Here is a 44103-nt window from a genome sequence, read left to right on the forward strand (position 1 = left end):
CCTTGCCGTAGTCCGGCTTGTCGGTGCCCTGCATGATGCCCGGCTTCTCGCGGAACTGCCGGCGCACCTCCTCGACGATGGCGCTCGCCGCGCGGCCCACAGCCGTCATGCCCATCGCGCCGAACAGATACGGCAACAGACCGCCGAACAGCAGGCCCACCACCACGTAGGGGTTGTTGAGCGAGAAGTCCGGATTGACGCCGGCGAAGTAGGGATGGTGCGCGGAGTCTGCAACGAAGAACTTGAGGTCCTGGTTGTAGGCCGCGAACAGCACCAACGCACCGAGACCGGCGGAGCCGATCGCGTAGCCCTTGGTCACCGCCTTGGTGGTGTTGCCGACCGCGTCGAGCGCGTCGGTCGACTTGCGCACCTCCTTCGGCAGGCCCGCCATCTCGGCAATGCCGCCGGCGTTGTCGGTCACCGGACCGAACGCGTCGAGCGCAACGACCATGCCGGCCAGCGCCAGCATGGTGGCAGTCGCGATCGCGATGCCGAACAGGCCGGCGAGGCTGTGGGTGACAAGGATGCCGGCGATGATGACGATCGCGGGCAGCGCGGTCGACTCCATCGAGATGGCAAGGCCCTGGATCACGTTGGTGCCGTGGCCGGTCACCGAGGCCTGGGCGATCGACTTCACCGGACGATAGTCGGTGCCGGTGTAGTATTCGGTGATCCAGATGATCAGCGCGGTGACGATGAGGCCGACCACGCCGCACTCGAACAGCGCCATGCCGGTGTAGTCGACGCCGTCGAGCTTGCCGAATCCGATCAGGTAATGGATCACGCCGGCGATGCCGACCAGCGACAGGATGCCGGTTGCGATCAGGCCCTTGTAGAGCGCGCCCATGATCGACTGGCTCGGCCCGAGCTTCACGAAGAAGGTGCCGATGATCGAGGTGATGATGCAGATGCCGCCGATGGCGAGCGGCAGCGTCATCATATCCATCAGGATCGGCGTCTTGGCGAAGAAGATCGCCGCCAGCACCATGGTGGCGACCGCGGTCACCGCATAGGTCTCGAACAGGTCGGCAGCCATGCCGGCGCAGTCGCCGACATTGTCGCCGACGTTGTCGGCGATGGTCGCCGGGTTGCGCGGATCGTCCTCGGGGATACCGGCCTCGACCTTGCCGACGAGATCGCCGCCGACGTCCGCCCCCTTGGTGAAGATGCCGCCGCCGAGACGGGCGAAGATCGAGATCAGCGAGGCGCCGAAGCCGAGCGCCACCAGCGCGTCAACCACGGTCCGGCTATCGGGCGCGAGCTTCAGCGAATGGACCAGGAAGCCGAAATAGAGGGTCACGCCGAGCAGCGCGAGACCCGCCACCAGCATGCCGGTGATCGCACCCGCCTTGAAGGCGAGTTCGAGGCCGCCGGCAAGCGATGTCGTCGCCGCCTGCGCGGTGCGCACATTGGCGCGGACCGAGACGTTCATGCCGATGAAGCCGGCACCTCCCGACAGGATGGCGCCGATCAAAAAGCCGACCGCGACATAGAGACCGAGCAGATAGGCAAGCAACACGAAGATGACGATGCCGACGATACCGATCGTGGTGTACTGACGCCGCAGGTAGGCCTGTGCGCCTTCGCGTACTGCCTCCGCGATCTCCTGCATGCGCGGCGACCCCGCATCCGCACTCAAAACCGAAGATGTCGCCCAGATCGCGTAGACGACGGAAAGCACTCCGCAGAGCACAATCAACCATAATGCTGTCATGTGATTTTTTGCCTCAGATCCTTGATGAACGTACCCCCGGCGCCTTTTATTTTCCGTCGTGCGGTGCGGCGCCTTGATGTTGAACAAGGCCGCCCTTGCCCGAAGGCGCGGCCCTAGTCGGTCACAAGCTTGCCAAAATCAAATTGAGGGTGCAACGCCGGATAAGGCCGAAAAAGCCGATCTCGGCAGGTATTTAGGCTCAGTCGGAGAGACTGGACGCCGGTTTGGGGCAATTCCTAGAAGTGGCTGTAGGACAGCCGCTTCAAGGCCAGTTCCTGGCCCTGCCCGTCCAGGAAGCGCGCCGGCTCGTGGCCAGCCATGATCGTGCCGATGGCCGTGACGGTAAGGCCTGCCGCCCGTCCCAAGGCAATCAGCGCGTCGCTTTGCGCCGGCGGCACCGTGCACAGCACCTCGTAATCGTCACCCCCGGCCAGCAGCGTCTCAACGCAAACGACGTTGGCCGCGATCAGGCCGGCCGCAGCAGCCGAGAGCGGCACGCTCGCCACGTCGATCGTGGCCGAGACGCCTGATGCCGCACAGAGCTTTGTCAGATCTCCGGCAAGGCCGTCGGAGACATCCATCGCAGCCGTCGCATGCTCACGCACCGCCTGCGCGAGAGCATTGCGCGGCTGCGGCACGCGATAGCGCGAGATCAGCACCTCGCGCGCGTGCGGATCGGAGGCCAGCGCACCCGCTACCGCGCCGCCCTTGAGAACATCAAGGCCGAGCGCGGCGTCCCCAATTGTCCCCGTCACCAGGATGCGGTCACCCGGCCTTGCACCGGTGCGGCCGACCATCTGCCCCCGCGGCACGCGGCCGAAGGCGGTGATCGAGATCATCTGCGGCCCCGGCGTCGACACCGTGTCGCCGCCGAGCAGCGGGCAGGCAAAGGTTTTCGCGTCCTCGCCCAGCGCATCCGCGAACGGCCTGAGCCAGGCGTCCTCCTTGCTGCGCAGCGCCAGCGTCAGCACGAAGCCGGCAGGGGTCGCGCCCTTGGCCGCGAGATCGGACAGATTCACCCGCAGCGCCTTGCGCGCGATGGTGTCGGGCTGATCGGTGGCAAGATAATGCACGCCCTCCACCACCGCATCGGTGGTGACGACGATATCCTCGCCTTGGGATTTCAGGATGGCGGCATCGTCCACCAGCCCTAGCGCGCCGGGATCGGTCGCCAGCGGCTTGAAATAGCGCGCGATGAGAGAGTCTTCGGCGGATACCGGTTCTTTGTCCTGCGTCACGGTACTAGACCCGTCATCCTGAGGTGCGAGCCCTTGCGAGCCTCGAAGGATGCGCGGCCGAGATGCACCCTCAGTGGCACGCCGCCGTCCTTCGAGGCCTCCGCTTCGCTCCGGCACCTCAGGATGACGGCTACGGCGGAGGTCGTCTCAATCTACCCTCTCCCGAACTCGTCACCGCGAAACTGGCGGCCGATCTGGTCGAGCACCGCGTTGACCATGCCGGTCTCCTCGCGATCGACGAAGGCGTTGGCGACATCGACATATTCGGAGACCACGACGCGGCCCGGAACGTCCTTGCGGTGCTCCAATTCGTAGGCCCCGGCCCGCAGCACCGCGCGCAGGATCGCTTCGATGCGCTTCAACGGCCAGCCCTTCGACAGCGCCTCGTCAATCAGGGGATCGAGCTTCTTCTGGTCGCGTACGACGCCGGAGACGACGTCGCGGAAGAACGCCGCTTCCGCCGGGAGATATGTATCGCCCTCGACCTCATTGCCGAGCCAGTGGCTCTCGAACTCCGCAAAAATGTCGTTGATGCCGGCGCCGGCAATGTCCATCTGGTAGAGCGCCTGCACGGCGGCGAGCCGCGCCGCACCGCGTCGGTTCGCCTTCTTCTCCGCGCCAGCCGGCGGCCTTTTGTTGTTATCGGCCATGATCAAGCCCGTGCCAGCCGGCGTTTTATCCGCAGCATCGCAATCGCGGCGCGCGCGGCATCGCCGCCCTTGTTGAGCTCGCTGGCGCGCGCCCGCGCCCAGGCCTGCGCCTCGGTGTTGACTGTGAGGATGCCGTTGCCGAGCGGCAGCTTGCGCGCCACCGCGAGGTCCATCAGCGCGCGCGAGGATTCCTGCGAGACGATCTCGAAATGAATGGTGTCGCCACGGATCACGCAGCCGAGCGCGATCACGGCGTCATAGGGCTTGCCATTGGCAGCCGCGGCATCGATGGCAATCGCCACCGCCGCCGCGATCTCCAGCGCGCCGGGAACCGTGATGACATCATGGGTCAGGCCCGCCGCCTTCAACTCGGCCACTGCGCCGTCCAGAAGCGCGTCCTGGAGATCGTCATAGAACCGCGCCTCGACAATCAGCGCGCGCGCGCCGGAAATGTCGGTCTGGTCCTTCAGGGGTGCACGCCGTGCGTCAGCCATAATCGATCCGTTTCACAGGGGTTGGCGCTATGTAGTCGCCGCCAGCGGGTAAGCCAAGTTCAAAGACGCCGTCACTTCATTTCCGTCAGCCGCGCCGCGTAGCGGGCCATCAAATCGACCTCAATATTGACCTCGGTGCTTGCCTTCCAGGTACCGATCGTCGTGACCGTCAGGGTGTGCGGGATGATCAGCACCGAAAAGATCACGTCCTTCACCGTATTAACCGTCAGCGACACGCCGTCGAGCGTGATCGAGCCCTTGGTCGCGATGAACCGCGCCAGCTCCCGCGTCGTGGAGAGCTCGAACCGAGCCATGTCGGGCAGGTCCTCGCGGCTGACGAGGGTCGCGATGCCATCGGCGTGGCCGGCGACGATATGCCCGCCAAGCTCGTCGCCGATTTTGAGCGCACGCTCGAGGTTGAGCCTCGTGCCGACCCTCCAGTGCTTTGCGGTCGTCAGCGCCAGCGTCTCGGCCGCAGCATCGACGTCGAACCAGGTGGAGCCACTTTCGACACCCGAGGCGACGACGGTCAGGCAGACGCCGTTGCAGGCGATCGAGGCGCCATCGGCAATGGTGGTCTGATCGTAGCGGCAGGTGATGCGCAGCCGGTGCAACTGGCCCTGCGCCGTCGGCGCGAAGCCGACGATCTCGCCGATATCGGTGACAATGCCGGTGAACATGTTATGCGCGCTCGTAGACGGTGAGAGTATCGTGCTCGAATGTCTCGCTAGCATGAACCTTGTAGGCCTGCGACTGCGTGATTTTCGACAGGGGCAATGCATCGAGCGCATCCACCCCGTCGGCGCCCACCGCTTCCGCGCCGTGGAACAGCCAGATCTCGTCGGCGAGGCCGGCCGTGACGAAGGACGCCGAAACACGGCTGCCGCCCTCGACCATCAACCGCGTGATGCCCTTGTCGGCCAGCGCCTGCAGCACGGCCGCAAGATCGAGCCCGGATGCGTTGCCCGGCGATATGCGGATCACCTGCGCACCGGCGGCGCCAAGCCGCGTGGCGGCCGCAGCTTCCGCGAGCTCAGAACCCACCACCCACAGCGGTGTCTCGCGCGCAGAGCCGACGAGCTTGCTCGCGCCGGAAATGCGCAGGCTCCGATCGAGCACCACGCGCACCGGCGAGCGCGCCGCCATGCCCGGCAGGCGGCAGTTGAGCTCCGGATCGTCCGCCAGCACCGTGCCGATGCCGATGAGGATGGCGTCGCTCTGCGCGCGCAAGAGATGCACGCGATTGCGCGCCGCCTCGCCGGTGATCGCAACCGGCTTGCCCCCGGCCGCGCCGATCTTGCCGTCGGGCGAGACCGCGAGCTTCAGGATCACATGTGGGCGGCGATCCCGGATACGGCGAAAATGCCCGGCGTGGTCGAAGGCGGCCTCCGCCGCACAAGGACCCACATCCACCGTGATGCCGGCAGCACGCAGGCGGGCGTGGCCTTGGCCGGCGACTTCCGGATTGGGATCCTCGATCGCGGACACCACCCGCTTAATGCCGGCGGCGATCACCGCGTCAGCGCAGGGCGGCGACTTGCCGAAATGCGAGCACGGCTCCAGCGTGACGTAGAGCGTGGCGCCGCGCGCGGCCTTGCCTGCACGCCGCAGCGCTTCAGGCTCGCCATGCGGCCGTCCGCCAGGCTGGGTCCAGCCGCGGCCGACGATGACACCGTCCTTGACAATGACGGCGCCGACGGCCGGATTGGGCCAGGTGCGCCCCTGCCCGCGCCGGCCGAGCGCCAGCGCCAGCGCCATGAAGCGCCGATCGGTATCCCTGGACTCGCGGGCCTTCTGCGCAAATTGATCCTCCAGGATGCGGAAGATCATTTGCGGATCGCGGCGAGCCGCGCTTGCTCCTCACCGGAGAGCTCGCCGAGCACGTCGGCGAAATCCTTGGCCTCGCGGAAATTGCGGTAGACCGAGGCGAAGCGCACATAGGCGACGTCGTCGAGCGTGCGCAGATGCTCCATCACGGTCTCGCCGATTACCTCGGAGGAGATTTCGGCCTCGCCCCCGGTCTCGAGCTCGCGCACGATGGTGGAGACCATCTTCTCGACCCGCTCCGGCTCGACCTGTCGCTTGCGCAAGGAGATCGACACCGATCGCATCAGCTTGTCGCGGTCGAACGGCACGCGGCGGCCGTTGCGCTTGATCACCGTGAGCTCGCGCAGCTGCACGCGCTCGAAAGTGGTGAAGCGGAAATTGCAGGCGACGCAAACGCGCCGCCTGCGGATCACGGAAGAGTCCTCGGTCGGACGCGAGTCCTTTACCTGCGTATCGAGACTGTTGCAGTTCGGGCAGCGCATCCGTTTAACCCAACCTTACTGGTAGATCGGAAACCGGTCGGTGAGCGCCTTGACCCGTTCCTTGATCGCGGCTTCCACCAGCGGCGCCTTGCCGTCGTCGGACTGCGCGATCGCGTTCAGGACTTCGACGATCATGCTGCCGACCTGCTGGAATTCAGCGACGCCGAAGCCGCGCGTGGTTGCCGCCGGCGTGCCCAGCCGAATACCGGAGGTGACAAACGGCGAGGCGGGGTCGAAGGGAATGCCGTTCTTGTTGCAAGTGATGGCGGCGCGGACCAGCGCCTTCTCCGAGACGTTGCCCTTCAGGCCCTTCGGCCGGAGGTCAACGAGCATCAGATGGTTATCGGTGCCGCCGGAGACAATGTCGAACCCGTGGCCCTTGAGGGTTTCGGCCAGCGCCTTGGCGTTCTCGACGACGTTCTTCGCATAGACCTTGAAGTCCGGACGCAGCGCCTCGCCAAAGGCCACCGCTTTCGCCGCGATCACGTGCATCAGCGGTCCGCCCTGAAGACCCGGGAAGATCGCCGAATTGAGCTTCTTGGTCAGCGCCTCGTCATTCCACAGCATCAGCCCGCCGCGCGGACCGCGCAGCGACTTGTGCGTCGTGGTGGTGGTGATGTGGGCATGCGGCACGGGTGAGGCATGCACGCCGCCGGCCACGAGGCCCGCGAAGTGCGCCATGTCGACCAACAGGTACGCGCCGACGCTGTCCGCGATCTCGCGGAAACGCTTGAAGTCCCAGGCGCGCGAATAGGCCGAGCCGCCGGCGACGATCAGCTTCGGCTTGACCTCTTCGGCCTGCTTGGCGACCGCGTCCATGTCGATGATCTGGTCCTCACGGCGCACGGTGTAGTGCGCCGCCTTGAACCACTTGCCGCTCATGTTGACGGGCGAGCCGTGGGTGAGATGGCCACCGGCCGCAAGATCGAGGCCCATGAAGGTGTCGCCGGGCTGGAGCAGCGCCAAAAACACCGCCTGGTTCATCTGGCTGCCGGAATTGGGTTGCACGTTGGCAAAGCCGGCGCCGAACAGCTTCTTGGCGCGATCGATCGCGAGATTCTCGGCGACGTCGACCCACTCACAACCGCCGTAATAGCGCGCGCCGGGATAACCTTCCGCGTATTTGTTGGTCATCACCGAACCCTGCGCTTCCAGCACGGCACGGCTGACGATGTTCTCGGAGGCGATCAGCTCGACCTCATGACGCTGCCGGCCGAGCTCGCCCTTGATGGCGGCTGCGATTTCCGGGTCGGCCTGGTCGAGCGAGGCGGTGAAAAACGAATCGGGGGCGGAGGCGGTTTTGGCGAAGGTCATCTTGCGAATATCTCCACCGCCGCAGCCTTTTGGCGGGCTACGGGCGGGTCTGGTGTGGCGATCGGAAGCGGCGAGCGCGATCTACCACATCGCCCGCCCCCGGCCAAGGGTTTGCGGGTCGGGCGTGATATTTGTGCAAGATATGGTGGGAGTGAAGGTTTTCGGCGCTGGGGCGGTTCTATGGAATCACCCGTCTGCGACCCTCCGAAATGGGGCCGCTTTGAGCCTCAAACGTCGCGCCGGACCCGCCAGGCGAGGTCAGCGTCCCGTCACAGCCCGGTATATCCCGCCTTCACCGGGTCCACGCTGCCGTCGAGCTGGCGCAGATAGGTCAGGCCGCAGACCGTCAACCTGTGGGTGTCCTTCTCGCCGGCTTCCATCAACGTATTGAGATAGTTCGTGACCTTGGCCCTCGCCTCCGCGCTCGCCGCAGAGCTGCGGTTGGCGAGCAGGTCATAGGTCTGCATGATGCGGTCGATGGCAGCTTCCATGGCATCCTCTGGTTCTTCGACATGTTGGGAGTTGTGATCAGGCAACCGCTTTGGCCTCGGACTGCGCTTCGAACCTGGCGATGGCCTTGTTGGCCAGCCTGATCTTGTTGAATTCGCCGTGCTGGAGCAGTTTGATGACGATCTCGAGCAGGCGTTCGTCGGTGACGAGGGTGTCGCGGATCGCGCCGGAGCGGCGAAGATAGTTCGCGGCGATGGCATATGCCTCGCTCACGAGTTCCACGTTCCCCCCCACGCCACGCTCGACCAGCATCGTCAGCCTCCGATCCGAAGAGGATAAGCGCGGAACCGGGAACTCGTTCCCGCCGGTTGGCGATTTTTTTCGCAACCGCGAAATGACAAAACGCACCGGTCCGGGCAGAGAGCCGGGCCGATGCGCTTGGGGAAGTTCAGGCACGTTCGGGAGGCTTGCCGGTCTTGTTGTGGGGCCGGCTTGGCCAAGTCTCGTCGAACGAACTCAGAGACGATACAGGATCTGGTCGGTCCAGAACCGCTCGAGGCGGTGCAGCGACTTGTTGAGGGTCGAGAACTCCTCACCGGAGATGCCACCGACCTGCTCCACCGTCTTGACGTGCTTCTGGTAGAGAGAGTCGACGATGCGGCGAACTTCCTGGCCCTGCGGCGTCAGGCGGATGCGCACCGAGCGGCGATCGACGCGCGAGCGCTGGTGATCGAGGAAGCCGAGCTCGACGAGCTTCTTCAGATTGTAGGAGACGTTGGAGCCGAGGTAATAACCGCGCGTGCGCAGTTCACCCGCGGTCAGCTCCTTGTCGCCGATGTTGTAGAGCAGGAGCGCCTGCACCGAATTGATGTCCGCACGGCCGCGGCGATCGAACTCGTCCTTGATGACGTCGAGCAGCCGGCGATGCAGCCGCTCCACCAGAGTCAAAGCTTCCAGATAGAGCGTCTGCACCGAACCCTGCTGGCCGGAGACGCGCTCTGCGGTATCTGCCGCAGTTGCGACGGCTTTCATCATGACACTTCCCCTGTTGTCGTTTTTATCGACACTCATTCGACGAAACTTGTGCTCCGTCTGATAGGTGCAACTTAAGGGGCTCGTTTGAAGATCGGCTTAAATAAGAGAATAAAGAGATCATGAATTTAAGACAGTGAATTGCGGATTAAGCCTGTGCCACAAGCACTTTCCGCAACCGTCTGTTGACTCTCGCAAGGCCCTGTTCACCCTCCGTCCGCCCCGATTGTCGCATTCCAGAACAGCCTCGCCCCGTTTCGAAACGTGCGCGTAAGAGCTGTGGCGAAATGCACGGAGTCAACGAAAAGTTACCTCGAATTTTAGGCAACCAACGGTCAACCAAGCGCGACACTCTCGTGTCCCGGACAAGCGAAGCGCAGATCCGGGACCCAGATAGCCAAGGCATGGATCGTGGAGAGATGGGCCCCGGCTCAGCAGCGCCCCACGCCGCAAGTGCGGCGCGCTGCGCTGCGTCCGGGGCACGAGAACATTGGTGTGTCGAAAGCTTCGCCTATGGCGGCCGTTCGCGTGCGGCCATCCAGGCGAGCGCGAGATAGGCGGCCAGCATGAAGGCTTCGACCCCGACCACGACCAGGCTGCCGCCGTAGATGCCGGGGAACATCAGCTCGATCACGGCCATCGACACCACGGTCGTCAGCCACACCACCGCGCCCCAGGGTGTGGCGAGCCAGAGGCCAACCGCGGCAACGAGCTCGATCACGGCGAAATAAACGGTGGCGGCCTGCCAGGCCATCGACTGGTTCTCGAACGCCTCGTCCTCGCCGCCGACGAAGCCGGTGACCTGGGCCCAGTGATAGAGACCTTTCAGGATCGAGAGCAGCGCCATCACCCGCAGGAACAGCACGAGCCGGCGCGTCCAGACATTGTCGTCGGACTCGGCACGCTCCGACGAGATCGCCGCCACCGACATTGCGTTGTCTCTGGCGTTGTCTCGGAGGGCGTCCCTGGCGCTGTCGCGGGCCGCATCGCGGGTGGAGATCTCGGACATGGCCCCTTCTGGCTGCTTTGCCCCGCAAAATCAATCGGCTGCCCAAGTCTTCAATTCTGCCTTGCGGCAGGTCAAGCCGCGGTGACGGGAACCATGCGAACTGGTATAAGAATAATTCCAGCCGGAGGAAGAATGATGGCGATCAAATACGGACGTCCGATCGAATTGCGCGAGGTTTCGCGCCGGGATGGCGCTGGCGCCTCCCCTGCCCTCGATCTGACCGTCCGGCCGCGCCGCAACCGCAAGGCCGAATGGGCCCGGCGCATGGTGCGCGAGAACGTCCTCACCACCGACGATTTGATCTGGCCGCTGTTTTTGATCGACGGCAACAACAAGCGCGAGCAGATCGCCTCGATGCCGGGCGTCGAGCGTCTTAGCGTCGATCAGGCCGTGCGCGAGGCCGAGCGCGCGATGAAGCTCACCATCCCTTGCCTCGCGCTGTTTCCCTACACCGACCCTTCCTTGCGCGACGAGGAAGGCTCGGAGGCCACCAACCCGAACAATCTGGTCTGCCAGGCGGTGCGCGCGATCAAGAAGGAGTTTCCGGAGGTCGGCATTCTCTGCGACGTTGCGCTCGATCCCTTCACCAGCCACGGCCATGACGGCCTGATCTCCGACGGCAAGATTTTGAACGACGAGACGGTCGCCGTGCTGGTGCGTCAGGCCCTGGTGCAGGCCGAAGCCGGCTGCGACATCATCGCGCCCTCCGACATGATGGACGGCCGCGTCGCCGCGATCCGCGAGGGCCTGGATCGCACCGGCCTGCTCGACGTGCAGATCATGGCCTATGCCGCAAAATACGCCTCCGCCTTCTACGGCCCGTTCCGCGACGCCATCGGTTCGGCCAAGACGCTCACCGGCGACAAGCGCACCTATCAGATGGACAGCGCCAACACGGATGAAGCGCTACGCGAGGTCGAGCTCGACATCGCCGAGGGCGCCGACATGGTGATGGTGAAGCCCGGCATGCCCTATCTCGACGTGGTCCGCCGCGTAAAGGACACCTTCGCAATGCCGACCTTCGCCTACCAGGTCTCCGGCGAATACGCGATGATCGCGGCCGCCGCGAACAACGGCTGGCTCGACGGCGACCGCGCCATGATGGAGAGCTTGTTGGCGTTCAAGCGCGCCGGCGCCGATGGCGTGCTGAGCTACTTTGCACCGAAGGTGGCGGAGAAGCTGCGCGCGCAGGGGTAAGGCACGCCGGTCCCGGGTTTGTAGCGGTCGCAACTCGCCCCACCGCCCCCGAATCGCCGGAATATTTCGGCTTGTTAACGCCAGCGCGCCCTTGGCACACGGACGGCCTGTTCCCATCTCCTGCCACGGGAGTTTTCCCTTGGGAGGACGGACATGTCTTATTCGGATTCGGGCAACGCCTGGCGCAATGACGGCGGAGCGCAGCCGCACGCCTACGATCCCTATCTGCACCCGGAACTGTTCCGCGGCGTTGCGACGCGGCGGGTGTTCGCCTTCCTGATCGACATGGTCGTGATCTCGGTGCCGGTGATCCTCGGCTACCTCTTCATCGCGGTATTCGGCGTGGTCACGCTCGGCATCGGCTGGGCGCTGTTCTGGCTGGCCTGGCCGGCTTCCGTGATCTGGGCCATCGTCTATTACGGCGCCTGTATCGGCGGTCCGTCGTCCGCGACGATCGGCATGCGCCTGATGGATCTGGAGCTGCGCACCTGGTACGGCGCGCCGGGCTATTTCGTGCTCGGCGCCACCCACGCCGTGCTGTTCTGGGTGACGGTCTCGTTCCTGTCGCCCTTCGTGGTGCTGGTTGGGCTGTTCAACGGCCGCAGGCGCTTGCTGCAGGATTTCGTGCTGGGAACGGTCGTGATCAACAATTCCGTTCGCGCGCCGGTGCCGCAGGGCGCGCGGACCTACTGAACAACGACCTTTTGATCAAGGACCTACTGATCAAGAACCTATCAACCTGGACCCGCTATGCTGCCCCATCTGACCTGCCGAGTTGACCGATTGACCGGGGGCTTTGGTAGCGCGATGCTGATACGTATTTTGGAGGCCCACGACGTCCCTTGACCCAGCACTCGCGCGACACCCCCCAATTTTACCTCACGGCGCCCTCCCCCTGCCCCTATCTGCCGGGCCGGCACGAGCGCAAGGTGTTTACGCACCTCGTGGGTGAGCGCGCCGGCGACCTCAACGACCTCCTGACCCATGGCGGTTTCCGTCGCAGCCAGTCGATCGCCTACCGGCCGGCCTGCGACCAGTGCCGCGCCTGCGTCTCGGTCCGAGTGATCGCCAACGAGTTCCGCCCCTCCCGCAATTTCCGCAAGGTGATCGCGCGTAACGCCGACATCATCGGCGAGCAGCGCAGCGCGGTGCCGACCTCCGAGCAATATTCGGTGTTCCGCGCCTATCTCGATTCCCGTCACCGCCATGGCGGCATGGCCGACATGACCGTGCTCGACTACGCCATGATGGTCGAGGACAGCCACGTCGAAACCCGCATCATCGAGTACCGCAGGCGCGGTCCCGACAGCGGCATCACCGGCCGCGGCGAGGAGCTGATCGCGGTCGCGCTGACCGACGTGCTCAGCGACGGCCTGTCGATGGTTTATTCGTTCTTCGAGCCCGGCGAAGTCAGCCGCTCGATGGGCACATTCATGATCCTCGACCACATCGCCCGTGCCCGACGTCAGGGCCTTCCTTACGTCTATCTCGGCTACTGGATCGAAGGCTCGAAGAAGATGGACTACAAGGCCCGCTTCCTGCCGCAGCAGCGCCTCGCGCCGTCAGGCTGGCTGCGCATCGACGCGCAGGGCGATGCGGCGTCCGAGCCGCAGGATTGATCGGCGCGCCGATCTCATAAGCCGGGCAGCTTGTAACCTGCGAGAATGGGACCAGCTCCGGAGGTTTCCTTGTCGAGCACCTATGATCTGATCGCGCGGGGCATGGTCGAGCGCCAACAGGTGCTCTGTTTCTATCAAGGCCACCCGCGCGCAATTTGCCCCGCAATATTGGGCCATACCGATGGCCAGGAACGCACGCTCGCCTTTCAGTTTGCCGGCAGTTCCAGCAAAGGCTTGCCGCCCGGAGGGGAATGGAAGTGCTTTAGGCTGGTGGAGATGACGAGGGTCGAGCTTCAAAGCGGGGAATGGCACGCGGGCTCAAGCCATCGCGAGCGCCAACAATGTGTGAAGGTTGTAGATCTCGACGTAAATCCCCTCAGTCCTTATCAGCCGCGACGCCGGGTCTAGTCTGCGCACGGTCGGTTTGCCGAAAGACAAATGCGTGATTGCAGCTTCGGCATTTGATGCGCAGTGGCGCGCAACAGTCACGATCCGAACAGCGAATCCACGAGCAGCTTCAAGTTCAAAACCACGATGATGCCCGCGACGATCCACGCGATCGCCGCCACCCACACCGGTATGGCGAACTTGCCCATCTTGCGGCGGTCGGAGACGAAGCGGACCAGCGGGATGACGGCGAAGGGCAATTGCATCGACAGCACGACCTGGCTGAAGACCAGCAGATCAGCCGTGCCGCGCTCGCCATAGATCGCGGTGACCACGATCACCGGAATGATGGCGATGCCGCGCGTCAGCAGGCGCCGCGCCCAGCTTGGCAGGCGCAAATCGAGAAAGCCTTCCATCACGATCTGGCCGGCGAGCGTCGCTGTGACCGTTGAATTCAGGCCCGAGGCGAGCAGCGCCACCGCGAACAGCGTCGAGGCGATGCCGAGACCGAGCAGCGGCGACAGCAGCTCGAAGGCCTGGCCGATCTCGGCGACGTCAGAGTGGCCGCTCTTGTGGAAGGTTGCGGCAGCCACGACGAGGATCGCAGCATTGATGAACAGCGCCAGCATCAGGGCGATGGTCGAATCTGTCGTCGCCCATTTGATCGCCTCGCGCCGGCCCGTGTCGTTGCGCTCATAGGCGCGCGTCTGCACGATCGACGAGTGCAGATAGAGATTATGCGGCATCACCGTCGCGCCGATGATGCCGATCGCGATGTAGAGCATTTCAGGGTTGGTGAAGATCTCGGTCTTCGGCACAAATCCCCTCAGCATCTCGGCAACCGGCGGTGCTGCCGCGGCAAGCTGGACCGTGAAGCAGACTGCGATCACAACAAGCATTGCGATGACGAAGGCCTCCAGGAAGCGGAAGCCGCGATTCATCAAGACCAGAAGCAGGAAGGCATCCAGCGCGGCAATCAGCGCGCCGCCGATCAGGGGAATGCCGAACAGGAGTTTGAGGGCGATCGCCGTGCCGATGACCTCGGCGAGATCGCAGGCAATGATCGCCGCCTCGCAGGCGAGCCACAGCATGAAATTCACCGCCGGCGAATAGGTCGCGCGGCAGGCCTGCGCGAGGTCGCGGTCGGTGACGATGCCGAGCCGTGCCGCCAGCGCCTGGAGCAGGATCGCCATCAAATTCGAGAGCAGGATGACGGAGAGCAGCGTGTAGCCGAACTTGGACCCGCCGGCGAGGTCGGTCGCCCAATTGCCGGGGTCCATGTAGCCCACCGAGACCAGATAGCCTGGGCCGACGAAGGCGAGCAGGCGCCGCCACCACGCACCCGCGATGGGGATTGCGACCGTGGCATTCACCTCGGCCAGGCTCTTGGTAACAGGCGCGTCGGAGCGCCAGCCGGCGGCGTCTCGGGTCAGATCGGGAGAGCGAGCATCCATGGGTAGAGAATACCGAAGCCGAGCCTTATTGCAACTAATTTGCAACTGCATCTAGCCGCATGGGTTCCCCGCGGCAGCCGCTCCTTGGCGCCCATGTCGGGAAGCGGGTGGGTTTGGCCGTCCTCGGACGCCAATACTGGCGCCAACTCGACTTTGCAGGAAATGAGCCATGTCAAATCCCCCGCGCCTCCCCGAGACATTCAACCGCCTCGCCTGGTCCAACCTGGCGGCACAGTCGGCCGAACAGATCGCGCTGGCCGCGGCTCCTATCGTCGCGGTGCTGACGCTCGGCGTGGCCGAGGGCCAGACCGGCCTGTTGCAGACCGCACTGACCCTGCCTTTCGTCCTCTTCGCCATTCCAGCCGGCCTGCTCGCTGACCGCATCTCCCGCCGTTCGCTGATGGCTGGGGCCGAGGCGCTGCGGGCTGCTGCCCTTGCGACGATCGTGCTCCTGCTCGCGCTCGGCGCCCTCAATCTGTCGCTGCTGGCGCTGCTCGGCTTTGCCGCCGTGTGCGGCACCGTCGTTTACAGCGTCGCCGCGCCGGCATTGGTCCCCTCGCTGGTGAATTCTGACCTCTTGCCGGCCGCCAATGCCCGCATCGAGCTCGCACGCACCATCGCCTTCGCCTGCGGCCCCGCGCTCGGTGGCGTACTGGTGGGATGGTGGGGCGCTAGTCCGGCCTTCGGCTTCGCCGCGGCTCTCTCGGTCATCGCCGTCGTGCTGCTCTCCGGCATCTACGAGCCCGCACGAACGCCGGCTCCACGGCGGCATCCGCTCCAGGACATCCGCGAAGGCGCGGCCTTCGTGTTTCACCATCCGCTGCTGCGGCCGGTCTTCATCACCCAGTTCATCTTCAACACCGGATGGTTCCTGCAGATCGCGGTGTTCGTGCCCTACGCCGTGCGCCACCTCGGCCTGACGGCGGCCGGGGTCGGCGCCGTGCTGACGATGTACGGTGTCGGCATGGTGATCGGCGCGCTGTTCGCCACGCGTGTGATGAAGCGCATCGCGTTCGGCACGGTCGTCGGCCTCGGCCCCGTTACCGGCTTCGTCGCCGCGGTGGTGATGGCGCTGACGGTGCTGGTCCCCTCGCCCTGGCTCGCGGGTTTGAGCTTCTTCCTGCTCGGCGTCGGGCCGATCCTGTGGGTGATCTCGACCACGACGCTGCGGCAGTCGGTGACCCCACCACGCCTCTTGGGCCGCGTCTCCGCCATCAACATCATGGGCTACGGCGCCCGCCCGGTCGGCTCGGCGCTGGGTGCGATCGTCGGCGGCCTCTGGAGCGCGGAAGCGTGCCTCTATCTCGCGGCGGCGGTGTTCGGCGTGCAGGCGCTGGTCATTTGGCTCTCGCCCGCGGTGACGCTGGATCGGCAGCCGGAAATGGTGGGCGATGAGGCGGCGGCGCGGTGTTAGCGTCGCCGCGTGTGATGGAGCAATCGGCCTAATTCGCCAGATACCGCTCGTAGCTCCCCGTCACCGGCTCGCTCGCGTCCACCTCCGGATCGAGCGTGTAGAGATCCTGCGCGCGGCCGATGCCACGTAGCGCGTAGCGGCCGGTGGAGACGAGGTAGCGGCGGCCGGCGGCGTCGAGGCCCTTGTAGAATTCCGCCGACGCCAGCAGCTCGCGATCGACCGAACGGCTCATCGAGGCGATGCGACTGACCTCGTTGACGGTCGGACCGACCACGGTGAAATCAAGCCGGTCCTCGCTGCCGATATTGCCGTAAAAGACCTCGCCGACATGCAGGCCGATATAGGCCGACGTGGTCGGACGGCCATCGGCCTCCCGCCGCACGTTCAACGCGGCGACGTTCTTGCGGAACAAATGCTCGGCGCGTAGCGCGGCGCGGCGGGCATCCGCCATGTCCTCGCCGGTGAACATCGCGAGCACGCCATCACCGATCAGCTTCAAGACGTCGCCGCCGGCGTCGTGGATCGCGTCGATCACGGCCTGCGCATAGTCGTTGAGGAACGGGATGATCTCGTCGGGGCCGATGCTCTCGCTGATCCCGGTCGAGCCGCGCAAATCCGAATACCAGAGCACGGCGTTGATGCGCTCGGTGACGCCGCGCGAGATCCGCCCACGGAGCACCTGCTCGGAGGCATCGCGGCCGAGATAGACGCGGCCGAGCGTGCGCGCGATGTCGACCTGCTGCGCCGACTTGATCGCCAGCCCCAGCACCGGCACGAGATCGCGCAGCGCCTCGAGCTCGCCTTCGACGAAGCCGCTGTCGCGGCGCGTCGTCCAGCAGGAATAGAGGCAGTCCATCAAGCCAAGCGCGCCGTTCTCGCCAAAGCGATGCACGAAAGCGAGGTAGTGCCGGTGGCCGTCCTCGGCGAGCTCGCCGATCTGCGAGAAATCCATCGACGGCGCGTCCGCGAGGTCGATCACCATCTCGTCGTCGCCGTGCTCGAGCATGTGGAAGAACACCGAGCGGCGCCAGCTCTTGGCCGCGTCGCCTTCGGCGGTCGATCCGTATTCGAACGCATCGCTCTCGTTGCTCGGACGGTCGCTCCAGCGGAAGCCGCGCCCCTCGTAGATCGGATGCAGCGTGTCGATCACGACGAGCCCGCGCGAAAGTTCCAGCCCTTCGGCGCGGCAGCGCTCGCAGAATCCGCGGAGCAGTTCGTTTTCAGGCAGGCCCGTGAGCCCCTGGCCGGTCAGCCAGTTCATCAGCGCGAGGCGGGGGGTCAATTGCATGCTCCATTATGCCGTGCATTCGTGACGGGCGAAAGGCCGCGCGCGAACGCGTGCGATTAAGGCTCCCGTCCGCAGCAGATCGAATATGTCACGGACGCTGTTGACGCGCTCTCGTCGCCGGCTGCAAATGGAACCGATGACACCGCTGACGAGACATCCAGAGACATGAGCCAGCGCCAGCTTCCGATCATCCTGGCGCTCGGCACCACGCAGACCCTGGCCTGGGCTTCGAGCTACTATCTGCCGGCGCTGCTCGCCGATCCCATGGCGCGCGACCTCGGCGTCTCCTCCAACTGGATCTTTGGCGCGTTCTCGGCCTCGCTGGTGATCTCGGCGATGCTCGGCCCGCGCATCGGGCGACAGATCGATCTCGTCGGCGGCCGGCAAGTGCTCTCGGTTTCGAACCTGACGATTGCCGCCGGCCTCGCCCTGCTGGGCCTCTCGCAATCGGTGGCGGTGATGGCGATTGCCTGGCTCGTGCTCGGCATCGGCATGGCGACGGGGCTCTATGACGCCGCCTTCGCCGCGCTCGGCCGCATCTACGGCACCGAGGCGCGCAGGCCCATCACCGGCATTACGCTGATGGCGGGCTTTGCATCGACCGTCGGCTGGCCGCTCACCGCCTGGGGGCTGTCGCATTTCGGCTGGCGCGAGACCTGCTTTGCCTGGGCGGCCGCCAATATCCTGATCGGATTGCCGCTCAACTTCTTCATGCTGCCGGCGATCAAGGGCGCTAGGCAGGCCGCGGCGACGGCCGAGAAGCCGCATCTGCCGCTCAACCGCACCATGGTGCTGCTCGCCTTCGTGTTCGCGGCGGTCTGGACCGTCACCGGCGCGATGGCCGTCCATTTCCCGCGCCTGCTAGAGGCAACGGGCGCGACGCATGTCGAGGCGATTGCGGCCGGCGCGCTGATCGGCCCCGCACAGGTGGCCGCGCGCATTCTCGAAGCGGGTTTTCTCAGTCGCTTCCATCCGCTGTGGTCGACCCGGCTCGCCTGCCTCACCCATCCGCTCGGCGCGGCCGTTCTCGCCATCTTCGGCGCTCCCGCAGCGAGCGCGTTTGCACTGCTCCACGGCTCGGGCAACGGCATTTTGACGATCGCGCGCGGCACGCTGCCGCTGTCGATCTTCGGCCCGAAGGATTTTGGCTATCGCCTCGGCATCATCGGCGCGCCGGCACGGATGGCGCAGGCCGTGGCGCCGCTGGCTTTCGGCCTGCTCATCGACGTCATGGGCACCAAGGTGCTGATCGTCTCCTCCGCGCTCAGCCTCTCGGCGCTGGCCGCGCTGTTCATGATCCGCGCGCAACCGCGGCCGGATTGACCGGGCCGGAGCTTTCGCGCACAAGCGAAGCATGACCGAAGACACAAGCCCGCCCCGCACATTCAAAGGCCTCTTGCGCTGGGCGACCACGCCGCCGCAGGCTTGGGGCGTCTATCTCCTCGCCATCATTCTTGTGTGGCTGATCTCGTTCTATGCCGGCTCGCTGAAGCCGAAGAAGGCGCCCGAAGCAAGTCCGCCCGCCGTGACCGCACCGCGGAGCTAAGCCGCCTTGGCATCGCTGGTCGCGATCCAGATGCCGGCGAACACCGCAATCAGCCCGATCAGTAGATTGGGTGTGATCGGCTCGCCGATCAGCAGCGCGGCAAGCAGGGTGGCGGCGATCGGATTGACCGTCATCGTATTGGCGACGCGGGTCGGCGTCGCGCGCGCCAGCGCCATGACCCAGAGGATGAAGGCGAGCGCGCCGCCGCCGATGCCGAGATAGATGCCGGCGATCCACTGCCCCATCGTGAAGTGATCAAGCGCGGCAAAGCTGCCCTTCACGAAGCCCGCCAGCACCAGCACGGCGGCGCCCGCGCCCATGCCGACGGTGAGAAAGCCGAGTGGGCTCGAGCGCTGCATCAGCGGACGCGACAGCACGTTGTAGAACGCCATGCAGAACACGGCACCGCTCATGATCAGCTCGCCACGCCACGCGCCGGGCGGGCTCTGCGCCAGACCCGCGGCCAGCGCCGCCGCCACACCGAGCACGGCGATGCCGACGCCCGTGATCTTGCGCGCCGTCAGCCGCTCGACGCCGAGGATCGCGCCGACCACCATGGTGTGGAGCGGCAGCGTCGCGAGAGCGAGGCTGGCCCGCGCCGCGGTCGTGTAGGACACCGCGATGTTGTAGAGGATGAAGAACAGCCCGAAGAAGCAGATGCCGAGCAGCGTCACGGCCGGCCAGTCGGACCGCTGCGGCCAGCGCACGCCGAGCATCAGCGCACATGGAAGAAGGCAAAGAAAGCCGGTCCCCCAGCGCAGGATTGCGAGCAAGATCGGATCGGCGCCACCAACGAGATAGCGGGTGATCGCCGCGGCCGTGCCGCCGAGACTGCTCGATACCAGCGCGATCGCGACCCCGGCCCATTCTCCCACAAACGTCTCCCGTTGCGGAGCTTGTTGAGGGCGCTAGCACGTCCCTGCTGCCACCGTAGTGGCAACAAGGCATTGCGGGAAGCTAGTCGTAAAACTCCGGCGCCATCTTCTGGCTGTCGCGCTGAGCCTTGTCGTGGTTGATCCAGAGCTGCGCCTTCTCCTTGCCGAGCGTGTCGGCGATCTTCTGCATCGAGGCAGCGCTCTGGTCCTTGTTGGCGTTCATGCTGGGCACGCGGCGGTTGTCCCAATTATCCCTGAAGTGCACCGCATCGCCGGACAGCACCACCGCGCCGGTCTTCGGCAACTTCACCAGCAGCGACTGGTGTCCCGGCGTATGGCCGGGCGTCGACAGGATGGTCACGCTGCCGTCGCCGAATACGTCCTTGTCGCCCGCAAGCAGCTCGACCGGATGCGACGGCTTGAAGCGCGGCTCGTTGTTGGCGCCGGGCCAATCATATTCGGCCTTCTGCACGTAGAGCGTCGCCTGCGGAAACAGCTCGACATTGCCTGTGTGGTCGGGATGGGTGTGCGAGACGGCCATCACCTTGACGTCACCGGGCTTGACGCCGAGCTGTTCGAGCTGGGCGGCAAGCGTCTTCGGCCGCCGCCAGGTCACGGCCTTGGGATCGGCGGGCGGCAAGCCATTTGGCATCGCAGCGACTGCGTCGGCGATGCCGGTGTCCCACAGGAACCAGCCCTTGGTGTGCTTGATGAGATAGCAGCTATCGACGAAATCCATCGTCTTGCCCTCGTTCAGGCCGGGCGTCCAGCGCGAGATGTCGCCGGCGGTGCCTTCCCCGCAATTGAGGACGTAGAGCTTTTCGACACCGGTCTTTTCCGACTGCGCCAGCGCCGCATGACCGGACAGAGCCAGTGCGGCGATGGCGAGAGCGAGCTTGATCCTTGGCATCATTCGTTCCTCCCTGGCAGCCATGTCGGCTGTGACCGAGGATCAACCCCGGCCCGTACGCAGAATTCCCGCCAAGCCATCGTCAATGCGAGCAGGTCTCAACCTCGATCGTGACGTGGCTCAGACCCTTCAAACCGGCGAGCCGGCGCTTGTAGGCGGCCGGCTGCTTCGGCTGGTCCGACACCACCGAGAGCAGCACCGCGCAATGGCCGGGCCCAACCTGCCACAGATGCAGATCGGTGACGCGGTCGTCGCCGACTTCCATTCGCGCGCGGATGGTGCGCTCGAGCTTCTCGTCGGCGCGCACGTCGAGCAGCACCGCGCCCGATGTCTTGATCAGGCCGAACGCCCAGCTTGCGATCACGGCACTGCCGATCAGGCCGACTGCCGGATCGGCCCAGACCCATCCCGAATACATGGCGACCACGAGCGCGGCGATCGCCAGCACCGAGGTCGCCGCATCCGCCATGACGTGGACGTAGGCGGCGCGGAGATTGTTGTCGTGGTGGTGGTGGCGGTCATGATGATCATGATCGTGGCCGTGATCATGATGCTCATGGTCATCATGCGCATGGCCGTGATGGTGGTGATCGTGGCTGTCGCGCAAGAGCCACGCACTGGCGAGGTTGACGCAAAGGCCGAGCGCGGCGACCGCAATCGCCTCGCCATAGACGATCGGCACCGGCGTGAACAGTCGCAGCACGCTCTCGTACGCGATCTCGACCGCGATCAAACCCAAAATGATCGCGCTGGCGAAGGCGGCGAGATCGCCGAACTTGCCGGTACCGAAGGTGAAATGCGAATTCCCGAGGTGCCGTCGCGCGAAGCGATACGCGAACGCGGCAATCCCCAGTGCCGCCGCGTGCGTCCCCATGTGCCAACCGTCGGCGAGCAGCGCCATCGAGCCGAACAGCGAGCCGGCGACGATCTCGCCGACCATCATGACCAGCGTCAGGACGACAACCAGCCAGGTGCGCCGCTCATTCTCGTCGTGCTTGTCGCCCAGAAAGGCGTGGTCATGGGTCCATTGTTCGATGGAATGGGAATGCATCGAGAATTCTCCGATAAGGTCCGGTCCGTTGACCCGCAATATAGACCCGCGGGTCTTCCCGGCAAAATTGGCGAAAACGGGCCGATTGACAGGTCGGCGCGGTTTCGGTGTAATGAAGTCCATGGGGATTTGAGCGATCTCCCCACGAGGCGACATGCCCAAGTATCGCGTCCCGTTGTTTTTTACGAGGGCGCATCATGTCTTCCTACACGACGATATCATCTGAAAAACTGGCACGGCTGATCGGCACGGCAAATGCCCCGGTCCTGATCGACGTGCGCACCGACGAGGATTTTGCCGCCGACCGGCGGCTGATCCCGGGTTCGATCAAGCTCAGCCACGACAATGTTGCGGAATGGGGCGGCGAATTCGCTGGCCGCACCGCGATCGTCTCCTGCCTGCGCGGCGGAAAGCTCGCGCAGGGCACGGCGGCCTGGCTCAGGCAGCTTGGGGTCCAGGCCGAGACGCTGGAAGGCGGCTTCGAGGGCTGGAAGGAGGCAAAGCTGCCGCTGCTCGACACAAGCAAGCTGCCGCCGCGCGACGCCAAGGGACGCACCGTCTGGGTGACTCGTGCGCGGCCCAAGGTCGACCGCATCGCCTGCCCTTGGCTGATCCGCCGCTTCGTCGATCCCAACGCGGTATTCTTGTTCGTGGCCCCCCCCGAAGTGGTCGCCGTCGGCGAGCGATTCAAGGCAGCCCCCTTCGACATCGAGAACGTGTTCTGGAGCCACCGCGGCGAGCTCTGCACCTTCGACGTGATGATCGAGGAATTCGGGATCGCGGCACCGGCTCTGCTTCGCCTGGCAACGCTGGTGCGCGGCGCCGACACGGCGCGGCCCGACCTCGCACCGGAGGCCCCCGGCCTGCTCGCGGCATCGCTCGGGCTGTCGCGGATGTACGACGACGATCTCGAACAGCTCGAGGCCGGCATGCTGCTCTACGACGCGTTCTACCGCTGGTGCCGCGATGCCACGGCTGAGACCCACAACTGGCCGACCAACAAGGTGAAGGCGTAATGGATAGCCGTACTATCGAAACAGGAGCTGATGCCGGTCACGGCATCAGCTTCGGTGAAGCCTTTCGCGTCTGGCTCCGCGTCGCCTGCCTGAGCTTTGGCGGGCCCGCGGGCCAGATCGCGGTGATGCACCGCATCCTGGTCGAGGAAAAGAACTGGATCTCCGAAGGCCGCTTCCTGCACGCGCTGAACTACTGCATGCTGCTGCCGGGCCCCGAAGCGCAGCAGCTCGCAACCTATATCGGCTGGCTGATGCATCGCACCGCGGGCGGGCTGATGGCGGGCGGGCTGTTCATACTGCCCGGCATCATCGCCATCATGGGCCTGAGCTACGTCTACGCCGCCTATGGCAATGTCAGCTTCGTCGAGGCGCTGTTCTTCGGGCTGAAAGCCGCCGTGCTCGCCATCGTCGTCGAGGCGGTGGTGCGCGTCGGCAAGCGCGCGCTGAAGAACCGCATCATGATCGCGCTCGCCGCGGTTGCCTTCATCGCGATCTTCTTCTTTGCCGTCCCCTTCCCCATCATCATCATCGCCGCAGGCATCATCGGCTATGCCGGCGCGAGAAGCGGCCGTCCTGAGTTCGCGCCGGCCGGTCATGGTCACGGCGGCAGCAGCGCCTTGGTCGACAGTATGCTCGGCGGAGCCGTGCCCGATCACGTCCGACCCGACACCGCCCGCACGATTCGCGTGGGTGCGCTGTGGCTGGCGCTCTGGCTGGTGCCGGTAATCGCGCTGCTGCTCGCTGTTGGACAAGACAACGTCTTCAGTCACATCGCGCTGTTCTTCTCAAAAATGGCGCTGGTCACCTTCGGCGGCGCGTATGCGGTGCTGGCTTATGTCGCCCAGCAGGCGGTCGAGCACTATCACTGGCTCAAGCCGCACGAGATGCTGGACGGCCTCGGCATGGCCGAGACCACGCCGGGCCCGCTGATCATGGTGCTCCAGTTCGTGGGCTTCATGGCGGCCTACCGCGATCCGAGCGGCCTGTCGCCGATGCTCGCGGCTACGTTGGGCGGATTGCTCGCGACCTGGGTCACCTTCACGCCCTGCTTCCTCTGGATCTTCGTCGGCGCCCCCTACATCGAGCGGCTGCGCGGCAACACCGGCCTTGCCGGCGCGCTCAGCGCGATCACGGCCGCCGTCGTCGGCGTGATCCTCAACCTCTCGATCTGGTTCGCGCTGCACACACTGTTCCGCGAGACCGTGCCGGTGCACGCCTTCCCGTTTGCCTTCGACATGCCGGTGCTGACGAGCGTCGACATCCCCGCGCTCGTGCTGTCGATCGCGGCCGCGACCGCGCTCTTCCGGTTCAAGCTCGGCATGCTCACGGCGCTCGCCGGCAGCTGCGCCGCGGGCGTGGCGCTGCGGCTGGCGGGGGTGATCTAGGGAGCGGGCTCATAGGTTCGTCGCATCCGGTTTGCCATTGAAAGGCGTCGTTAAGCCGTCAGGGTTGCATGGCGGCCTTGGGCCATTCACGTCGCTCAATCCCTGCCTTCGAGACGTCCGGTCTAGCCCCTGACTCCGGACCTGTCGCTGCACTGCGCCAACCGACGCGATGGGCCAATAGGCGACATTTCCGAAAACAAGAGGCGGCCAACTTCGCTGACGGCCATTGGCAGACGAACGACGAAGCGGTTGCAGTGCTCCGAAGAGCTGGTAGAGCCGCTTCATGCCATTCCGCTATTCGTGATAGGTTACTCTCAGCCGTAAACGTTTTCAGCCGTGTTGGACAACAACGGAGGCTTTGCCAATGAAATCCAATTTTTACTCACGGCCGGTAGATGAGTTCGCCACAAGTAAAGCCGATGCACTGATCTTGGTCGGTCGCATCCTGTTTGCGTGGGTATTCGTCGGAAGCGCCTACGGAGCAATATTCAACTTCAGCGGCTCCGTCGGCTACTCCAGGTCGCTGAACCTTCCAGCACCCGAGCTGTTCACGGCGACGAACATCGCACTGGAAATATTGATATCCGTCAGTTTGGTATTGGGCATCGGTACGCGCTTCTGCGCAGTGCTGACATTTATGTTCGTACTGGTGGCAACTGCTATTGCACACCGCTACTGGGAGTATCCATCCGGTGCGCAGCAGATTGGTCAATACAATCATTTTCTGAAGAACATCTCGATCATGGGAGGCGCGATGTTGATCTTCGTCACTGGGGCGGGCCGCTTCAGTTTCGACCGAAAAATGTAGCCCGATCACTTCACCTTGACCTTGAAAGCCTCCTCGATCAGTCGGCGGATGCTCTTTGATAGCGGCTTGAGTGCCTCGCTCACGATCGCGAAGAGAAGCATCAGCCACGTCGCAAGCGCGGCACACCACAGCAATAGTTCAAATGTCTCCGGCATGATGACCTCATCAAAAATATCTGTTCTGAATCGCCAAATGCTACTTCAAATGCTACTTAACGGGACCGAGGCAATCGGCGCGCTCCTGCGGCGGCGTGTATCTCCCTCAACTGCCAGGCTGGGAGTACTTGCCCCGAAGCTGGCTTACAGTTTGGCGGACCTTGGCAATTTCGTCCTGCGTCCAAAGCCTGACGAGGTTTACATTGTGGATGGCGCCGGATGCCACCACGGTACCGGAAATGGCCGGTGCCGCACTGGGATCGGGCACATCAAAAATCACTAGGACGCCCGGACCTTCAGAAGCGGTGCTATCCATTGAGATCAGTTTCCCGCCGGCGGCTTCGATGAGGTTGTTGGCCGCTTCCACGCGATTGGTCCCAGGCTTGTCCATAATGCTGTTGAGGGATTTTGGTGTGTATTGCCCCGTCATACAAAATGCATGGTGACTTCCTCCTGTCGGGGGATGTTCAGGTCACTAAAGCGCAAGATTTATTTCGGGCTCAACAAAATAGGCGGTCATAACCGCGTTGAGCGAAAGACCATATACCCCGCCGTGGGCAACATGCCGCTGAGAATAAACGGGCCTTCGGCACTGCCCGCTCGCGGCTGAATAAACAACCTACATCAAAGATCTGTCGCGCGCCAAAAGAATCTGATTCGCTAGCCCTACCGCCAAGTGTCAGCGGGATTTACCTGCATCAGCCATCCCTCGAGCCAAACTATTGTCGGATCTGGGTCAAAGGTGGCGGTCGGACCCGAATGGGACGACTTCCGCTGTACCTCTCGCTCCGGACATGTCGCTGCGCTGTGCCAGCCAACGTGATGGGCCAGAAGCGGTCGACGCAGCCTGGCGCGAAGTTCGCCAGCTTCCGCCCTCAATAGCCGACATGAGTGGTTGTTACGTTCTTCTGCTTAGGCCGCAGCGGAAGTGGCTCGCCTATCCGCCAAACTTTTCTGCCCGCACGCACATCATTGTGGGCCGGGGAACTGTTACTGCCGCATTGGTTTCACCGAACGGCCACGAGAGAATCCAACGCTAACCAAAGTTCGTGGATAGTGCGTTTGGTTCCCAAACTGAGGAAAGGAATAACCATGCGCATCATTACTGCATCCGTCATTATTGCAGCACTCTCGCTTGGGATGACCGCTTTCGTGCAGGCTCAAGGAGCGTCCCCGCAACTCAGAGCGCAGGAACCGCCTGCTCAGTCCGACACGGTCATTCGAAGCATACAGGTAGTCGACATCAAGCAATTGCAACCTGCGGTTCGCTCAAAGGTCGATGAAATCGTCGCGCAGACAAGCGAAGAAGATTTGCAATCACTTCGGAAGTCCATTGACGCGGCACCGGCGGCAGTATCTGCGCTTAAAGCGAAGGGCTTGAGCTCGTCGCAGGTTGTTGCCATCAACATCGCCGACGGTGTGCTCACGATGTTCGCCAAGACGGCCTAAAGCGGGAAGTTCTAGTGAAAGCTCCACCATGGACTGTCACCACTCCAAGCTTAACGGTACCGTGTTCGGCATACATGATTGGCTTATCTATCTACGGGATCAAGCGGTCACGTGTCTGAAACTTGTTGAGCAGGCCGACGATCGTCTCGTTAAAACCGAACTGCTTGCGTTGGCGTCGGTCTGCGAGGAGATCGCCGATAACATCGAAGATCATTTGGCAGGCGGGGAAGGCCGCGCGCCGCGTGGGGCAAGGCTGTCATGAAAGAGGCCGCCAACTGCGGCGGCCTCAAATGTCCGCAAGGGGTCAAAATCCGAAATACTCAACCTGCGCTAATCTAGTCCGTCATGCCTCGATTAGCGGACTTTAATGAAGCGGGTCGCCACTTCGCCGATGGGCCAGGACCACACCTGATCGTCTGCAATCAGCTAGCTCCGAATCGAACGGCTTGGATCAGCCAAATCACTGCCGCGAGGTTCAGTAGAGCAGTGCCTGCAGGACCATAGGTTTTCATCGGATCTTTGATCGTCCCGCCTATGGCGGCATCACCGGCCTGAACGATGATCATGCTCCATGCGACGGCTTGGAGCCATCCAGTTGACCCCGTAATAAATGGGACCGCGCTCGCGATCACTAAAGCCGTGCTTCTCGCACAGGCATAAAGTGCCATGGTGCGGGCAGTGTTGCTCGCACCTAATGCCGCCGCCATGGAAAATCCAAGACTGATGATTGCGCTGATTGCGGTGATGGATGCGCAAGCGATGAAGGGGAGAGTCATTCAACATCCTGGTGCAGTCGTGGTTCGAAAAATCCAGTTATATACTGCTCCCGTCAGACAAACTATCGTGAGCGCAAAGACGATCGAGATCAATGCGAGCCTGGCTCGACTGCAGTGACTCGACGCGGCTGGTTTGCAAGATCAGTCCTTCAATGTCTGCTTCGGGTCACAAGCGGTCGATGATGACCGCGCCGAACGACTTCCGCTCTGCCCTCGGAAGCTGCCGTCTCTCAGCACGCGCCCTTTGGGCGAAAGCCGTCACCCTCGCCTCCCCGTCCCGTCGGGCAAAACAGCCGCGACCACTTCCGCCACACCGCCTGTCAAGCCCATCTCGCAAAATATTCCACTTTACCGAATTTCTGATTTATCGTACACAAACACCCTGGCCCGAGACAAGGGGCGGATCGCGATCGTCACGAACCGCGGGCTGGGCAGCGATGGACGCGACGGCGTCGGGCGTAAACAGGCATTGCAGGGCGGCTTCGGCTGTGAGCAATCGCTTCGCGCCGACGACACGACGCCGACAGCGTCTTCGCATGGCTTCGGGTGTGAGCACACGCCAGCACTCGAAGTCCCAGCGAAGACGTGCGCAGACGAACAAGTCGTGTGGTCCTGACGCCCGGGGTCTGTGCGTCAAGTCCTGCGGTGATGAGGCGGCCCGACCGGGCGCGCGCATCAGCTATCCGCAGGGCGACGGGGGCAATAGTGCATCGCTCCCCGGGGAGAGCACGAAGGACACGTTAAAACCATCGCGCAGGGAAGGCCGGGCGATCCGGCGAACCTGCGGTCCACCCCGTGTGCATTTCTATGGCGCACGGACCTTGCGGGTGCCCGCCGGCGCCCGGCCTTCCCTGCGCCCTTTCCTTGAAGGTGGCGCGAGAGGTAGAACTCGGGCGAAATGCGCCGCGAGAATGCGAACTCTCGCCCGCTGTTTGAAATGTGAATTGAAGAGAAACGGCTGAATCTTGCTGCGTCATAAGACCCTCATGGTGAGGAGCGCGAAGCGCGTCTCGAACCATGAAGGCCCGGATATTTGCCCGAGGCCATCCTTCGAGACGCGCGTTCCGCGCTCCTCAGGATGAGGAGAAGAGTGGTTTGACGCAGCAGAACTACCGCATCATCATCCGCGCAATCGCTTCGCCGATCACCACCGTCGTAAAGTGGGTGTTGGCGCGGCAGTCCGACGGCATGATCGAGGCGTCGGCGACGCGCAGGCCCGCGATGCCCTTCACCGTACCATCAGGGTTGACCACGCCGTCGGCCTGCTTGAAGCCGGTCATGCGGCAACTGCCGGCGGCGTGCTGGATGTCGCCGGTTTCGCGCCGCAGCAGCGCATCGAGTTCATGATCCGGCAGCGCGGCTGCCTGCGGCAGCGTCAGATCGGTGTCCGTCAGCCGGATCCAGTCGGCGATGCCTGATAGCGCCGGCTGGGAGGTGATCACGGCCAGCCGTTTCACCGCATCCATCATGCGCAGCATGTCACGGGGATCGGCCAGCATGTTCTCCTCGACAACAGGATCGATCGCGGGGTCGGTCGAGGCCAATTTAAGTGTTCCACGAGAATACGCATTGAACAGCCCGGCACCGATCGCTCCTGATACGCCGATGCCGCGGTGGTTGAAGGCGATCAGGATCATGTCCCGTTTGCCGCCATCGCCGAGGCCTGACGAATAGGTCACGCAGCAATTGGTATGGCGGGTGTCGGGATCGCTCGGCCGCAGGTTTTCATGGAGCTGGACCGTGGCGCGAAACAGCGGATGGTCGAAGAAGTGCCGGCCGACCGGCAGGTCGCGCTCGACCGCGATTCCCATCGCCTTCAACTCATCGGCAGGTCCGATGCCCGAGCGCAGCAGGATCGCCGGACTGTGGATGGCACCGGCGCAGAGCACGATCTGGCGCGCGCTGATCTCGCTGGTGCCCTGCCCCTCGATGTGAACGCGAAGGCCGGTCGCCCGGCCGTCACTGATCAGCACGCGATCGACCAGTGCGTGCCCGCGAATCTCCAGATTGGCGCGGCTCCGCGCGGGCTCGAGATAACCTTCATTGGTGGTGATGCGGCGGCTGTCCCGGCTGTTGATGGGATAGCAGGCGACGCCCTCGCCGTCGGGACCATTGACGTCGGCGCACCAGGGATAGCCGCTCGCCAGCGCCGCATCGCGCAAGCCGCGATCGATCGGGCCCCATTTGTCCGGCGGCGCCCGATAGACCGGCAGCGGTCCGCCGCGGCCATGGCCCGCTGCGTCGCCGAACTCCAGATCATCCTCGATCACCGAGAACAACGGCATGACGTCCTTGGCCGACCAGCCGGTGCAGCCATTGGCGGCCCATTCGTCGAACGCGTCGGCGACGCCGCGGATGGCGATCTGGCCATTCATCATCGACGAGCCGCCGAGGCCCTTGCCGCGCCAGTAGAAGCGCGGCTCCTGCCCCGCCACCCGGCGCGTCAGAAGATCAGGCCATTGCCATTTCTCCTGGTACTCGCGCTTGTGGATGATCGGGATGGGATTTGGCGTCATCACTTCCCAGGGCGCCTCGTCGGCGCGCCAGTCGAGACCCGCCTCCAGCAGCAGGACGCGCCGTGCGGGATCTTCGGAGAGCCGTGCCGCAACAGCGGCGCCGGCGGAGCCGCCGCCGACAACAATGACATCGTACATCGCGCTACTTCTCAACGTTCCAGAAAACCGGGATGGCGGACGGTATCAGACCGCGCAAACCGGCGCGAGAGGCGGTGGGCTGGGCGGGCGATGATCGGTCTCACCGGACGCGCGTTGCTCGTATGAAAACATAGGACGGAAATCGTCGGCAACGATAATTTGCAGGCGCGGCAGTGGCCTTGCGCCTGGTCGGGGTGATCTGAGCCGGGCTCTATGGCGTGAACTTGTAGGACAGGCCGGCGCGAACGGTATCGATGGTCTGTCGGCCGCCTCGATCCGTGGTGGGCGTGCCGCCTGGCTCAGTGGTCGTGATGTTGCTGGTCGCTTCTACTGTGCCGAAATCGTAGTGCAGATATTCGATGCGGCCGATCCAGTTCGAGTTGCCGAGGAAGGTCTCGACACCGGCGCCGGCGGCCATCCCGAAATGATTGCGCGCCGTCTCGATCACGGCGGCCGTGACCGGGCTGGGGGCCGAGTTGGCCGAGCTATCGATGCGGTGCGCACGTTCGAACGCGAGACCGCCGGTGGCATAGAGAAGCCAACCACTCGAGGGTGTCCAGCCGAGACGCCCGCGCAACGTGCCCAGGTATTTGACGTTGTCCGACAGCGTGTCGCTGATGGTGCCCGCGAGCACGGTTGGCGTCGAGCCCTTGATGCCGGTAGCGCTGCCGTCGATCTCGACACCCGCAACGACGCTCGCATACTGCCAGTTGTAGCCGGCCTGGCCGCCGCCGAGCCAGCCTTTCGACTTGATATCGCCGATGGTGACCCCGCCAAGCAGGGAGGCGTCCGAAAAATCGTTCTGCTTCCAGCCATAGCCGCCATGGGCGCCAAGATAGAAGCCGGACCAGCTTTGCAGCGATGGCGGCGGGCCCGCCTTGGCGTAGGCAAGCGCAGACACCGGCAAAGCTGCGTCCGGCCCGAACTTGTAGGACACGCCCGCGCGCACGAGATCGACGGTTTGACGGCCGATCGCGGTCGCCGCGGCAAAATTCGCGAGCGGCGGCGAGACGGAAACCAGGCTTGAATCGGAACGGACGCGGCCGAAATCGTAGTGCAGATATTCCAGCCGCCCGATCCAGTTGCTGCTGCCGAGCATCATCTCGCCCCCCACACCTGCAACCCAGCCGAAGCGGTCGCTCGGTGTGGCCGTCCGCGTGGTGGTGACGCCCGTCGCGGTGGTGTCCTGCTGCACCTGGGAGATCTCCAGCCGTTCCCAGCCGAGGCCGGCGGTACCGTACAGCAGTAAGGTGTCGATCGGCGTCCAGCCGAGACGGCCGCGCACGGTACCGAGATATTTCACCTTCTCGTCAAACTTCAGCGTCGAGGCGAAGCCAGGAACCGCGATCGAAGCTGTCGAGGTGCTGCCCTTGATGTCGGCCGCGCTGAGGTCGGCCTCGAGGCCGGCGACCACGCGATCATATTGCCAGTTGTGGCCGAACTGACCTCCGGCGACCCAGCCTTGCGACTTTGCGCCGGTCAGTGCGCCATCCGGTGCAAAGTCGAGCAGCGGCAGCGGCAAGGTCGCGGGATCATCGCCCCAGCCATAGCCACCATGGGTACCCGCATAGAACCCGACCCAGCCGTTGCGCGCCGATGCCATCACGGGCGCCTTGACGTAAGGCACCGGCGCGAGACGCGCCTGCTCGCCAAACTTGTAGGACACGCCGGCGCGAACCAGGTCGATGGTCTGCGACCCCGACGTCGAGTTCACCTGGCCGATCGCAGCGGTGATCGCAGACGAGTCCGCGATATGACCGAAATCATAATGCAGATATTCAATGCGGCCGATCCAGTTCGGGCTGCCCAGCATCGCCTCGACACCGGCGCCGGCGACCCAGCCGAACCGGTCGGTCGGCGTGCGGCTGGACGACAGCGTCGCACTGACCGGCGCAGTCGAGGTCTGCAATGTCTGCGATGTGGAGTCGAGCCGCTCCCAGGCTAGGCCTGCGGTCCCATACAGCAGCACATTGTCGGCCGGCAGCCAACCGAGGCGGCTGCGAACGCTGCCGAGATATTGCGCCTTCTCGCTGAGGGTGATGGTCGTCGCGTCGGTCCCGCCGAGGAGCTGGCTGACCGCGTTGCTGCCCTTGATGTCGGTCGCCGAGAAATCGAACTCGAGCCCGGTGACGGCGCGGCCAAATTGCCAATTGTAGCCGGCCTGCGCGCCGTAGACGGCGCCTTTCCCGCGGATGCCGTTGATCGATTGCGGCGTCGCCAGCGCAAACGCTTCCGACTGTGAGAAGTCGTCGCGCCCCCAACCATAGCCGCCGTGGACACCGAGATAGAAGCCCGCCCAGGACGCGGCGAGCGCTGGCGTCACCTTGACCACGGGCAAGTCCGCAGCGAGCGCTGAACCGGACAATGCGATGAGCGAGACGCTACAAAGAAGCAGGCAGCGCGGCGGACGCAACACCGTGTTCGATCCCGGCCCCATTCCCAGTCCCCAACGAAATTCTCAAAATATCTGGTGCAGATGGAATCACGGAGATTCGTGATTCGCTATCTCTCGTTGAGCGAGCGAATCGCGAAAGCCTTTCGGCGTGTTCAAACGGCAACAGCACGCCGCGGAAAATGCTGCATTTATCGGCACATAGGACGAAATCGCAATCAAACGTTAGGAGGTGCGCGATTTGCGAATCAACAAACCGCACCTCCCGTTTGAAAGTCGAGCTACCCGATCACCTTGCCGAACTTGTTCGATTTCGGGAAACCCTTCGGCGCCAGGCGGCCGGCGTCTGCGCGGGTGCCTTGCCACTCGGCCAGTTCCTTCATCGTCGCCGAGAATTCGCGGCCAGCGGAATCCTTCCAGGTCAGCCCCGCCTTGGCGTCGAACACCGCGATGTCCGAAAGGCCGCCGTCCTTGTACTTCTGCAGGCGCGCACCACGGCCACGCGGCATCTCCTGCGTCTGGTCGAGCGGGAAGACTAGCATCTTGCGGTTCTCGCCGATCACCGCGACAGTGTTGCCGAGCACCTCGGTGATCGCGCACGCCTCGTTCGGCATGTCCACGTTGAGGACCTGCTTGCCCTTCTTGGTGGTGCCGACGCAATCGTCCTCGTTGACGACGAAGCCCTGGCCCTCGTGGCTCGCGACCAGGAATTTGCGTCCGCCCTTGTTGACGAACAGCGTGACCGGCGCGGCCTCCGGCTCGAGATCGATGAACTGGCGGATCGGCTCGCCATGACCGCGGCCGCCCGGAAGTTTTGCGACGTCGAGCGAGTAGAATTTTCCATTGGTGGCGAACAGCAGCAGCTTCGAGGTCGTTTCCGCGAAGAACGCTAACCCGAGCTTGTCGTCCTGCTTGAAGGCCAGCCCCGAGAGATCCTCGACATGACCCTTGAGGGTGCGGATCCAGCCCTTGTCGGAGACGACGACGGTCACCGGCTCGCGCTCGACCAAGGCCTCCTCCATGGCGGCGAGATCGTGCTCGGGCGCGTCCGCAAAGGTGGTGCGGCGCTTGCCGAGCGCGGTCTTCGGCCCGAACATGTCGCGGACCTTGCCAACCTGCTCGGCGACCTTCTTCCACTGCTCGGGTTCGGACGCCAGCAATCCCTCGATGCCCTTCAGCTCTTTGCGCAGATCCTTGTCCTCGCTGCGGATCTCCATTTCCTCGAGCTTGCGCAGACTTCGCAGCCGCATGTTGAGGATGGCTTCAGCCTGCACTTCGGTGAGCTTGAACGCCTTGATCAGCGCCGGCTTCGGCTCGTCCTCGTTGCGGATGATCCTGATCACCTCGTCGATGTTCAGATAGGCAATCAGCAAGCCGCCGAGAATCTCCAGCCGGCGCTCGATCTCGGCCTTGCGATGGTTGGTCCGACGGATCAGCACGTCGCGCAGATGGTCAAGCCATTCGCGCAGGCACTCCGCGAGTCCCACCACCTTGGGCACGCGGCCCTTGATCAGCACGTTGAGATTCAGCGGAATCTTGTTTTCGAGCTCCGTCAGCCGGAACAGCGATTCCATCATCAGCGCCGGATCGACATTCTTCGACTTCGGCTCGATCACGATACGGACGTCTTCGGCCGACTCGTCCCTGATGTCTCCGACCAGCGGCAGCTTCTTCTGGTCCAGCAGCTCGGCGATCTTCTCGATCAGGCGCGACTTCTGCACCAGAAAGGGTATCTCGGTGACGACGACGACCCAGGTGCCGCGTGCGCCCTCTTCCTGCTCCCATCGGGAGCGGACGCGGAACGAGCCGCGGCCGGTGGTATAGGCTTCAGCGATCGCCTGCTTGGAATCGACGCAGATGCCGCCGGTCGGGAAATCCGGGCCCTTGACCCATTTCAGCAGCGCCTTGGATTTCGCGTCGGGCTTCTCGATCAGATGCAGCGCGGCTTCGCAGAGCTCGGCGGCGTTGTGCGGCGGGATCGAGGTCGCCATGCCGACCGCGATACCCTGCGCGCCATTGGCGAGCAGGTTCGGGAAGCCGCCGGGCAGCACGACGGGCTCTTTCGACTGGCCGTCGTAATTAGGGCGGAACTCGACCCCGTCCTCGTCGATGCCGTCGAGCAGAAGCCGCGCGACGTCGGTCATCCGCGCTTCGGTGTAGCGGTAGGCAGCGGGATTATCGCCGTCGATATTGCCGAAATTGCCCTGGCCGTCGACAAGCGGATAGCGCGAGGAGAAGTCCTGCGCGAGGCGGACCATGGCGTCGTAGATCGCCTGGTCGCCATGCGGATGGAACGAGCCCATCACGTCGCCGACGATTTTGGCGGATTTCTTGAACGCCGTGCCGGGGTCGAGCCGGAGCAGGCGCATGCCGTAGAGGATGCGCCGGTGCACCGGCTTCAGGCCGTCGCGGGCATCGGGCAGCGCGCGGTGCATGATGGTGGAAAGCGCGTACGCAAGATAGCGCTCTTCCAGCGCCTCACGCAGCGGCACCTCGTGAATTTCGGCCGGTTCCTCCGGCGGAATCAATCGTTTTCCCATGCCGCCCGGTTAAACCGTGGAAGCGAATCGGGCAAGGATCGATTGGTTCCCCGTGGGCGGCCTACTGGCCGGCCCAGCCTGCGGTGAAGGTCTGGGTGGGTTGCGCGTTTTTAGCCTGCGTGGTGGCCGGGGCATTGGTCAGGCACCGCCGCGCAGTCTCGATCTCGGCCTCCGTCGCACCCTTGGATCGCGCCCATGCCTCTGCTGCTGCAGCGGAATATTTAGCCACATAGAACCTGACAACGGTGCAGGAGGCGCGGCGAAAGACGCCGGGTTGCTCGCCTGCGAGGGCGTCCGGCGCCAGCGTGACAAGCGCCGCCGATATCACAAATCCCTTGATCAGCATGAGGCTTATCCCCGGTTGGAACCCCGAGGGCAAGTCCAGGAAACCCAATTTGGTTCCAATGACGGTTGGCCTATTGGGGCAATGCAGAGCCGCGCCAGCCTCATGGCGCGGGAATCGCGGCCTTCGCCTGCTGTCTCGTCAGCGCGTTGATGAAGCCTGCCCGCGCGTCGGAATGGCCCTGCCCCCGCGGCTCCAGCACATGGCGCAGCAGGAACAGCCCGGTCAACCGAAGGCCGTCCTGAAGATCCTGGTCGGTGACGTCGCTCGCGGCTACGCCACGACGCAAAAACGGCGGCAGCCGCAACAACCGATCCCGCCACGGCTCGCCCGCGCCGCGTGACACCGCGCCGCCTGATTTCGGCGAGACATAGATCAGGTCGGTAGTCTCCCCGGTTACCGCGCAGTTTTCCAGCGCAAGCCCGAAGCCGAGCTCGGCGAGCATCGCCAGCTCGAAATGGATCAGGTGCACGGCGGCGCCGCCGATGTCGTCGAAATCGTCGAGCGAATGCTCGAGCTGCGCCAGGATGTTTTCGTGCGGATCGCGCTCCGGCAGCAACCGCGCAATCGAGGCGAGATGGGTGATGCCATAGACGCCGTGGGGGGATGTCAGCAGCGTCGCCGCGCGCAGCTTGAGGCCCTCGATGGCATAGGTGCCGAGATGCTCGTCGAGCCGCGCCCGCCACACCACGCTGAGGCTGTTGCCGGGCTGCAGCAGCGGCCGCATCCGCGAGCCGGCGCCGCCGCGGACGAGACCGAGATGGCGGCCGTGCGCACGCGTCAGCAGCTCGACGATGGAGCTACTCTCGCCATGCCGCCGCACGCCCAGCACGATGCCTTCGTCGGTCCATTCCATGTGCGGAGTCTAGCGCATTTCAGGCGATCGTAGGGTCGGCAAAGCGAAGCGTGCCCACCAATTTGATCAACCGCGCAAAGCGGCGAATCCTCACGCGTTGAACCAACCCTGTGCATCTCCGCTGAACGAGAAATACAATCCCATCGCCGTCAGCACGCAGGAGACGATCTCGATGGCGCTGTCGAGTTCCATGCCCTTCTCGCCGATGATCTGGCCGAGCGAGATCACCGACAGCACGAGCGCTGCCGCCAGCACCCATCGCGGCCAGTTCTTGCGCCAGCGTGCAGCGAGCCAGACGAAATAGACCAGCAGCAGGATCATGCCGCCGGCGAGCAGCGTCGCCGTCATGATCATCTGCTCGGTCATCTCGGCATTCGGTGTGCGGTCCTGCACCGCGACCGACAGGGCATCCAGCATCAAGGATGCATAGAGCAACGCTTCGAAGCGCCGTACGTTGCCGGGTACGCTCATCGGTGACCGATCTTTTCTTGGCTATTCTTTGGGAAATTCCAGGCCCATCTCGCGGTAGCGATCGGGATCATCGCCCCAGTTCTCGCGCACTTTGACGAACAGGAACAGATGCACCGGCACACCGAGGATCTCACCGATCTCCTTGCGCGAGTCCGCGCCAATCGACTTGATCGTCGCGCCGCCCGCGCCAAGCACGATCTTGCGCTGGCTCTCGCGCTCGACGAAGATCGTCTGCTCGATGCGGACCGACTTGTCCTTGCGCTCCTCCCACTTGTCGGTCTCGACCGTGGACTGGTAGGGCAATTCCTGGTGCAGCTTGCGAAAGATCTTCTCGCGCGTGATCTCGGCCGCAAGCTGCCGCATCGGCGCGTCCGACATCTGGTCTTCGGGATAGAGAAACGGCCCCGGCGGCACGATCTCGGCGAGAGTATGCCTGAGGTCGTCGACGCCGTCGCCGGAGATCGCCGCGATCATGAAGGTCTTCGCGAAGGCCATGCGCTCGTTGGCCGCCTGCGCCAGTGCCAGCAGCTTCTCGCGCTGGACCAAATCCACCTTGTTGATGACCAGAATCTTCTCGTGCTTGACGCTTGCGACCTTGGTGAGGATCGCCTCGGCTTCCTCGTCGATACCGGCCTTGGCATCCAGCAGCACGCAGACGAGGTCGGCGTCATGCGCGCCGCTCCAGGCGGTCGAGACCATGGCGCGGTCAAGCCGGCGCTTTGGCAGAAAGATGCCGGGCGTATCGACCAGGATGATCTGCGCGTTGTTCTCGATCACGATGCCGCGGATCAGCGCCCGCGTGGTCTGCACCTTGCGCGAGACGATCGTGACCTTGGCCCCGACCAGCGCATTGACCAGCGTGGACTTTCCGACGTTCGGGGCGCCGATCAGCGCGACAAAGCCGCAGCTCGTTGCGGCGGGCGCCTCGCCGCTTGTTTCAACCGTCATTGCCGCCGCCAACACCTTCGCGTTCGATCATCACTGAAGCCGCTACCTTCTCCGCTGCGCGCTTGCTGCCGCCAGTGCCTTCGGCCGGCGCCAACCCCGGCAGGTCCACCGCGACACGAAACTCCGGATCGTGATGCGGGCCGGTGCGCTCGACCTCGCGGTAGACCGGCGTCGGCAGCCCCTTGCCTTGCGCCCATTCCTGCAGAACAGTCTTGGGATCGCGCAAGGGACGCCGCGGCTTGTGCATGCGCTCGGTCCAGTTGCGCTTGACGAACTCGGACGCCGCCGCGTAGCCGCCGTCGAGGAAGACGGCGCCGATCACGGCCTCGCAGATGTCGCCGAGCACGCTCTTGCGCAGGCGCGCGTCGGCACCAGGACCGACCGAGCCGAGCTTGATGTCGTCGAGCAGACCGAGCGACTTGGCGACGTCGGCGCAGCTCTCCTTGCGCACCAGTTCGGCAAGTCGCTTGGACATCTCGCCTTCGTCGGCGTTCGGGAACGCGTGATAGAGCATGTCGGAGACGACAAGTCCGAGCACGTGGTCGCCGAGGAATTCCAGCCGCTGATAGCTGTCGCCACGCTTGCGCCCGGACTTCAGCGCCGAGACATGCGTGATGCCCTGCATCAAGAGGTTCGGATCGGCGAAACTGTGGCCGATGCGGGCCTCGAGCGCCGCGTTCGCATCCGGGCCCTTGGTCTTGCTGCTCCGCACCCGCTTCTTCTTTGCAGGCGTCTTGACTTCAAGGGTGTTGGTCGCAGCTTCGCCGTCGGCGCCCGCTTGCGCCTCGGTCGGGTGGGTCGCGATGTCCTTGACTTCGTCTTTCATCGGACGATTTTGAAGAAGCGATTCCAGCGCACCGCCCACGGCCAGCGCCAGAACATCCAGGCATGCTCGCCTTCGGCGATCGAGAAGAAGATCATCTGGGCGCGCCCGACCAAATTCTCCTGCGGCACGTAGCCGACCTGGCCGAGGAAGCGGCTGTCGGTGGAGTTGTCGCGGTTGTCGCCCATCATGAAGAAGTGGCCGGTCGGCACGGTGTAGACGTTGGTGTTGTCCACGTAGCCGTTATCGGCGCAGTCCAGCGTCTCGTAGGACACGCCGTTCGGCAGCGTCTCCTTCCAACGCTTCACCCGGGAGACGCCGCCGCCTTCCGAACCGCAGGGATCCTCGCCGACAAATTCGCTCATGCGCTGCCGCTCGACCGGCGTGTCGTTGATGTAGAGCAGACCGTCCCGCATCTGGATGTGGTCGCCGGGAAGCCCGATCACGCGCTTGATGTAGTCGGTGGAGTCGTCCTTCGGCAGGCGGAATACGACGATGTCGCCGCGGCTCGGGTCCGAGCCCCAGATCCGCCCCGAAAACAGCGGCGGGGAGAACGGGATCGAGTAGTGGCTGTAGCCGTAGGAATATTTCGAGACGAACAGATAGTCGCCGACCAGCAGCGTCGCCTTCATCGAGCCGGATGGGATGTTGAACGGCTGGAACAGGAAGGTGCGGATCACGAGCGCGATCAAGAGGGCGTGGATCACGACCCGGATGGTTTCGCCCACGCCGGTCTCAGTTTTGGTCCCTGAAGTCACGCTCATTGCTCTCTCAATTCCGGCCGGCGGTCCACAGCGCGCCCCCCACCCGCGAACGGCCCGTCGGTTCGCGTCCCAAGGAGATTGTCCTGATTCTGATAATGAGAGCCAATTCCGGCGTAAAGCCGAATTCGCCCAGGCTGATTTGCGTCCGCGGACTTTTAGACGGTTGTCGGAGGCCACGCAATCAAGGAACGCATCAAAACTGGATAAGTATTTGATTTTTAATGATAATTATAAAATCGAGGGAGACCCATCAGGGTTTGGCCAGCGGCACGGCGGAAATGATGACGAAGGCCTGGGCCAGCGGCCAGTCATCGGTGATCGACAGATCGATCTGTGCCTCGAACCCCTCCGGCGTCAGGGCCTGGAGCCGGGCCAGCGCCCCGCCCGTCAATTGCATGGTTGGCCGTCCTCCCGGCAGGTTGACCACCCCCATGTCGCGCCACCACACGCCGCGCCTTATGCCGGTGCCGAGCGCCTTGGAGCAGGCCTCCTTGGCCGCGAACCGCTTGGCGTAGGTCGCCACAACCATCTTCTCGTTCTTGGCGCGCCGCTCCGCCTTGGCTCGCTCGGCCGCGGTGAAGATGCGATCGAGGAAGCGCTCGCCATGGCGCTCGATCACCTTGCCGACGCGGGTGATGTCGATCAGATCGGAGCCGATGCCGATGATCATGCCCGGCTCCGGCCGCGGTCCATCGCTGCGCGCATGTTGCGCACCGTCTCGGCGAGACCGACGAACAGCGCTTCGCCCATCATGTAGTAGCCGATGTTGAGCTCCATGATCTCCGGCAGGGCCGCGATCGTCTCCGCCGTGGCATAGTCGAGCCCGTGTCCGGCGTGAATCTCCAGCCCTGCTTGCTTCGCCAGCTTTACGCCCGCCACGATCCGCCGCCATTCGGCCTCGGCCTTGTCGGTGTGGCCGTCGACGACGGCGTCGCACCAGGCGCCGGTGTGGATCTCGATCACGGGCGCACGCAGCCGCGCCGCCATCTCGATCTGGGCGGGATCGGCGGCGATGAACAGCGACACCCGGATGCCGGCATCGTTCAGCCGCGCGATATAGGGCGCCAGCGCGTTGTGCTGACCGACCACGTCGAGCCCGCCCTCGGTCGTCACCTCCTGGCGCCGCTCCGGCACGAGGCACACCGCGTGCGGCTTGGTGGCGAGCGAGATGCGCATCATGTCGTCGGTCGCCGCCATCTCGAAATTGAGCGGCTTGGAGATTTCGGCTTTCAGCCGCGCCATGTCCTCGTCGCGGATGTGCCGGCGATCCTCGCGCAAGTGAGCGGTGATGCCGTCGGCGCCGGCCTGGATCGCCAGTAGCGCCGCGCGTACCGGATCTGGATTGCGGCCGCCGCGCGCATTACGCAGGGTCGCGACATGGTCGACATTGACGCCGAGGCGGAGCGGAGGTGCAGGCATTTCAGACTCACGGAACCATAGGGACAGACCAAGCCGGAAGGCGTCTATCCATTAACACGTTCGACGCGGGCGACGACCGCCTTCGCGCGCAGCTGGGCCAGGATCGCACTCAAATGCTTCAGATCGTAGACTTCGAGATCGATCGTCGTCTCCGTGAAGTCCGGTGAGCGGCGCTGCATGCTGATGTTGTCGATGTTGCCGTCGTGCTCGGCAATCACGGTCGCGATCTGCGCCAGCGCGCCGGGCTCGTTGACGTTCTCGACCCTGATCCGGGCCGGGAAGCGCTGCGGCGCGGAGTCCTCGATGTCCCAGCGGACGTCGAGCCAGCGCTCCGGCTCTTCCTCGAAATCCTTCAGGGCCGGCGCCTGGATCGGGTAGATGGTGATGCCCTCGCCCGGCGTGACGATGCCGACGATGCGGTCACCGGGCACGGCGCCGCCGTTCGGCGCGAACTTCACCGGCAGGTCCGAATTGATGCCGCGGATCGGGATCGCGACCGAGCTGCGCGGCGGTTCCGACGACTTCTCCTTGAACTTGGCGGCAAGCCCCTTCTTGACGCCGTAGCGCGCGATGCGCTCCTCCTTGTAGTCGGGATACATCGCACGCGCGACGTGGGAGGCCTTGATCTCGCCGCGCCCCACAGCCGCCATGACGTCCTCGATCGAGGTCCGCGCGAGCCGCGGCAGCGCGCCCTTGAGCTTGTCGTCGGCGTATTCGATCTTGGCGCGCTCGAACAGGCGTTCCACGATGCGCCGGCCGAGACCGACATATTGATCGCGCACCGCAGTCCTGGTGGCGCGGCGGATCGCGGCGCGCGCCTTGCCGGTGACCGCGAGCGTTTCCCAGGCGGACGGCGGCGCAGCTTGCGCTTCCGAGGTCAGCACCTCGACCTCGTCGCCGTTCTGGAGCTCCGATGACAGCGGCGCGAACTGGCCGTTGATCTTGCAGCCCACCGCGCTGTTGCCGACGTCGGTGTGCACGGCATAGGCGAAGTCGATCACATTGGCATGGCGCGGCAGCGCGATCAGCTTGCCCTTCGGAGTGAAACAGAACACCTGGTCGTGGAACAGCTCGAGCTTGGTGTGCTCAAGGAATTCCTCCGGGTTCGCACTTTCGGAGAGGATGCCGATGGTGTGGCGCAGCCAGGCGAACGCGTTGGACTCGCGCTTGAGGAACTCGGTCGGCGAACCGGCGCCCTCTTTGTAGAACACGTGCGCGGCGATGCCGCGCTCGGCGATCTGGTCCATCGCCTCGGTGCGGATCTGCAGCTCGACGCGCTGGTTGCCAGGGCCGATCACGGTGGTGTGGATCGAGCGGTAGTCGTTTTGCTTCGGGGTCGAGATGTAATCCTTGAAACGCCCCGGTACGACCGGCCAGGTGGTGTGGACGATGCCGAGCGCGCGATAGCAGGACTCGATGTCGTTGACGACGAGGCGAAAGCCGAAGATGTCGGACAATTGCTCGAAGCCGACAGATTTGCGCTCCATCTTGGTCCAGATCGAGAACGGCTTCTTGCTGCGGCCATAGACCCGCGCGCCAAGGCCCCTGTGCCGCAGATTGTTGGAAAGCTGCGCCTCGATCTCGCCGATCAGATTGCGGTTGCGCTCGGCGAGCGCATCGAGCCGCTGCATCACCACCGAATAGGCTTCGGGATCGAGAGTCCGGAAGGACATATCCTCCAGCTCCTCGCGCATTTCCTGCATGCCCATGCGCCCGGCCAGCGGCGCATAGATGTCGAGCGTCTCCTCGGCGATGCGCCGTCGCGATTCCGTCGGCACGAAGTCCAGCGTGCGCATGTTGTGCAGGCGATCGGCGAGCTTCACCAGCAGCACGCGGACGTCGTCGGCAATGGCCAGCAACAATTTGCGCAGATTCTCGGCCTGCTTGGCCTCCCGCGACACCAGCTCCAGCCGCTTCAGCTTGGTCAGGCCCTCGACCAGCGCGCCGATCTCGGGCCCGAAGATCTGGTCGATCTCGGCCCGCGTCGCTTCGGTGTCCTCGATCGTGTCGTGGAGCAACGCAGCCACGATGGTTGCATCGTCGAGCTTCAGATCGGTGAGAATCGCCGCCACTTCGAGCGGGTGCGAGAAATACGGGTCGCCTGAGGCGCGGGTCTGCGAGCCGTGCGCCTTCATGGCGTAGACATAGGCGCGGTTCAGCAGGTCTTCGTCAGTGTTGGGATTGTAGGACCTGACGCGCTCGACGAGGTCGTATTGACGCATCATGCGCGCGCGGGACTTCGCCGGACGCGCCACCGGCGCAGTCGGGGCCACGGCAACCGATTCGGTTGCGGCCTGCATCTGCGTTTGTGTGCGACGCCGATATACCATGCCGTCCTGCCTTCAAACGGGCCACGAAGCAGCCCGTTGCATACATCTTAGCTCCGATCGCGCGCGTGTCCGATCAATTCGGTGACAGGGCCCCGCGCGAACCGACAACACTATGGTAACCACGAAAACGCCAACAAAAGCAAAGGCCCGAACAACGGTTCGGGCCTTTGACAAGATGACAAGAAGTCGATGACTGCGACGGGACGATCTACTCGTCCTCCTCGGGCTGCTCCTCGGGTGGCGCGAGGCCTTCGAGACCCTTCAGGAGCTCCTCTTCCGTCATGCGCTCGACCGCGACTTCGGTATCGTCCGCGTCTACGCTTGCACCGGCGGAACCGATCAGCGGCACAGTGTCCGGCTCCGGCTCATCGACCTCGACGAACTTCTGCAGCGAGTGCACCAGCTCCTCGCGGAGGTCCTCCGGCGAGATGGTCGAGTCAGCAATTTCACGCAAAGACACAACAGGGTTCTTGTCGTTATCGCGGTCAACCGTTAGTTGTGAACCAGACGAAATCATGCGGGCACGGTGGGCGGCCAGCAGGACCAGGTCAAACCGGTTGTCGACCTTGTCGATACAATCTTCTACGGTGACGCGAGCCATGGACTGTCGCTCCGTTGTGGGTGGGACGAAATATGTGGATGATTGGCGCTAGTTATAGGGGCCGGGACGGTTTCGCAAGGCCAATTTGTAATTTGGCCTCGCCAAACGGCTCTGCTACGCCCACATTGGGGCTGGGATGGGTGGTTTCCCGGGCTGCCATCGAGGGCGGCGCGGGGTGTATGCAAGTCCGCCATAACTATACCTTGATTGCCCCGGCTTCTCCGGATTTGCGGTTTCGACGGGTTTCGGCGGGACTTTAGAACTGCGCGGCTTGCTGTCGCCGCGCCAACAATAAACGATCAATCACGAACTCTACGCGAGCAAACTGAATGTCACCTTCCTCTACCGACAAGATCGCGCTCTTCATCGACGGAGCCAATCTCTACGCGACGGCGAAAACTCTCGGCTTCGATATCGATTAC

The 44103-nt window shown here is 64.2% G+C and carries 44 protein-coding genes and 1 pseudogene (1 of these 45 only partly in view); 12 read left to right on the forward strand and 33 right to left on the reverse strand.

Going from position 1 to position 44103, the window contains the following annotated elements; genetic code table 11:
• The 12 genes from IVA74_RS27005 to IVA74_RS27060 all read right to left on the reverse strand — a co-directional run.
• Window positions 1-1714, reverse strand: partial view of a sodium-translocating pyrophosphatase gene (locus IVA74_RS27005; protein WP_247349417.1) — the 5' portion only. It extends 407 nt beyond the left edge of the window; the window shows 1714 of its 2121 coding nt (coding positions 1-1714); its start codon is at window positions 1712-1714; its stop codon lies beyond the left edge, outside the window.
• A gap of 236 nt (window positions 1715-1950) precedes the next feature.
• Window positions 1951-2952: a thiamine-phosphate kinase gene (gene thiL, locus IVA74_RS27010; RefSeq protein WP_247349418.1), complete on the reverse strand. Its 1002-nt coding sequence runs from the start codon at window positions 2950-2952 to the stop codon at window positions 1951-1953.
• Between the two features lie 152 nt (window positions 2953-3104).
• Window positions 3105-3602, reverse strand: a complete 498-nt coding sequence (gene nusB / locus IVA74_RS27015) for a transcription antitermination factor NusB (protein WP_247349420.1) — start codon at window positions 3600-3602, stop codon at window positions 3105-3107.
• A gap of 2 nt (window positions 3603-3604) precedes the next feature.
• On the reverse strand, window positions 3605-4096 hold the full coding sequence (gene ribH / locus IVA74_RS27020; protein WP_247349421.1) for a 6,7-dimethyl-8-ribityllumazine synthase: 492 nt from the start codon (window positions 4094-4096) through the stop codon (window positions 3605-3607).
• A gap of 71 nt (window positions 4097-4167) precedes the next feature.
• Window positions 4168-4776: a riboflavin synthase gene (locus IVA74_RS27025; RefSeq protein WP_247349422.1), complete on the reverse strand. Its 609-nt coding sequence runs from the start codon at window positions 4774-4776 to the stop codon at window positions 4168-4170.
• A gap of 1 nt (window position 4777) precedes the next feature.
• On the reverse strand, window positions 4778-5926 hold the full coding sequence (ribD, locus tag IVA74_RS27030) for a bifunctional diaminohydroxyphosphoribosylaminopyrimidine deaminase/5-amino-6-(5-phosphoribosylamino)uracil reductase RibD (protein ID WP_247349423.1): 1149 nt from the start codon (window positions 5924-5926) through the stop codon (window positions 4778-4780).
• A complete protein-coding gene (nrdR, locus tag IVA74_RS27035; RefSeq protein WP_247349424.1) occupies window positions 5923-6405 on the reverse strand; it encodes a transcriptional regulator NrdR in 483 nt (160 codons plus the stop codon). The genes ribD and nrdR overlap by 4 nt, the downstream gene beginning before the upstream one ends.
• 15 nt (window positions 6406-6420) lie before the next feature.
• Entirely contained in the window at window positions 6421-7719 is a 1299-nt protein-coding gene (gene glyA, locus IVA74_RS27040; RefSeq protein ID WP_247349425.1) for a serine hydroxymethyltransferase, read from the reverse strand.
• Window positions 7720-7988: 269 nt separating this feature from the next.
• Window positions 7989-8210 (reverse strand): hypothetical protein, encoded by a 222-nt coding sequence (locus IVA74_RS27045; protein ID WP_247349426.1) that lies wholly within the window; start codon window positions 8208-8210, stop codon window positions 7989-7991.
• A gap of 37 nt (window positions 8211-8247) precedes the next feature.
• Entirely contained in the window at window positions 8248-8481 is a 234-nt protein-coding gene (locus tag IVA74_RS27050; protein WP_247349427.1) for a hypothetical protein, read from the reverse strand.
• Window positions 8482-8685: 204 nt separating this feature from the next.
• Window positions 8686-9204, reverse strand: coding sequence for a MarR family winged helix-turn-helix transcriptional regulator (locus IVA74_RS27055; protein WP_007603420.1), 519 nt, complete (start codon window positions 9202-9204; stop codon window positions 8686-8688).
• 508 nt (window positions 9205-9712) lie between these two features.
• The gene (locus IVA74_RS27060; RefSeq protein ID WP_247349428.1) at window positions 9713-10210 is read right to left on the reverse strand and encodes a DUF6163 family protein; all 498 of its coding nucleotides are present in this window, start codon (window positions 10208-10210) and stop codon (window positions 9713-9715) included.
• 135 nt (window positions 10211-10345) lie between these two features.
• On the opposite strand from IVA74_RS27060, the gene hemB reads away from it, so the two are divergent.
• The 4 genes from hemB (at window position 10346) to IVA74_RS27080 (ending at window position 13434) form a co-directional block, all read left to right on the forward strand.
• A complete protein-coding gene (gene hemB, locus IVA74_RS27065) occupies window positions 10346-11407 on the forward strand; it encodes a porphobilinogen synthase (RefSeq protein WP_247349494.1) in 1062 nt (353 codons plus the stop codon).
• 153 nt (window positions 11408-11560) lie between these two features.
• Window positions 11561-12100: an RDD family protein gene (locus IVA74_RS27070; protein ID WP_247349429.1), complete on the forward strand. Its 540-nt coding sequence runs from the start codon at window positions 11561-11563 to the stop codon at window positions 12098-12100.
• A 149-nt stretch (window positions 12101-12249) separates the two neighbouring features.
• On the forward strand, window positions 12250-13026 hold the full coding sequence (locus IVA74_RS27075; protein WP_247349430.1) for an arginyltransferase: 777 nt from the start codon (window positions 12250-12252) through the stop codon (window positions 13024-13026).
• Between the two features lie 69 nt (window positions 13027-13095).
• Window positions 13096-13434, forward strand: coding sequence for a hypothetical protein (locus tag IVA74_RS27080; RefSeq protein ID WP_247349431.1), 339 nt, complete (start codon window positions 13096-13098; stop codon window positions 13432-13434).
• A gap of 77 nt (window positions 13435-13511) precedes the next feature.
• Here IVA74_RS27080 and IVA74_RS27085 read toward each other — a convergent pair whose 3' ends face one another.
• On the reverse strand, window positions 13512-14867 hold the full coding sequence (locus tag IVA74_RS27085; protein WP_247349433.1) for an Nramp family divalent metal transporter: 1356 nt from the start codon (window positions 14865-14867) through the stop codon (window positions 13512-13514).
• Window positions 14868-15036: 169 nt separating this feature from the next.
• Between IVA74_RS27085 and IVA74_RS27090 the strand changes: the two genes are divergently transcribed.
• The gene (locus tag IVA74_RS27090) at window positions 15037-16281 is read left to right on the forward strand and encodes an MFS transporter (RefSeq protein WP_247349435.1); all 1245 of its coding nucleotides are present in this window, start codon (window positions 15037-15039) and stop codon (window positions 16279-16281) included.
• Between the two features lie 28 nt (window positions 16282-16309).
• On the opposite strand, the gene IVA74_RS27095 is transcribed toward IVA74_RS27090, so the two are convergent.
• Window positions 16310-17569, reverse strand: coding sequence for an adenylate/guanylate cyclase domain-containing protein (locus IVA74_RS27095; protein ID WP_247349436.1), 1260 nt, complete (start codon window positions 17567-17569; stop codon window positions 16310-16312).
• Between the two features lie 165 nt (window positions 17570-17734).
• On the opposite strand from IVA74_RS27095, the gene IVA74_RS27100 reads away from it, so the two are divergent.
• Window positions 17735-18892: an MFS transporter gene (locus tag IVA74_RS27100; RefSeq protein WP_247349437.1), complete on the forward strand. Its 1158-nt coding sequence runs from the start codon at window positions 17735-17737 to the stop codon at window positions 18890-18892.
• Window positions 18893-18923: 31 nt separating this feature from the next.
• Complete coding sequence (locus tag IVA74_RS27105; RefSeq protein ID WP_247349438.1) at window positions 18924-19115, forward strand: hypothetical protein; 192 nt, start codon at window positions 18924-18926, stop codon at window positions 19113-19115.
• On the opposite strand, the gene IVA74_RS27110 is transcribed toward IVA74_RS27105, so the two are convergent.
• From IVA74_RS27110 to dmeF, 3 genes are all read right to left on the reverse strand, one after another.
• The gene (locus tag IVA74_RS27110; protein ID WP_247349439.1) at window positions 19112-19990 is read right to left on the reverse strand and encodes a DMT family transporter; all 879 of its coding nucleotides are present in this window, start codon (window positions 19988-19990) and stop codon (window positions 19112-19114) included. The two genes, IVA74_RS27105 and IVA74_RS27110, sit on opposite strands and share 4 nt — an antisense overlap.
• An 82-nt stretch (window positions 19991-20072) precedes the next feature.
• The gene (locus tag IVA74_RS27115) at window positions 20073-20903 is read right to left on the reverse strand and encodes an N-acyl homoserine lactonase family protein (RefSeq protein ID WP_247349440.1); all 831 of its coding nucleotides are present in this window, start codon (window positions 20901-20903) and stop codon (window positions 20073-20075) included.
• A gap of 79 nt (window positions 20904-20982) precedes the next feature.
• The gene (gene dmeF / locus IVA74_RS27120) at window positions 20983-21951 is read right to left on the reverse strand and encodes a CDF family Co(II)/Ni(II) efflux transporter DmeF (protein ID WP_247349441.1); all 969 of its coding nucleotides are present in this window, start codon (window positions 21949-21951) and stop codon (window positions 20983-20985) included.
• 197 nt (window positions 21952-22148) lie between these two features.
• Between dmeF and IVA74_RS27125 the strand changes: the two genes are divergently transcribed.
• The 3 genes from IVA74_RS27125 (at window position 22149) to IVA74_RS27135 (ending at window position 25160) form a co-directional block, all read left to right on the forward strand.
• A complete protein-coding gene (locus tag IVA74_RS27125) occupies window positions 22149-22967 on the forward strand; it encodes a chromate resistance protein ChrB domain-containing protein (protein WP_247349442.1) in 819 nt (272 codons plus the stop codon).
• Window positions 22967-24352: a chromate efflux transporter gene (chrA, locus tag IVA74_RS27130; RefSeq protein WP_247349443.1), complete on the forward strand. Its 1386-nt coding sequence runs from the start codon at window positions 22967-22969 to the stop codon at window positions 24350-24352. Before IVA74_RS27125 ends, chrA begins: the two co-directional genes overlap by 1 nt.
• A 364-nt stretch (window positions 24353-24716) precedes the next feature.
• Window positions 24717-25160 (forward strand): DoxX family protein, encoded by a 444-nt coding sequence (locus IVA74_RS27135; RefSeq protein WP_247349444.1) that lies wholly within the window; start codon window positions 24717-24719, stop codon window positions 25158-25160.
• A gap of 5 nt (window positions 25161-25165) precedes the next feature.
• Here IVA74_RS27135 and IVA74_RS27140 read toward each other — a convergent pair whose 3' ends face one another.
• Together IVA74_RS27140 and IVA74_RS27145 are read right to left on the reverse strand one after the other, a co-directional pair.
• A complete protein-coding gene (locus tag IVA74_RS27140) occupies window positions 25166-25315 on the reverse strand; it encodes a hypothetical protein (RefSeq protein ID WP_247349445.1) in 150 nt (49 codons plus the stop codon).
• Between the two features lie 106 nt (window positions 25316-25421).
• Entirely contained in the window at window positions 25422-25745 is a 324-nt protein-coding gene (locus tag IVA74_RS27145) for a GYD domain-containing protein (RefSeq protein ID WP_247349446.1), read from the reverse strand.
• A 662-nt stretch (window positions 25746-26407) separates the two neighbouring features.
• On the opposite strand from IVA74_RS27145, the gene IVA74_RS27150 reads away from it, so the two are divergent.
• Entirely contained in the window at window positions 26408-26764 is a 357-nt protein-coding gene (locus IVA74_RS27150; RefSeq protein ID WP_247349447.1) for a hypothetical protein, read from the forward strand.
• A 422-nt stretch (window positions 26765-27186) separates the two neighbouring features.
• On the opposite strand, the gene IVA74_RS27155 is transcribed toward IVA74_RS27150, so the two are convergent.
• The 14 genes from IVA74_RS27155 to rpoZ form a co-directional block, all read right to left on the reverse strand.
• Entirely contained in the window at window positions 27187-27540 is a 354-nt protein-coding gene (locus IVA74_RS27155; protein ID WP_247349449.1) for a hypothetical protein, read from the reverse strand.
• Window positions 27541-28649: 1109 nt separating this feature from the next.
• Window positions 28650-30194 (reverse strand): GMC family oxidoreductase N-terminal domain-containing protein, encoded by a 1545-nt coding sequence (locus tag IVA74_RS27160; RefSeq protein WP_247349450.1) that lies wholly within the window; start codon window positions 30192-30194, stop codon window positions 28650-28652.
• Between the two features lie 211 nt (window positions 30195-30405).
• Window positions 30406-32631 (reverse strand): hypothetical protein, encoded by a 2226-nt coding sequence (locus IVA74_RS27165; protein ID WP_247349452.1) that lies wholly within the window; start codon window positions 32629-32631, stop codon window positions 30406-30408.
• Window positions 32632-32867: 236 nt separating this feature from the next.
• The gene (gene parC / locus IVA74_RS27170; RefSeq protein ID WP_247349454.1) at window positions 32868-35126 is read right to left on the reverse strand and encodes a DNA topoisomerase IV subunit A; all 2259 of its coding nucleotides are present in this window, start codon (window positions 35124-35126) and stop codon (window positions 32868-32870) included.
• A 61-nt stretch (window positions 35127-35187) separates the two neighbouring features.
• The gene (locus tag IVA74_RS27175) at window positions 35188-35472 is read right to left on the reverse strand and encodes a hypothetical protein (protein WP_247349456.1); all 285 of its coding nucleotides are present in this window, start codon (window positions 35470-35472) and stop codon (window positions 35188-35190) included.
• Between the two features lie 100 nt (window positions 35473-35572).
• Window positions 35573-36325, reverse strand: coding sequence for a DNA repair protein RecO (gene recO, locus IVA74_RS27180; RefSeq protein ID WP_247349458.1), 753 nt, complete (start codon window positions 36323-36325; stop codon window positions 35573-35575).
• 90 nt (window positions 36326-36415) lie between these two features.
• A complete protein-coding gene (locus IVA74_RS27185; RefSeq protein ID WP_247349460.1) occupies window positions 36416-36796 on the reverse strand; it encodes a hypothetical protein in 381 nt (126 codons plus the stop codon).
• A 21-nt stretch (window positions 36797-36817) separates the two neighbouring features.
• Window positions 36818-37744, reverse strand: coding sequence for a GTPase Era (gene era / locus IVA74_RS27190; protein WP_247349461.1), 927 nt, complete (start codon window positions 37742-37744; stop codon window positions 36818-36820).
• Entirely contained in the window at window positions 37734-38570 is an 837-nt protein-coding gene (gene rnc / locus IVA74_RS27195; RefSeq protein WP_247349462.1) for a ribonuclease III, read from the reverse strand. Before rnc ends, era begins: the two co-directional genes overlap by 11 nt.
• Window positions 38567-39331 carry a signal peptidase I gene (lepB, locus tag IVA74_RS27200; RefSeq protein ID WP_247349463.1) on the reverse strand — a complete coding sequence of 255 codons (765 nt, stop codon included), beginning with the start codon at window positions 39329-39331 and terminating at the stop codon, window positions 38567-38569. The genes rnc and lepB overlap by 4 nt, the downstream gene beginning before the upstream one ends.
• Window positions 39332-39581: 250 nt before the next feature.
• On the reverse strand, window positions 39582-40001 hold the full coding sequence (gene acpS / locus IVA74_RS27205; RefSeq protein WP_247349464.1) for a holo-ACP synthase: 420 nt from the start codon (window positions 39999-40001) through the stop codon (window positions 39582-39584).
• Entirely contained in the window at window positions 39998-40750 is a 753-nt protein-coding gene (locus tag IVA74_RS27210; RefSeq protein WP_247349465.1) for a pyridoxine 5'-phosphate synthase, read from the reverse strand. The genes acpS and IVA74_RS27210 overlap by 4 nt, the downstream gene beginning before the upstream one ends.
• Before the next feature lie 44 nt (window positions 40751-40794).
• On the reverse strand, window positions 40795-43080 hold the full coding sequence (locus IVA74_RS27215; protein ID WP_247349466.1) for a bifunctional (p)ppGpp synthetase/guanosine-3',5'-bis(diphosphate) 3'-pyrophosphohydrolase: 2286 nt from the start codon (window positions 43078-43080) through the stop codon (window positions 40795-40797).
• A gap of 208 nt (window positions 43081-43288) precedes the next feature.
• On the reverse strand, window positions 43289-43681 hold the full coding sequence (gene rpoZ, locus IVA74_RS27220) for a DNA-directed RNA polymerase subunit omega (RefSeq protein ID WP_024512695.1): 393 nt from the start codon (window positions 43679-43681) through the stop codon (window positions 43289-43291).
• A gap of 329 nt (window positions 43682-44010) precedes the next feature.
• Between rpoZ and IVA74_RS27225 the strand changes: the two are divergent.
• Window positions 44011-44103: pseudogene (locus IVA74_RS27225) on the forward strand (NYN domain-containing protein); the annotation flags it as partial.

The organism is Bradyrhizobium sp. 132, assembly GCF_023074185.1.
Classification (GTDB): domain Bacteria; phylum Pseudomonadota; class Alphaproteobacteria; order Rhizobiales; family Xanthobacteraceae; genus Bradyrhizobium.

Coding starts and splice junctions, on each gene's coding strand:
- nusB (WP_247349420.1), bottom strand. CDS start 3,602: ATGGCCGATAACAACAAAAGGCCGCCGGCTGGCGCGGAGAAGAAGGCG.
- ribH (WP_247349421.1), bottom strand. CDS start 4,096: ATGGCTGACGCACGGCGTGCACCCCTGAAGGACCAGACCGACATTTCC.
- IVA74_RS27025 (WP_247349422.1), bottom strand. CDS start 4,776: ATGTTCACCGGCATTGTCACCGATATCGGCGAGATCGTCGGCTTCGCG.
- ribD (WP_247349423.1), bottom strand. CDS start 5,926: ATGATCTTCCGCATCCTGGAGGATCAATTTGCGCAGAAGGCCCGCGAG.
- nrdR (WP_247349424.1), bottom strand. CDS start 6,405: ATGCGCTGCCCGAACTGCAACAGTCTCGATACGCAGGTAAAGGACTCG.
- glyA (WP_247349425.1), bottom strand. CDS start 7,719: ATGACCTTCGCCAAAACCGCCTCCGCCCCCGATTCGTTTTTCACCGCC.
- IVA74_RS27045 (WP_247349426.1), bottom strand. CDS start 8,210: ATGGAAGCTGCCATCGACCGCATCATGCAGACCTATGACCTGCTCGCC.
- IVA74_RS27050 (WP_247349427.1), bottom strand. CDS start 8,481: ATGCTGGTCGAGCGTGGCGTGGGGGGGAACGTGGAACTCGTGAGCGAG.
- IVA74_RS27055 (WP_007603420.1), bottom strand. CDS start 9,204: ATGATGAAAGCCGTCGCAACTGCGGCAGATACCGCAGAGCGCGTCTCC.
- IVA74_RS27060 (WP_247349428.1), bottom strand. CDS start 10,210: ATGTCCGAGATCTCCACCCGCGATGCGGCCCGCGACAGCGCCAGGGAC.
- hemB (WP_247349494.1), top strand. CDS start 10,346: ATGGCGATCAAATACGGACGTCCGATCGAATTGCGCGAGGTTTCGCGC.
- IVA74_RS27070 (WP_247349429.1), top strand. CDS start 11,561: ATGTCTTATTCGGATTCGGGCAACGCCTGGCGCAATGACGGCGGAGCG.
- IVA74_RS27085 (WP_247349433.1), bottom strand. CDS start 14,867: ATGGATGCTCGCTCTCCCGATCTGACCCGAGACGCCGCCGGCTGGCGC.
- IVA74_RS27090 (WP_247349435.1), top strand. CDS start 15,037: ATGTCAAATCCCCCGCGCCTCCCCGAGACATTCAACCGCCTCGCCTGG.
- IVA74_RS27095 (WP_247349436.1), bottom strand. CDS start 17,569: ATGCAATTGACCCCCCGCCTCGCGCTGATGAACTGGCTGACCGGCCAG.
- IVA74_RS27100 (WP_247349437.1), top strand. CDS start 17,735: ATGAGCCAGCGCCAGCTTCCGATCATCCTGGCGCTCGGCACCACGCAG.
- IVA74_RS27105 (WP_247349438.1), top strand. CDS start 18,924: ATGACCGAAGACACAAGCCCGCCCCGCACATTCAAAGGCCTCTTGCGC.
- IVA74_RS27115 (WP_247349440.1), bottom strand. CDS start 20,903: ATGATGCCAAGGATCAAGCTCGCTCTCGCCATCGCCGCACTGGCTCTG.
- dmeF (WP_247349441.1), bottom strand. CDS start 21,951: ATGCATTCCCATTCCATCGAACAATGGACCCATGACCACGCCTTTCTG.
- IVA74_RS27125 (WP_247349442.1), top strand. CDS start 22,149: ATGTCTTCCTACACGACGATATCATCTGAAAAACTGGCACGGCTGATC.
- chrA (WP_247349443.1), top strand. CDS start 22,967: ATGGATAGCCGTACTATCGAAACAGGAGCTGATGCCGGTCACGGCATC.
- IVA74_RS27135 (WP_247349444.1), top strand. CDS start 24,717: ATGAAATCCAATTTTTACTCACGGCCGGTAGATGAGTTCGCCACAAGT.
- IVA74_RS27140 (WP_247349445.1), bottom strand. CDS start 25,315: ATGCCGGAGACATTTGAACTATTGCTGTGGTGTGCCGCGCTTGCGACG.
- IVA74_RS27145 (WP_247349446.1), bottom strand. CDS start 25,745: ATGACGGGGCAATACACACCAAAATCCCTCAACAGCATTATGGACAAG.
- IVA74_RS27150 (WP_247349447.1), top strand. CDS start 26,408: ATGCGCATCATTACTGCATCCGTCATTATTGCAGCACTCTCGCTTGGG.
- IVA74_RS27155 (WP_247349449.1), bottom strand. CDS start 27,540: ATGACTCTCCCCTTCATCGCTTGCGCATCCATCACCGCAATCAGCGCA.
- IVA74_RS27160 (WP_247349450.1), bottom strand. CDS start 30,194: ATGTACGATGTCATTGTTGTCGGCGGCGGCTCCGCCGGCGCCGCTGTT.
- IVA74_RS27165 (WP_247349452.1), bottom strand. CDS start 32,631: ATGGGGCCGGGATCGAACACGGTGTTGCGTCCGCCGCGCTGCCTGCTT.
- parC (WP_247349454.1), bottom strand. CDS start 35,126: ATGGGAAAACGATTGATTCCGCCGGAGGAACCGGCCGAAATTCACGAG.
- IVA74_RS27175 (WP_247349456.1), bottom strand. CDS start 35,472: ATGCTGATCAAGGGATTTGTGATATCGGCGGCGCTTGTCACGCTGGCG.
- recO (WP_247349458.1), bottom strand. CDS start 36,325: ATGGAATGGACCGACGAAGGCATCGTGCTGGGCGTGCGGCGGCATGGC.
- IVA74_RS27185 (WP_247349460.1), bottom strand. CDS start 36,796: ATGAGCGTACCCGGCAACGTACGGCGCTTCGAAGCGTTGCTCTATGCA.
- era (WP_247349461.1), bottom strand. CDS start 37,744: ATGACGGTTGAAACAAGCGGCGAGGCGCCCGCCGCAACGAGCTGCGGC.
- rnc (WP_247349462.1), bottom strand. CDS start 38,570: ATGAAAGACGAAGTCAAGGACATCGCGACCCACCCGACCGAGGCGCAA.
- lepB (WP_247349463.1), bottom strand. CDS start 39,331: ATGAGCGTGACTTCAGGGACCAAAACTGAGACCGGCGTGGGCGAAACC.
- acpS (WP_247349464.1), bottom strand. CDS start 40,001: ATGATCATCGGCATCGGCTCCGATCTGATCGACATCACCCGCGTCGGC.
- IVA74_RS27210 (WP_247349465.1), bottom strand. CDS start 40,750: ATGCCTGCACCTCCGCTCCGCCTCGGCGTCAATGTCGACCATGTCGCG.
- IVA74_RS27215 (WP_247349466.1), bottom strand. CDS start 43,080: ATGGTATATCGGCGTCGCACACAAACGCAGATGCAGGCCGCAACCGAA.
- rpoZ (WP_024512695.1), bottom strand. CDS start 43,681: ATGGCTCGCGTCACCGTAGAAGATTGTATCGACAAGGTCGACAACCGG.